The organism is Aromatoleum evansii (genome assembly GCF_045689615.1).
Classification (GTDB): domain Bacteria; phylum Pseudomonadota; class Gammaproteobacteria; order Burkholderiales; family Rhodocyclaceae; genus Aromatoleum; species Aromatoleum evansii.
This window is the reverse complement of sequence record NZ_CP141259.1, coordinates 5168207-5224101: the sequence shown is the minus strand read 5'-3', so window position 1 is coordinate 5224101 and position 55895 is coordinate 5168207. Positions and strand designations below refer to the sequence as shown.

Below are 55895 nucleotides of genomic sequence, written 5' to 3'. Positions count from 1 at the left end.
CGAGGCGCGTCTCGCGCGCTTTGCGCCGCTCATGGCGACGCTGTTTCCGGAGCTCGCGCCAAGCGGCGGACACATCGAATCCCAGCTGATGCCCGCCGCGGCGCTCCGCGACGAACTGGCCGGCAGGGACGCTGCCGCGGGGGCGTGGTTCATCAAGCGCGACGACCAGCTGCCGGTCGCGGGCTCCATCAAGGCACGCGGCGGCTTTCACGAGGTGCTCGCTTTCGCCGAATCAGTCGCGCTCGAACACGGGTTCCTGGCCGCGGACGGCGATCCCCGCGTTCTCGCGACGCCCGCGGCACGCACGCTGTTCTCGCAATATACGGTGTCGGTCGGCAGCACCGGCAACCTGGGCCTGAGCATCGGGGTGATGGCGGCGGCGCTCGGCTTCGACGCGGTGGTACATATGTCGGCGGATGCCAAGGCGTGGAAGAAGGACCGCCTGCGCAAGCGCGGCGTGCGCGTCGTGGAGCACGCAGGCGACTACGCCGAGGCCGTGGCGGCGGGGCGCGCGCTGGCCGAGGCTTCGCCGCGCTGCCACTTCGTCGATGACGAAAGCTCGGCCCTGCTCTTTTTCGGCTATGCGGCGGCGGCGCGTCACCTCGCCCGACAGCTTGCCGACGCCGGCCGTGTCGTGGACGCCGCGCATCCGCTCCTCGTCTACATCCCCTGCGGCGTCGGCGGCGCGCCCGGCGGTATCACCTACGGGCTCAAGGCCTTGTTCGGCGAGCATGTGCACTGCTTCTTCGCCGAGCCCGTCGCCTCGCCGTGCATGCTGGTGCAACTGGCCTCGGGGGGCGACGCGCCCGTCTCGGTCTACGACATCGGTCTGGACAACCGCACCGACGCCGACGGCCTCGCCGTCGGCCAGGCGTCCCCGCTGGTTAGCCCCTTGATGGCGTCGCAGCTCGCGGGTGTGTTCACTGTTCCCGATGATCGGCTCTACGTTCACTTGCGCGCCCTCAAGCGATCGCTGGGCGTGGACGTCGAGCCGTCCGCGGCGGCGGGCGTCGGCGGGCCGGGCTGGCTGCACGATTCGCCCGAAGGTCAGGCCTATGTGCGCGCGCACGGACTCGACCTGCGCGCCGCGACGCACGTGATCTGGGCGACGGGCGGCTCGCTCGTTCCGCCCGAGGAACTCCGGCGCTTCCAGGACTACGCGGAAACCCTGAGCGACCGTGCGCCCTGAGTGATGCAGGCCGTTCCCGGGGGCCGCGGAGCGGAGCCGGGCAACGGGAATCCGAGGCAAGGAAAGATTCCCGTTGACTGTGCGATTTAAATGAACGACTATTCATTCACCGAGCTGCAAGGCGTATCCGGATTCCCGGTGCGCAGCGGTCTCGGCCGGTACGGACAAGCAAACGCGGAGGATGTGATGGCGGCAGATCTGGATCGCGCACTCGCTGGCAAACACGTGGTGATCACCGGCGGCGGCCGCGGCATCGGTGCCGCAATCGCCGCGGCCGCCGCCGCGCAGGGTGCGCACCTGACGCTGATGGGCCGCACCCGTGGGCAGCTCGAAGAGCGCGCCGCCGCCTTGCGGGCGGAAGCGGGGCAGGGGGACATCGAGGTGCATTGCGAGGCGGTCGACGTTGCCCGCGCGGATTCGGTCGAGGCAGCCTTTGCGGCCGCCACGCGCGCGCTCGGCCCGGTCGCGGTGCTGGTCAACAACGCGGGCCAGGCCGGCAGCGCGCCCTTCCTGCGCACCGAGCCCGCGCTGTGGCAGCAGATGCTGGAGGTGAACCTCACCGGCACCTACCTCGCCACCCGCGCCGCGCTGCCCGGCATGCTCGCCGCCGGCTGGGGCCGCGTCATCAACGTCGCCAGCACCGCGGGCGAGAAGGGCTATCCCTACGTCTCGGCCTACTGTGCGGCCAAGCATGGCGTGATCGGCCTGACGCGCGCGCTGGCGCTGGAAATGGCGCACAAGCACATCACGGTGAACGCCGTGTGCCCCGGCTACACCGACACCGACATCGTGCGCGATGCGATCGCGAACATCCGCGAGAAGACGGGCCGCAGCGAGGTCGACGCGCTCGCCGAGCTGGCGAAGCACAACCCGCAAGGCCGCCTGGTGCGCCCGGAAGAGGTCGCCAACGCGGTGCTGTGGCTGTGCCTGCCGGGCTCCGAAGCGGTCACCGGGCAGGCGATCTCGGTGTCGGGCGGCGAGGTGATGTAAGCAGACCCGTCCGAGCGGGCGCCGTACAGGACAGCAACCAAAAGGAGGGAGGACGCCGCCGGCGTACCGCCCCGAGAGGAGACGCGAAAATGAGTGATCGAAGCTATCTGGAGTGGCCCTTCTTCGACGAGCGCCACCGCGGCATGCAGGTCGAACTGGAGGCGTGGGCGACCGCGCACATCGACGGCCACCCGCACGGCGACCTCGACGACGCCTGCCGCGAGCTGGTGCGCAAGCTCGGCGCTGACGGCTGGCTGCGCTACATGGTCGGCGGCACGGCCTACGGCGGTCGCCACGACACGATCGACACGCGCGCCGTATGCCTGCTGCGCGAGACGCTGGCGCGCCACTCGGGCCTCGCCGATTTCGCGCTGGGCATGCAGGGGCTGGGCTCGGGCGCGATCACGCTGCACGGCAGCGACGCGCAGAAGCGCAAGTACCTGACCGAAGTCGCGGCGGGGCGCGCGATTCCGGCCTTCGCGCTGTCCGAGCCGGACTCCGGTTCCGACGTCGCCGCGATGGCCTGCAGCGCGCGCCTTGACGGCAAGGACTACGTGCTCGACGGCGAGAAGACCTGGATCTCCAACGGCGGCATCGCAGATTTCTACGTGGTGTTCGCCCGCACCGGCGAAGCCCCCGGCGCACGCGGCCTGTCCGCCTTCATCGTCGAGGCGAACCTCCCGGGCTTCGAGATCGCCGAGCGCATCGACGTCATCGCCCCGCACCCGCTCGCGCGCCTGCGCTTCACGGGCTGTCGCGTGCCGGCGGCGAACCTGCTCGGCGAGCCGGGGCAGGGCTTCAAGGTCGCGATGCAGACGCTGGACATCTTCCGCACCTCGGTCGCCGCCGCCGCGCTCGGCTTCGCGCGCCGCGCGCTCGACGAAGGCCTGCGCCGCGCGACCACGCGCGACATGTTCGGCAAGAAGCTGGCCGACTTCCAGATCACCCAGGCCAAGCTCGCGCAGATGGCGACCCACGTCGATACCGCCGCGCTGCTCACCTACCGCGCCGCGTGGATGCGCGATCAGGGCAAGAACATCACCGGCGCCGCGGCGATGGCCAAGATGACCTCCACCGAGACCGCACAGCAGGTCATCGACGCGGCGGTGCAGCTGTGGGGCGGCTGCGGCGTCGTCAGCGAGCATCCGGTCGAGCGTCTGTACCGCGAGATCCGCGCCCTACGCATCTACGAGGGGGCGACCGAAGTGCAGCAACTCATCATCGCCCGCCAGACCCTCTCCGCCTGGGAGCAGGAACAGGCCGCCTGAGCCTGGCAGGGGATCACGACAGGCGTCCTGCGACGCCCGTCGCGATCTCCCATTTTCTCCGCATTTGCAATGAGTGAACGTTCAGCCAATGAACGCACGGAGGAGGACACAACATGCATACGAGCGTAGTGAGCCTGGACGCGGCCGCCGCGGCAGGATTGCGTCCCACGAAGGTGTGCGGTGCGCAAGGGGGGGAGGGCGAGGGTGCGAATGAGGACGCCGGCGTCCAGCTCGAACCCGGCTCGATCGAGCACGTCGCCCAGCCGGAAGCCCTGCCGCACGGTCCTTGGGGGCGGCGCCTGTACGCGGCGAGCCGGGTGTCCGCGCTGATGGGCGGGACCCTCTTCATGCTGATGATCGGCATGTCGCTGGTGTCCATCGTCGGGCGCAAGCTCTTCTCGCTGCCGGTGCCGGGGGACTTCGAGGTGCTGCAGATGGGCGCGGCCGTCGCGTCGGCGACTTTCTTCTCCTACTGCCAGATGGTCGACGGCCACGTGCGCGTCGACTTCTTCACCCACTGGCTGCCGCGGCGCGGGCGCGCCTTCCTCGACGGCGTTGCCGCGCTGCTGATGGGGGGCGTCGCGCTGCTCGTCGCATGGCGCACCGGCGTCGCCGCCGTGTCGTCCTACGAATCGGGCGAGGCCTCGCTGATGCTGGGCTGGCCGGGCTGGGTGCCGATCGCGCTGATCGTGCCGGCCTTCGTGCTGTTCGCGACCACCAGCCTGTACATCGCGGGCCGTCGCTTCCACGTCGTTGCCGGAGGTGCGCAATGAGCGGCATAGCGATCGGCGCGACGATGTTCGCGATCCTGCTGGTGATGCTGGTGTTGCGCGTGCATATCGGCATCACGATGTTCATCGTCGGCGCGGGTGGCTACCTGACGATGATGGGCGGCGAAATTGCGCCCTTCCTCAACACGCTGAAGAACCTCGCCTACGCGCGGCTCTCCAACTACGATCTGGCCGTCATCCCGATGTTCCTGCTGATGGGCCAGTTCGCCACCCACGGCGGCCTGTCGCGCGCGCTGTTTCGCTGCGTGAGCTCGCTCGTCGGGCACTGGCGCGGCGGCGTCGCGATCGCCTCGACCGGCGCCTGTGCGGGCTTCGGCGCGATCTGCGGCTCCTCGCTCGCGACCGCGGCGACGATGGGCCAGGTCGCGCTGCCCGAGTTGAAGCGCTGCAACTACTCGGGCGCCCTGTCGACCGGGGCGCTGGCCGCGGGCGGCACCCTCGGCATCCTGATCCCACCCTCGGTGCCGCTGGTGATCTACGCGGTGCTGACGCAGGAATCGATCGGCAAGCTCTTCATGGCGGCTGTCCTGCCGGGCCTGATCGCGATGATCGGCTACATGCTGGTGATCCGCATCATCGTCACGCTCAAGCCCGAGGCCGGTCCTGCCGGTCCGCGCGTGCCGCTGGCGGAGAAGCTGCGCTCGATCGCCCAGGTGACGCCGGTCGCGCTGATCTTCCTCGTCGTCATCGTCGGCATCTACGGCGGCTGGGCGAACCCGACCGAGGCGGCCTCGATCGGCGCGGCGGCCTGCGGCATCCTCGCGGTGGTCAGCGGCGGCATGCGCGCCGAAGGCATCCGCGAGAGCGTGCTCGGCGCGGCCGAGGCCACGGCGATGATCTTCCTCGTGCTGCTCGGCGCGGACATGCTCAACACCGGCCTCGCGCTCACCCAGATGCCCGCCGAGCTCGCGCACTGGGTGCGGGACAGCGGCCTGTCGCCGCTGCTGGTGCTCACCGCGATCCTGCTGATCTACGTCTTCCTCGGCTGCGTGATGGATGCGCTGGCGATGATCCTGCTCACCATCCCCATCTTCTACCCGATGGTCATGGGTCTGGAATTCTGGGGCCTGACGCCGGACGAGAAGTCGATCTGGTTCGGCATCCTGGTGCTGATGGTGGTCGAGATCGGGCTCGTGCATCCGCCGGTCGGCATGAACATCTACATCATCAACAAGGCCGCGAAGGACGTGCCCCTCACCGATACCTTCCGCGGCGTGATGCCCTTCCTGGCATCGGACCTCGCGCGCATCACGCTGCTGCTGTTCTTTCCCGCCATCACGCTGTATCTGGTCCGGACCTTCGGCGGCTGACAAGCCGAGGCCGGCCCATCATTCCAAGGAGGAGACGCGATGAATACCGGAAAACTGCTCAAGCCGCTGCTGGCGGCCCTGCTGCTCGCGGGCGGCGCCGCCCAGGCCCAGTCGGACAAGGTCGTGACGCTGCGCGTGCATCACTTCCTGCCGCCCTCGTCGAACACGCAACTCAAGTTCCTCGAACCCTGGTGCGCCAAGATCGGCGCCGAATCGGGCGGACGCCTGAAGTGCCAGATCTACCCGGCGATGCAGATGGGCGGCACCCCGGCCCAGCTCTTCGACCAGGCCAAGGACGGCGTCGCCGACATCGTGTGGGCAGTGCCCGGCTACCAGGCGGGCCGTTTCCTCGTCTCCGAGGTGTTCGAGCTCCCCTTCATGGGCAGCTCGGGCGAGAAGTCCAGCCGCGCGCTATGGACCTATGCGACGAAGAACGCCACCGCCGAATTCAAGGGCGTGCGCCCGCTGGTGTTCCACGTGATCTCGGGCATGGCGCTGCACACGACGAAGAAGCAGGTCAGGACGATGGACGACCTCGCGGGACTGAAGCTGCGCGCGCCGACGCGGCTGGCGACCAAGATGATCGCGGCGCTCGGCGCCACCCCGGTGCCGATGCCCGTGCCGATGGTCACCGAGAGCCTCGCGAAGGGCGTGATCGACGGCGCGATGATCCCGTGGGAGGTCGTGCCGGCGATGAAGGTGCAGGAGGTCGTCAAGTATCACAGCGAGACCGACCCCGCGTTGCCGCTGATGTCGACAACGACCTTCATCCTCGCCATGAACCCGGCGAAGTACGACAGCCTGCCGCCGGAGCTGAAGCAGGTCATCGACGCCAACAGCGGGCCCGAGGTGTCGGCGTGGGCCGGCCGGGTGTGGGACGAGGCGACGCTGACCGGACGCCAGGCCGGCCTCGACCGCAAGAACACCTTCTATACCGTGCCGTCCGACGAGGTGGGCAAGTGGCAGAAGGCGTCCGAGGCGGTCGCGGCGGACTGGGTCAAGGAAGTCAGCGCCAAGGGCTACGACGGCCAGAAGCTGCTGGCCGAAGCCCGGACGCTTCTTGCGAATTGAGGCGGAAGCGCCCCGTCCGGACCCCGGCCCGCCGGCCGGGGAACCCCCTGGCTGTCCTGGAGCAGACATGAGTTTTGACAACACCGCACGTTGCGGCGCGATGAACGCCGCGGACGAAATCATCGGCCGTCCCCTCGCGCTTGGCCTCGCAGACCAGCCTGCGATCGTCGGCGCCGGCAATCCGGTCACCTATGGCGAACTCGAGGCGATGGTCAATCGCACCGGCAATGCGATGAAGGCGCATGGCGTCGCGCGCGGCGAACGCGTCCTCTTCCTGATGGACGATTCGCCCGAGATGGTGGCCGCCTACCTTGGCACGATGCGTATCGGCGCCGTTGCGGTCGCCCTCAACGTTCGTCTCGCGCCGCGCGACGTGCGCTACGTGATCGAGGACAGCGCCTGCTGCCTGCTGTTCGTCGATGCGGAATTCGCCCATCTGTACCAGGAGATCGCCGCCGAGCTCGCCGACCCGCCGCAGGTCGTCGTGCGCGGCGCGGCGCCGCGCGCCGGCGGCGTGCCGCTCGAGGACTTCCTCGCCGGGCAGGCCGACACGCTGGCCTCGACGCCGGCGGCGCCCGACGACATCGCCTTCTGGGTGTATTCGTCGGGCACCACCGGGCGGCCCAAGGCAGTCATGCACACGCACGCGTGCGTGCTGATCGCCGACCGCATGGAGGCCGAATACTTCGGCGTGCGCCCGGGCGACCGCATCTTCGCCACCTCCAAGATGTTCTTCGGCTGGGCGCTGGGCCATTCGCTGATGGGCGGGCTGCGCTGCGGCGCGACGGTCGTCGTGGCACCGGGATGGCCCGACCCGGTGCGCATCCTCGGCGTGGTCGACACCCATCGTCCGGCGCTGTTCTTCAGCACGCCCGTGATGTACCGCAACCTGCTGCGCGAAGGCGCGGGCGCAAGCGAGGGCTTCCGTCACGTGCGCCACTTCCTGTCGGCGGGCGAGAAACTGCCGGAGACGCTGTACCAGTCCTGGCTCGAAGAGACGGGCAAGCCCATCGTCGACGGCATCGGGGCGTCGGAAACGATCTTCCTCTTCCTCGTCAATGAAGGCCATGCACAGCGCCCGGGCTCCTGTGGCAAGCCCGTGCCCTGGGCCGAAGTGCGACTGGTGGGCGAAGACGGCGCGGATATCACGGAACCCGATGTGCCCGGGCAGATCGCGATCCGTACGCCTTCACAGTTCAGCGGCTACTGGAAGCTGCCCGAACAGACGGCGAAGTCCCTGCGCGGCGGCTGGTACTTCCCCGGCGACATGTTCAGCTTCGACCGCGACGGCTACTGGTATCACAACGGTCGCGCCGACGACATGCTGAAAATCTCGGGGCAGTGGGTGAGCCCGTCCGAGATCGAGGCCTGTGCGATGACGACGCCGGACATCGCCGAGGCCGTCGTCGTCGGCGTGCCGCAGGAGGACGGCCTCACGCGCCTCGTGCTGGTGGCGGTGGCGAAGGATCCGTCGGCGAGCCACTCGCGACTGTCATCGCAGGTGCAGGACACCCTGATGGCGAGTCTCTCGATCTACAAATGTCCGCGCACGGTGCGCTTCGTCGACGAGCTGCCGCGCACCGCGACCGGCAAGATCCAGAAATTCCGCATTCGCGAACTGCTCCAGGCGGGGCGGCTGTAGGCCGTTCCGGCCGTGTGTCGGCCCGTGCCGCGGCCGACACGCACGGACGTAGGGCGGGAGGAGCGCAGCGTATCCCGCCATTTCACCGGACGAAGGGATTCCGCCACGCCGCATGGCGGGATACGCCTTCGGCTCCTCCCGCCCTACGAAGCCGCTCAAGGCGCGGCGGGGGCAGGGCGAAGTGAAATCCCGCCTTCTTCAATCCGTACCGCACAAGCCCCGGTCCCGACGGAATTTTGTGTAAAGGGCTTGACTAGATTTATTGAATGAACGAACATTCATTCAACTGCTGACGGAACCGGACTCGGGACGCTGCAGCAAACAGGAAACGGGGCGGCGGAAGCGAAGATGCCCCTGGCTCGAATGACTGGTGAATGAGGAGACAGACATGAACCTGCAAGGCAAAACGGCCGTCGTCACGGGCGGCGCATCGGGGATCGGCCATGCGACGGCGGAGACGCTGGCGCGGGCGGGCGCCAAGGTCGTGATCGGCGACATCGACGACGCCAAGGGCGCGGCCGCGGCCGGTCAGCTCGCAGAGCAGCACCTCGACGTCGATTTCGTGCGTCTCGACGTGACCGACATCGACTCCATCCACGCCTTTCGCGACGAGATCTATCGCCGCCATGGCCAGGTGGACGTCGTTGCCAACGTCGCCGGCTGGGGCAAGATCCAGCCCTTCATGGAGAACACGCCCGATTTCTGGCGCAAGGTCATCGACCTCAACCTGCTCGGGCCCGTTGCCGTGTCGCAGGCCTTCCTGCAGCAGATGATCGAGCGCGGCTCGGGCAAGATCGTCACCGTCGCAAGCGATGCCGGCCGCGTCGGCAGCCTCGGCGAGACGGTGTATTCCGGCGCCAAGGGCGGCGCGATCGCCTTCACCAAGTCGCTCGCCCGCGAGGTCGCGCGCTACAACATCAACGTGAACTGCGTGTGCCCCGGCCCGACCGACACGCCGCTGCTGCGCGCGGTGCCGGAGAAGCACCAGGAAGCCTTCGTCAAGGCCACGCCGATGCGCCGCCTCGCCAAGCCGTCCGAGCTCGCCGACGCCGTGCTGTTCTTCGCCAGCGACCGCGCCAGCTTCATCACCGGCCAGGTCATCAGCGTAAGCGGCGGTCTCACGCTCGCTGGCTGAGTGACTGTTCATTCGAGTACAAAGCGCAACCAACTCCAGGAGAATCACATGTACAAGCTCAAAGCCGCCGAATGGCGTCCGGAACACTTCAAGTTCGAAGTCGTCGACCGCGTCGCGACCATCACGCTGAACCGTCCCGAGCGCAAGAACCCGCTCACCTTCGAGAGCTACGCCGAACTGCGCGACACCTTCATCAAGCTGCAGTACGCCGAGGACGTGCGCGCGGTCGTGATCACCGGCGCGGGCGGCAACTTCTGCTCCGGTGGCGACGTGCATGACATCATCGGCCCGCTGACGAAGATGGACATGAACGGCCTGCTCACCTTCACGCGCATGACCGGCAACCTCGTGAAGGAGATGCGCAACTGCCCGCAGCCCATCATCTCGGCGGTGGACGGCATCTGCGCCGGCGCCGGCGCGATCATCTCGATGGCCTCCGACCTGCGCTACGCGACGCCCGAGGCCAAGACGGCCTTCCTGTTCGTGCGCGTGGGACTGGCCGGCTGCGACATGGGCGCGTGCAGCATCCTGCCGCGCATCATCGGCCAGGGCCGTGCCTCCGAGCTGCTCTACACCGGCCGCTCGATGAGCGCCGAGGAGGGGCGCGCGTGGGGTTACTACAACGACCTCGTGCCGGCCGAGAAGGTGCTCGCGAAGGCGCAGGAGATGGCGCTTTCGCTCGCCAACGGCCCGGCCTTCGCGCACTCGATGACGAAGAAGTGCCTGCACCAGGAATGGAACCAGACCATCGAGCAGGCGCTGGAGACCGAAGCCGAAGCCCAGGCGATCTGCATGCAGACGCAGGACTTCACGCGCGCCTACAACGCCTTCGTGAACAAGCAGGTGCCGAAGTTCGAGGGCAACTGAGGTTCCGGCGTGCCGGGCGGCCGTCCCCGCGGCCCGGCACGCCATGCCGTACGGTCGGTACGACGCGCAGTTTCGCCGGCCGGTTTGCCAGGGGCGTCGCGTCTGCGGCCAGTGCGTTCAGCCAACGAACTCTCCTCTGATGTGCGCAGAGGCCGGCGACGCCCCGTTTTTTCATTGCAGCAACGCAGAAGCCGTTCGCCCTGAGCCCGTCGAAGGGCCGGGTGCAGCAGGGCTTCGACAGGCTCAGCCCGAACGGTACCTGGTTGATGGCGCTCGGGCCAAAAAGGACATCGCAATGATTTCGCTGAGGATTGACGATTCGATCGCGACCGTGACGCTGTGCCGTGCCCCGGTCAATGCGATCAACGAGGAATGGATCGAGCAGTTCGACCGCATCCTCGCCGAGCTCGAGACCCTGCACCACGTGAATGTGCTGCACATCCGCAGCGGCGAGCGCCTGTTCTGCGCCGGCGCCGACCTTGATCTGATCGGCTCGCTGTTCGCCACTGCGCCCGGGCGCGAGCGCATGATCGCGATCACCCGCCGGATGCAGGAAATCTATGCGCGCCTGGAACGCCTGCCCCAGGTTACCGTCGCCGAAATCAACGGTGCGGCGATGGGCGGCGGCTTCGAACTCGCGCTCGCGTGCGACCTGCGCGTCGTCGCCGACACCGCCAAGGTCGGACTGCCCGAGGCGCGCCTGGGCCTGCTCCCGGCCGCGGGCGGCACGCAGCGCATGACGCGCATCTGCGGCGAGGCCGTCGCCCGGCGCCTGATCCTCGGCGCCGAAGTCGTCGGCGGCGCGGACGCGGTGCAGCTCGGCTGCGCACACTGGGTCGCGCCGGCGGCCGAACTGGAAACCTTCACGCGCGCACTCGTCGCGCGCATCGCCGCCCTGCCGCCGCTGGCGCTGTCCGAATGCAAGCGCTGCATCACGGTCGCGGTCGAAGCCTGCGAAGACGGCTACGAAGTCGAGCTGGCGGGCAGCGCGACCCTGCTGGCGGACGCCGAAACGCAGGCGCGCGTGCAAGCCTTCCTGAACCGTCAGTAAGGGGGGGGGGACAGCACGAGCCCCTGCGGGATCGGTGTCGAGGATGTCTCCCCTCGTTGATCGAGGGATGGAGCCGTCGGGCGGGAGGAGCGCAGCGTATCCCGCCAGACAACCGTCGTGGCTCGCCCCATGCAATTCGGCGGGAGACGCCCTCGGCTCCTCCCGCCCGACGGGTCCGTCGTTGCCCCGGGGGCGGCAACGCGGAAACCGGGCCGCACCGGTGGCACAATACGCTGTCCGGCCCCTATGCCGGGCTTTGTGGCAATGCTTCACCGAGGGAAGGGACATGAGTTCAGCAGAAAGCGTCAAAAGCGTGGTCACGGACCCCAAGCTGGTCGAGGAGCGCCGTCACCAGATCATCAGTGCGGCCACCAAGCTCTTTTCCGAGCAGGGCTACTACACCACGACGATTCTGCAGATCGCCCGCGAAGCCAAGGTCAGCACCGGCCTGATCTACCAGTACTTCGGCGACAAGGACGACATCCTGTTCCTGACGCTGAAGAACGTGCTCGACACCTACGAGCAGGAAATCCCGCGCCAGATCGAAGGCCTGACGCATCCCGTCGAGCGCCTGTGCCGCGCCGTATGGGCCTACTGCGCGGTGGTCGACGCCCAGCGCGAGGCGACGGTGCTCGCCTACCGCTCGACCAAGTCCCTGCGCGCCGACCGGCGCGTGCTGATCAAGGACGGCGAGACGCGCACCAACCGCATGATCGAGAAGTCGATCCGCGCCTGCACCACCGGCGGCTTCATGCGGCCGGTGAACGAATATCTGCTCGGCTACCAGATCGTCAATTTCGCCCACGCCTGGGCGCTCAAGCACTGGGCCTTCGACGACCGTTTCAGCCTCGCCGAATACGTCGAGGAAGGCCTGCAGCTCCTCGTCGAGCCCTTCCTCACCGCGAAGGGCAAGACCGCGCTGGCGAAGATCGCGAAGAGCGCCGACGCGCCGCAGCAGCAACCGGGCTGAGGCGGCGCAGTACCCGGCTCTCGCCGGGTGCGCTCACGGCGTGCGCAGCCGCGCGGCCGGGATCTCCTTCTCCCACAGGCGTGTGCCCGCGGCGTTCCATGCGGCGACGCGCAGCAGGCGCGCACTGGCCGGCCCGGAGAACTCCAGCGTGCAGAAGTTGCGCTGTGTCACCAGCGTCCCGGGCACCTCGCGTACCGGGAACGGGCGGGGATGCACGCGCGCGGTCAGCGGCGAGCAGGTCAGCTCGGTGAGCGGGTAGGTGCCGGGGCGCTCGCGCTCGATCAGGTGCGTGTAGTGGATGTCGCCGGAGAGGAAGAACACGCCGTCGATGCGCTCGGCCGCGAGCCAGTCGAGGAAGACCTGGCGCTCGCGCGGGAAGTTGTGCCAGCCCTCGCCGCCGCGCGCCTCGGGCGAGGGGCGGTCGCTGAGCATGCGGCTGCCGTTGGTGACGACCTTGAAGGTGGCCTGCGAGCGGCGCAGCGCGCCCTTGAGCCATTCGAGCTGCTGCGCGCCCAGCATCGTCCGCGCCGGGTCCGTGCCGGCATCGTCGTCGCGGTGGTAACGGTCGTCGAGCAGGAACAGCTCGACATCGCCCAGCGGCACCCGGGCGAAGATCCCGGGTTCGCCGGGCAGTCCGTAACCGGGGTTCGCCCAGTAGTCCCGGAATAGCGCCAGCGCCGTCGCCTTGAGCGGGAAATCGCGGTTCGAGTTGTCGGGGCCGTAGTCGTGGTCGTCCCAGATGGCGACGTGCTGGCCGGTGCGCAGCAGCCGCTGCATGGGCGCGAAGCTGCGCGTGGCGGCCCAGCGCGCATGCATCCGCGCGGCGGCCTGGTTCGGCTCGGCGAAGTCCGCGTCGCGGTAGTAGATGCTGTCGCCCAGCCACAGCATCATGTCGGGCCGCCGTGCGGCGATGGTGTCGAAGATCTCGAAGCCGGCACCGAAGGCGTTCGGCGTGGGCTCGTAAGGGCGGTCGGGGACGTAGTTGCAGGAGCCGGTGGCGATCATCAGCTCGCGCGGTGCGGCGGGATCCGCGGTCGCGGTGGTGAAGACGGGCTCCTCGCCGAGCTCGGCGGGGATCCCGTCGAGCAGCACGCGGTAGGCGTAGCGCGTGGCGGCGTGCAGTCCGCCGAGCTCGACGCGCGCGGTGTGGCCGCGCTGCGGGCTGGCGACGACGGGTGCGCTGCGCTGCGCGGCGTCGGGCCTCCCCAGTGGCCAGTATTCGAGCTGCACTTGCGCGGGGGCATCGGTCATCAGCCATACACCGACGTGCGTGGCCGTCGCCGGCCCGGCCATCGGGCCGCCGGCCAGGCTGGCCGCGCCGGCGACGGCTGCGTGCAGCGCCAGCAGCCAGCACAGCGCCAGGCGGCGCAGGGCGCAATCACCGAAGGGCAGTGCGCCGCATGCCGCCGAACGCATCGCCAGGATGGCCCGCTGCCCAAGTGAGCCCAAACGCTCCGCCCGTCCGGGAATAAGGGGGCTGGGTCGATTCTCCCGGGGGAGATGAAGACGTTTCATCGCCCGCTCACCTCTACCCCGTCGCGCAGCCGGTCGTCCGGATGCACGACGACACGCTCGCCTTCCTTCAGCCCTGCCAGCACCTCGGCGACCAGCCCGGTGCGCTGGCCCGTGTCGATGCGCCGGCGCACCGCGCGGCCTTCCTCGACGACAAAGGCCGCCCAGCCGTCGCCGTCGCGGAACAGCGCGCTGGCCGGCACCTGAAGCACGTCCTCGCCTTCCCACAGCACGAAGCTCGCCTCGACGCGGTAGCCGTCGCCAAGGCGCTGCCAGGTCTCGGACGGCGACGCGAAATCCGCGATCACCCACACGCGCTGCTCCTCGACGCCCAGCGCCGACACCTTCGTGAAGCCCGCCGGCTCGACCACGCGCACCCTGCCTTCGAGCGCACCGTCGCCGCCCCAGCGCTCGAACAGCACGCGCGTGCCGGGGCGGATGCGCACCGCGTCCGCCGACAGCACATCCACCTCGACCTCCAGTGCGCGCGCATCGCCGATCTCGACCAGCGGCTGACCGGATTCGACCGCACCCTCGCTCTTGCGCGGGATCTTCAGCACCTGTCCCGCGACCGGCGCGCGCACCAGCACCGGCTCGCCCTTGCCGCCCGCCGCGGCGAAGCCCAGCGCCGTGCGCGCCGCCTCCAGCTCGTGGCGCGCGGTTGCGACCGTGAAGCGTGCCGAGCGCAGCTCCGACCCGGCGCGCTCGTCCTCGGCCGCCGCGCGGTCCACCGCTTCCGCCGCGACGTGGCCGGACGCGCGCAGCTTCCTCATGCGCTCCAGCTCCTTCGCCGCGAGCGCCGCGCCGGCTTCGGCCGCCTTCACGCGCTGCTCGACCGCCGCGAGGTTCGCCTGCGCCGCCGCGACGCGCGCGCCGGCCTCCGCGTGCCGGCGCGCGTCCAGCACCGCCGAGCGCGAGGCCTCCAGCGCGACGAGGGTGTCGCCCGCCGCAACCGCGTCGCCGACGTCGAGCGTGATGCGCCGCGCGTAGCCGTCCACCGGTGCGGCCAGGACGTAGCGGTCGACGACTCGCGTGCGGCCCTCCTGCTCGACGGTGACGCGCAATGGCGCGCGTACCGCCTCGCCGAACTCCACCGCCACCGGCTGCTCACGGAAGCCCGCGTACAGGCCCCACCCGACCGCTGCGACGATCAGCAGGAACACGATCTGCCGGCGCCACTGCACCTTGGTTTTCATGTTGTCACTCCGGAGTCTTCAATACGGCGATGAGGTCGAGCCGGTCGAGGCGGCGTCGTACCGCAAGGCCCGACAGCAGCGCGGAAACGATCACGACCGCAACCGCGAAGGCGTAGGTCTGCGGCACCAGCACCACCGGCACGCGGAACAGGTCGGTCTGCATCGTCAGCGCGATGTAGTAGCACATCGCCTCGCCAAGTTTCAGGCCGAGCGGGATCGCCACCGCCGTCAGAATGCCCAGTTCGCCGAGCAGGATGTAGCCGATCTCGCCGCGCGTGAAGCCCAGCACGCGCAGGCTCGCGAGCTCGCGCCCGCGCTCGGTCAGCGCGATGCGCGCGCTGTTGTAGATCACGCCGAAGGCGATGACCACTGCGAACACCGTCGACACGTAGGTGAAGAACAGCATCGTCTCGTCCATCAGGCGGTTGAAGTTGCGGATCTCCTGGATGCGCTCGGCCACCCCCGCGACGCGCGGCAACTCCTTCAGTCGCGCGTACAGCCCCTGCAACTGCGCGTGGTCGACGGCCAGCCACGCGCCCGAGATCGTCGGCCCCTCGTGCATGAAGCGGTTGAGCGCCGTCAGATCCATGTAGGCCGCGACGCCGAGGTACTCCTTCACCAGCCCCGCGACCACCGCTTCGCGCAGCGGCCGGTTGCCCTCCAGTACCTCGACGACGATGCGGTCGCCCGCGCGCACGCCCAGCATCTTGCCGAGATGGTCGGTCATCAGGATCCCATCCGAGGGCATCGCGACCGGCCGCAACTCGGTGTCGAGCAGACGCTGGAGCTCGCCGCCCGGTTCGATGCCGCGGATCGTCGTGCGATGCTCCAGATGCCCGTGGCGCAGGCGCACCGGCACCGAGCGGAACACCTCGACACGCTCGACGCCGCGCAGCCCGGCCAGATCGAAGCGCGCGCGGTAGGCCGTCGGGTCGGTGAAGGCGACCGACAGGTCCTCGCGCTGCGCGAGGCCGTAATGCACGTTCATCATGAAGCCCACGGTGTCGCGCTGGAACAGGCCCGTCAGGATGATGCCGCATGCGAGCGCGATGCCCAGCACCGTCAGCGCCGACTTCAGCGGCTTGCGCCAGATGTGGCGCAGGATCATGCGCGTCGGCTGCGACAGCCAGCGCTTCAGGCCCAGCTGCTCGACCAGCGTCTCGCGGTAGCGCGGCGGCGGTTCGGGGCGCATCGCCTGCGCGGGACTCAGGCGCGCCGCGCGCCACACCGCGACGATGGTCCCCGCGCCCGCGGCGGCGAGGCTCGCCCCCGCGGCCTCCAGCATGGTGGCCGGCTGCAGGCTGAAGCGCAGCCAGGGGAAGTAATAGAACTCCATGTAGATCCCGGACAGCGCGTGCCCCAGCCACACCCCCAGCGCCGTGCCGCCGAGGATGCCGCCGCCGGCGATCACCGCCACGAGCTTCAGGTAATGCGCCGTCACCGCGCCGTTGCCGTAGCCGAAGGCCTTCAGCGTTGCGATCTGTTCGCGCTGCATCGTCACCAGCCGGCTGATCACGACGTTGAGCAGGAAGGCCGCGACGCCCATGAACATCGTGGGGAACAGGGTGGCCAGCGTGCCGAGCTGGTCCAGCTCCTGCGTGAGGAAGCGGTGCGAGAGCTGGTCCTTGCGCGCGTAGGCGCCGAGTCCGCCGAAGGGCGTGATCAGCGCATCGACGCGGTCGATCACGTCCTGCGCGTCGGCGCCCGGGCGCAGGCTCAGTGCGAGGTCGTTGAACGCCCCGTCGAGGTCATAGGCCTGACCCAGCGCCTTGCGCCCCATCCACATCACGCCATAGCGCTTCGGGTCGGGGAAGGCCGAGCCGGGCCGCAACTGCTGCACGAACTCCGGCGACAGTGCCGTGCCGACCACCGTCAGCGCCTGGCGTCGGCCGTTGAGGATGGCGTGGAAGCGGTCGCCCGGATGCAGCGTGTGCGCCTTCGCGAAGGGCGTGCTGATCACGACCTCGTCCGCGCGCCCCGGCAGCGGCAGGCGCCCCTCGCGCAGATGCAGGCCGTTGAGCCCGTGCGGCGCATCGTCGGCGAGCGACACCATGCGCGCGCTCACGGGTTCGACGAAGTCCGGCATGTCCAGCCGCACGGGCTGCACGACGCGCGTCTCCACGCGCTCCACGCCCGGAATCGCGGCGATGCGTGCGCGCAAGGATTCCGGTGCGCGCTTCAGCGTCGCGAACACCTCGGCGAAGCGGTACTCGCGGTAGTAGTCGTCCTGCGTCGCGCGCAGCGCGCCGAGCGTCGACAGGAACATCACGTAGGTGCCGACGCCGCACATCACCACCAGCGCGATCGCGATGGCCTGCCCGCGCATGTGCCACAGGTCGCGCCACAGCTTGCGGTCGATCGCGCGCATGGCGTTACCAGCTCAGCTCGGAGGCCGCCTTGCGGCGCTCGTTGCGTTCGATGCGCACGACGTGGCCGTCGCCGAAATGCACGACCCGGTCCGCCATCGCCGCGATCACCGCGTTGTGCGTGATCACAACCGTCGTCGTTCCCAGCTCGCGATTCACGCGCGCGATCACCTCCAGCACCATCACGCCGGTTTGCGCATCCAGCGCCCCGGTCGGCTCGTCGCACAGCAGCACCTGCGGCCGCTTCGCCACCGCCCGCGCGATCGCCACGCGCTGCTGCTCGCCGCCCGACATCTGACTCGGGAAGTGATCCATGCGCGGCGCGAGCCCCACCAGCGCCAGCGCCTCCTCGGGCGTCATCGGGTCGTGCGCGATCTCCGTCACCAGCGCGACGTTCTCGCGCGCCGTGAGGCTGGGGATCAGGTTGTAGAACTGGAACACGAAGCCGACATGCTCGCGCCGGTACTGCGTCATCGCCGCGTCGTCATCGACGGTTAGGTCGTGCTCCGCGTAGCGCACCGTCCCGCTCGTCGGCGTGTCCAGCCCGCCGAGGATGTTCAAGAGCGTCGACTTGCCGCTTCCCGACGGCCCCAGCAGCACCACCAGCTCGCCCGCGTACAGGTCGAGATCCACCCCGCGCAAGGCGTCCACGCGCACCTCGCCCATCTGGTACACCTTGGTGAGGCCGCGCGCCTCGAAGATGGGGCGCGGAGCGGGGGAGGACAGCGGGGGAGGGGAGACTTGCTCCGGCATGCGAAGCTCCGGCGTCATTACGCTAGGAGCATAGCCCGGCAGGGTCTGGATGTCGCGAGCGATGTCGCACGCGATGCGAACTTAGTCCGCCTGCCGCGTCATCTCCAGCCGCGACAGATCGAAGCCCCGCGCGGCGAGGCGGGTGCGCAGCGCCTCCAGGGCCTGCGGGTCGACGGTCGGCGTGCGCGACAGGATCCACAGATATTCGCGCCGCGGTTCGCTGACCGCCGCGAGGCGGTAGTCCGGGTCGAGGTCGATCACCCAGTAGTCGCCCCACACGGCGGGGATGAAGGACAGCCACGCGGGGGCGAAACGCACCTTGAGCCGCGGCGAGTCTGCCTCGCCGATCTGGCGGGCGGTGCCGATCGCCTCGTCGAGCGCACCGTCGGCCGTCCTGCAGCGGTTGGCGACGCGCACCCGTCCGTCCTCCTGCAGCCGATACTCGGCTTGCGTGAAGCCCGCGCAGTGACGCTGGAAGCGGTTCGGATACTTGGCGATTTCGTACCACGTGCCCATGTAGCGCGGGACATCCAGCGCCTCGATGCTCGTCAGCGCGGGTTGGGGGGGCTCCGCCGTGGCGGCCGGCGCATGCGCGCCCAGCACGAGCGCCGCGAGCAGGATGGGGAGGGCGGACGCCACGGGCATCGCCGGGCGCGTCAGGCCATCTTCAGCAGCCACACGCTTTCCTTCGCCGGGGTCTTCCCCTTCAGGCCACCCTCCACGTCGAGGTGCGCGAGCCGGGTCAGGTGGTAGCGGCCTTCGTAATGGAGGCGCACTTCGTCGGCGTCGATCGAGAACGGCGGGCCTTCGTGCTGGCGCGGGTCGTACTCGAAGCAGATGAGGAGCTGCGGCGCGCGCTGCGTGATGTCCGCCAGATGGGCGGCATAGCGGTGGCGCATGGCATTCGGCAGGGCGACGAGGGCGGCGCGGTCGTAGACGGCATCGACCGGGCCGAGCGTCTCGCGCTTCAGGTCGAAGAAATCGCCGACGTAGACGTCGATATCCGGGGCGGCATAGTGATCGAGCGCGCCGACGCGTGTCACCGTGGGCTCGACGCCCAGTTCGGCGAAGAGCTGCGCGATCGCGAGCGGGCTGAGCTCCGCGCCGACGACGCGATACCCTTGCGCGAGCAGCCAGTGGATGTCGAGCGTCTTGCCGCACAGGGGCAGGAAGATGCGGCTGCCCGGGCCGCGCGCGAGGGCGCCGAAATGTTCGACGAGCAGGGGATTGGCGTCGCTGCCGTGGAAGCCGATCTCGTTGCGTTCCCACTTCGAATGCCAGAAATCCGGCTCCATTGCTGATGTCTCCCGAGTTGCGAGTGCGATGCGCTAGGCGGGCGGGTTTTCCCTTTCCACGTCCGCGAGGAAGTCCGCCGCCCGCATCTGCTCGGCCTGTTCCAGCCACACAGGATAATGCGTGCGGAAATCGGCGGAGATCTGCGACAGTGGTACGTCGGAATAATAGCCGCGCTGGTGCACGTACTCCATGTGCTGGTTTCCGCTGCGGTCGAACGCATGGTAGATCGAGTCGCTGCGGCCGTCGAATTCCAGCGGCAGCAGGCCGAAGCGCTCGCACAGGGCGAGGTTGAAGGCCGGCGTGGCCTTGTACCAGTCGCCGTCGATGAGGATCTCGGTGTAGCCGTGCCAGCGGTACAGGTCCGAGCCGAAAGTCTGGCGCATGCGTTCGGTGCTGAGGTGGTTGCGCACGTCGGCATAACCGGGGCGCGCGGGAATGCCCGCGGCGCGGCACGCGGCGGCCAGCAGCGTGGCTTTCGGCACGCACCAGCCGGCCCCGGTGGCGAGGACGCTGCTCGCCTTCATGCCGGTTTCCGTCAGGTCGATGCGGTAGGGGTCGTAGCGGAAGCCGTCGCGCACCGCGTAGTACAGCGATACCGCGCGCTCGCGCACGTCCTTGCCGCGACAGTGCGTGCTCGTGAAGTCGAGGACGTCCGGGTGGTCGCTGTCGATCAGTGCGGTGGGCGAAAGGTAAGCCTGGGTCATCGAGTTGTCTCCTGCGGCGTAATTGTTTGAAGGCCACTCATTTTATGATGACACGGACAGGCGCTTTTGCGTTCCCGGGGATCCGGATGTCCCCGGGGCGCGACCTGACCGACCCCGTGCGCCCACCGGCAGGCGGCGCAGGCAGTCGGCAGCAGCTTGCGGCCGGGCCTCAGCCGCGCTCGATCAGCACGTAGTGCTTGCGCACCGGTTCCAGTACCTCGAACAGGCCGGTGAAGCCCGCCGGGATCACGCACGCGTCGCCGGGACCGAATTCACGCGCGACGCCGGCATCGTCGATGATGCGGATGCGTCCTTCGAGCACGTGGAAGAACTCATCCTTGCCGTCCGCGAAGGCGATCCGCCACGCGCCCGGTTCGCAGCTCCACGTGCCGGCCGACATGCCCGCGTGTTCGTAGTGGTTCCACGTCGTGCGCAGCGGATTGCCGGCGACGAGGCGCTCGGGCCGCGGACGGTCATAGGCCGGCGGCGTGGTCGCGACGGTGAAGGCAGTGAGGGACTTGGGCGTGCTCATCAACGAGTATCCAGTGGTGCGTACGCGCTTGGGCAGGGGGGCGACCGGGCGCAGTCCCTATTTCCGGAAAAGCTCGTCGAGCGGGTTCGCGCGCTTGACGCCGTCCCCGGCCGAGACGGCCTTGCCGGTGTATTCCTCTTCGATGTTGTCGCGGTAGTAGCTCCACGCGGCGCCCGAGTTCGACAGCCGCCGCCAGACTTCCTCGCCGACCCCGGTGTAGTCGATCAACTGTCCGTTGTCGAGTTCGACGCGCAGGCGCCGCTCGCGCGGCTCGTATCCGATCGCGCGCAGCTTGCCCGCGCTGATGCGTTTCATTTCCATCGCAGGCTCCACAAACATCCACGAGCGCTCATTTTGCCGCAGGCGGGGGGAGGCGAGGAGGGACGTCGCACGGCCGTTCCTCCTCGCAACGAGCCGCGCCTCAGCGCACCTCCAGCAGGCTTCCGTCCCAGGCGTCGTGTTTCTCGAAGCCCATCAGGTTCGCCACCGTCGCCGCGATGTTCGACAGGCCCGCGCCCTCGACGGCCTTCAGCCCCAACCTGCCGCCGCTGACGTTGTCGTAGAGGATCAGCGGCACCGGGTTGAGCGTATGCGCCGTCTTGGCCTTGAACGAGCCGTCCGGGTTCTGCGCCGGTTGCTTGGTCTTCTTGTCGAGCTCGAACATCTCGTCGGCGTTGCCGTGGTCGGCGGTGATCAGCGCGACGCCGCCGGCCGCGTCGATCGCCGGCAGGAGGCGGGAGAGCGCCAGGTCGACCGCCTCGATCGACATTGTCGCGGCGCGGAAGTGGCCGGAGTGGCCGACCATGTCGCCGTTGGCGTAGTTGCAGCGCAGGAATTTGTACTGGCCCGAGCGGAGCGCGGCGATCATCGCATCGGTGATCTCGGCGGCCTTCATCCACGGGCGCTGCTCGAAGGGCACGACGTCGCTCGGCACTTCCTGCCAGGTCTCGCCATCGAACTTGTTCGAGCGGTTGCCATTCCAGAAGTAGGTGACGTGGCCGAACTTCTGCGTCTCGGAGCAGGCGAACTGGGCGACGCCGCTCTTCGACAACCACTCGCTCATGGTGTCGCGGATCGCCGGCGGATCGACGAGGAAGCGCTTCGGCAGCTTCAGGTCGCCGTCGTACTGCAGCATGCCGGCGTAGGTGACCTTGGGCACGCGCACGCGGTCGAACTTGTCGAACGCCGGGCCTTCCTCGAAGGCGCGCGTGATCTCGATCGCGCGGTCGCCGCGGAAGTTGTAGAAGACCACCGCGTCGCCGTCCTCGATGGCGCCGACCGGCTGGCCGTCCCTGGCGATGACGAAGGCCGGCAGGTCCTGGTCGATCGTGCCCGGGTGCTGCTCGCGCAGCGCGCGCACGGCCTGCGACGCGCTCGCGAACTGCTCGCCGCGGCCCAGCACGTGCGTGTGCCAGCCCTGTTCGACCATCTTCCAGTTGGCGTCGTAGCGGTCCATGGTGATCGTCATGCGCCCGCCGCCGGAGGCGATCTGCGCATCGAAGCCGCCGGCCTGCAGCTCGGTGAGGAAGGCTTCGAAGGGTTCGACGTATTCGAGCGCGCTGGTCTCGGGCACGTCGCGGCCGTCGAGCAGCGCGTGGATGCGCACGGCCTTGACGCCTTCGTCGCGCGCGCGCAGCACCATCGCCTTCAGGTGGTCGATGTGGCTATGCACGTTGCCGTCGGAGAAGAGCCCGATGAAATGCAGCACGCCACGCCCGGCCTTCGCGCCGGCGACGATCTGCTGCCACGCTTCGCCCTGCCAGATCGCGCCCGAGGCGATCGCGCCGGCCACCAGCGCCGCGCCCTGGGAATACACCTGGCCCGCGCCGATGGCGTTGTGGCCGACTTCCGAGTTGCCCATGTCCTCGTCCGAGGGCATGCCGACCGCGGTGCCGTGCGCGCGCAGCAGCACGTGCGGGTAGCGCGCGAACAGCGCGTCGAGCGTCGGCTTCTTCGCCGCGGCGATCGCGCTGCCAACGTCGTTCTTGGGAACGCCGTAGCCATCCATGACGATGACGACGACCGGGCCGGGGATGCCGGGGAAGGACGGGAGCTTTTGCAGCATTCTGGGAAGTCCTGTGTTGGGGCGTGAAACCCTGCATTTTAGCGAAGGTGCTCGCATGTTCCGCACGAGAACGTTACGGAATGGGCAGGCGTGGTGGGGCGCGTCGGGGCCGACAGATGTTCGCGCGCGCCGTCTCACGACTCGTGCCACCCAGTGTTTGCCCGGTTTGCAGTCAATGCATAAAATACAGTCAGTGCTTGATGGAGGGCTTCATGGCGACGATGACAATCCGCAATATCGATGACCAGCTCAAGGCGCGGCTGCGGGTGCAGGCGGCGGTCCATGGACGGTCGATGGAGGACGAGGCGCGCGACATCCTGCGCGCCGCACTGTCGGTCGAGCCGGCGCGTGGATCGTCGCTGGTGGCTGCCATCCGTGCCCGGATCGAGCCCTTGGAGGGAGTTGAACTGGAACTGCCTGCTCGTGAACCGATGCGCGAACCGCCGGAACTGGGGCGATGATCGTCCTCGACACCAACGTGTTGTCGGAACTGCTGCGCCCTGCCCCGGAGCGCCGAGTCCTGGCATGGTTGGCGGTTCAGCCCCGGTCGGCCTTGTTTACGACGACGGTAATCCGGGCAGAGATCCTGTACGGAATCAGCATCTTGCCCGACGGCGCGCGCAGGCAGGCGCTGCTGAGTGCGACGCGTGCGATCTTCGAGGAAGACTTTGCCGGACAGGTGTTGAGCTTCGACAACGACGCGGCCGATGCGTACGCTCAGATCGCGGCGTCGAGAAGGGCACAGGGCAAGCCGATCAGCCAGTTCGACGCGATGATCGCTGCCGTGGCGCGATCCAGGGGCGCCGTTCTCGCGACCCGCAATGTGAAGGACTTTGTCGACTGCGGAGTCGACGTGATCGATCCGTGGAGCCAGGCGGGCACCCATGATCGCCCGTAAATACCTCTACCTCCTGGCCCTCGCGCGCGAGCGGCATTTCGGCAAGGCGGCCGAGAGCTGCCACGTGTCGCCGTCCACTCTGTCGGCCGCGATCCGCGACCTGGAGGACGAACTGGGCGTTGCGCTGGTCGTTCGCGGGCAGCGCTTCGCCGGGCTGACGGCGGAGGGCGAATGCGTCGTCGCGCATGCGAAGCGCGTCGCCGCGGGCGCCGACGACCTGCGCCACGAGCTGGGCATGCTGCGCGACGGGCTGCGCGGGCCACTGCGCATCGGCGTGATCCCGACGGCGCTGCCGGTGGTCGCGTCGCTGACGGGCGCTTTCGCCGATGCGCACCCGGCCGTCGCGATCGAAGTGGGCTCGGCGAGTACGCAGACCATCCTCAACGCGCTGCGCAACTTCGAACTGGAAGCCGGCGTCGTGTACGCCCATTCGGCGGACGCACCCGACCTGAAGTACTGCCCATTGTGGCGCGAACAGCTCGTGTTCCTGACGACGTCCGTTGCGGCATCGCGCGACGAGGCGATCACATGGGAAGCCGCCGCCCGCCAGCCGCTGTGCCTGCTGTCGCGCGACATGCAGAACCGCCAGACCATAGACCGCGTGTTCGAGTCCCTCGAATGCACGCCGCACGTCGGACTGGAGACGAACTCCATCCTCAGCCTGCTCGCACACGTGCGCACCGGACGCTGGTCCACGATCCTCCCGCGCAGCGTGCTCGGGCTGGTCGGCGACCCGGCGGACATGTCCGCCCGGCCCCTCGTGAAACCAGCGGTCGCGTGGGAAACGGGTCTCGTCACGCTGCGGCGCGATCCGAGCTCGCCGCTCGTCGAAGCCGTGCTCGAGGCGGCGCGCGCGCTCCCCGCGTCGTTCGGAAAAAGCGAATAGGTCTTCGGCAGATTCCGCTTTTCTCGCCCTGAGCACTGCACTATTGTTCCCGTCGACCCGGCCGCGGCCGGTGTCCCGTCGTAGGGCGGGAGGAGCCGGAGGCGTATCCCGCCGCTCGGCGATTGAACGGCGGGACACGCCGCACGCCTCCCGCCCTGCGTTTCGAGCGGATGTGCAGTGTGGGTACGGCAAACGATATGGCGAACATCGTGGATCAGGCAGGGCAGGGCGGACTTTCCGGTAAAGGTTCAGGAGGAGGTCGTGGTGAAAAAGCCGGAAAGGGCGGCGGGGAGCGCGGTCGCCGGCGCGAGCCGCTGCCCGAATCCGCGCTCGCTGCCGCTGCCGCGGCGCTCGCGGCCGACCTCGACGCCGGCATCACGCCGCGCGCCGACCGCCTGATCGAATACCTGCACCGCCTGCAGGACACCCACGGCGCGCTGCACGCGGACCACCTCGCGGCGCTCGCCGAGGTCCTCAAGCTCGCGCGCGCCGAGGTGTTCGAGGTCGCGACCTTCTACCACCATTTCGATTTCGTGCCCGCGGGCGCCGAAGCGCCGCCGGCGCTCACCGTGCGCGTGTGCGACTCGCTCGGCTGTGCGATGGCGGGCGGCGCGGAACTCGCGGCTTCGCTCGCGAGCCGCCTCGGTGCCGACGTGCGCGTGCAGCGCGTGCCCTGTGTCGGCCGCTGCGATTCCGCGCCGGTCGCGGTCGTCGGGCAGCAGCCGGTGCTGCAGGCCGACGCCGACAAGGTCGCCGCGGTCGTCACGAGCGGCGGGCGCGACGAGGCCCTGCCGGACGCGATCCGCTTCGACGCCTATCGTGCCGCGGGCGGCTACGCGCTGTGGGAAGCGGTGCGCAGCGGCGCACGCGACACGGAATCCATCGTTGCCGCGCTTGATCACGCGGGTCTGCGCGGTCTCGGCGGTGCCGGCTTTCCGGCCGCACGCAAGTGGCGCACGGTGGCCGCCCAGCCGGCGCCGCGCAACATGGCGGTGAATATCGACGAAGGCGAACCCGGCACCTTCAAGGACCGCCACTACCTCGCGACCGATCCCCACCGCTTCATCGAAGGCATGCTGATCGCCGCGCGCGTCGTCGGCATCGCCGGCATCTGGATCTACATCCGCGACGAATATCCCGCACTGCGGCGGCTCCTCGCCGAGGAACTGGATCGCGTGCGCGCCGAGTGGCCGGAGCTGCCGCCCATCGAACTGCGCCGTGGCGCCGGCGCCTACGTGTGCGGCGAGGAGTCGGCGATGATCGAGTCGATCGAAGGCAAGCGCGGCATGCCGCGTCTGCGCCCGCCCTACGTCGCCGAGGTCGGCCTGTTCGGCCGCCCGACGCTGGAGCACAACCTCGAGACGCTGTGGTGGGTGCGCGACATCGTCGAGAAGGGTGGCGACTGGTTCGCGGGCTTCGGCCGCAACGGGCGCAAGGGCCTGCGCAGCTACTCGGTCAGCGGCCGCGTCGCGAAGCCCGGCGTGATCGTCACCGACGCCGGCATCACGTTGCGCCAGCTCGTCGATGAGCACTGCGGCGGCATGCTCCCCGGCCACGAGCTGTACGGCTATTTCCCCGGCGGCGCCTCGGGCGGGATCCTGCCGGCGAGTCTCGCCGACGTCCCGCTCGACTTCGACACCCTCGCGCCGCACGGCTGCTTCATCGGCTCCGCGGCCATCGTCGTGTTCTCGCAGCACGACCAGGCGCGCGTGCTCGCCGAGAACGCGATGGAATTCTTCGCCCACGAATCCTGCGGCCAATGCACGCCCTGTCGTGTCGGCACCGCGAAGGCGGCCGAGCTGATGAAGGCGCCGCAGTGGAACGCCGGGCTCCTCACCGAACTCGGAAGGACCATGATGGACGCCTCGATCTGCGGCCTCGGCCAGGCCGCGCCCAACCCGATGCAATCCGTGCTGCGTTTCTTTCCGCACGAGGTCGCCGCCCAGCAGCAGGAGCAAAGCGCATGAACGCCGCCGACATCATCCGCTTCGAACTCGACGGACGCGAGATCGACGCCGTTCCCGGCGAATCCATCCTGCAGGCGGCCAGCCGCGCCGGCGTCGAGATTCCGCACCTGTGCTACACGGACGGCCTGCGCGCGGACGGCAACTGCCGCGCCTGCGTCGTAGAGATCGACGGCGAGCGCGTGCTGGCGCCCTCGTGCTGCCGCGCGCCCAAGCCCGGGATGAAGGTCAAGGCCGAGAGCGAACGCGCCCGCGCCTCGCAGCGCATGGTGCTGGAACTGCTGCGTGCCGACGTCCCGGCCGAAGCCGAGAAGGCCGACTCCGAGCTCGCGCACTGGTGCGACGAGCTGGGCGTGAAGGAGTCCCGCTTCGCGCCGCGTGAACAGCCGGCGCCCGACCGCAGCCATCCCGGCATCGCCGTGAACCTCGCCGCCTGCATCCAATGCACGCGCTGCCTGCGCGCCTGCCGCGAGGAACAGGTGAACGACGTCATCGGTCTCGCGCGCCGCGGCGCCGACACCGCCATCGTGTTCGACTTCGGCGATCCGATGGGCACCTCCACCTGCGTCGGCTGTGGCGAATGCGTGCAGGCCTGTCCGACCGGCGCGCTGCTGCCCGCGGCGCTCGCGACCGCCGCGCCCGAACCCGCCGTGGTGCTCGGCGCCTTCGCCGAACCCATCACCACGCCCGCAGCAGTCACCGAGACGAAGGCCATCGACTCGCTGTGCCCCTACTGCGGCGTCGGCTGCCAGACCACCTACCACGTCGCCGGGGAAGGCGCGCAGGCGAAGATCGTCCACGTCGTCGGCCGCGACGGCCCGGCGAATGCAGGCCGCCTGTGCGTCAAAGGCCGCTACGGCTTCGGCTACCCGCGCCATTCGCAGCGCCTCACGAAACCGTTGATCCGCAAGCCCGGCATCCCGAAGGCCGTCGACCTCGATCCGGCCAACCCGCTCGCGGCCTTCCGCGAAGCGAGCTGGGAGGAAGCGCTCGACTTCGCCGCTGCCGGCCTCGCGCGCATCAAGGCCCAGCACGGCCCGCACGCGCTTGCCGGCTTCGGCTCCGCGAAAGGCAGCAACGAGGAGGCCTACCTCTTCCAGAAGCTCGTGCGCGCGGGCTTCGGCACGCACAACGTCGACCACTGCACGCGCCTGTGCCACGCGTCCTCGGTCGCCGCACTCCTGGAAGGCATCGGCTCCGGCGCGGTGTCGAACCCGGTGCGCGACGTCGAGTTCGCCGACGTGATTGTCGTGATCGGCGCCAACCCGGCCGCGAACCACCCGGTCGCCGCGTCCTTCATCAAGAACGCGGTGGAGCGCGGTTCGAAGCTCGTGCTGATGGATCCACGCGAAACCCCGCTCGCCCGCCACGCCCACCGCTTCCTGCAGTTCCGCCCCGACGCCGACGTCACGCTGCTGCTGTCGCTCGCCTGCGTGATCATCGAGGAAGGGCTCACCGACGAGGCCTTCATCGCCGCGCGCACCGAAGGCTTCGACGCCTTCCGCGCCGCCGCGCTGCAATTCCCGCCCGAGCGCGTCGAAGCGGTCACCGGCATCCCTGCCGAAACCGCGCGCGAAGTCGCCCGCCTTTACGCCAAGGGCCCCAACAGCATCATCTTCTGGGGCATGGGCGTGTCGCAGCACACGCACGGCACCGACAACTCGCGCTGCCTCATCGCGCTCGCGCTGATGACCGGCCAGATCGGCCGCCGCGGCACGGGCCTGCACCCGTTGCGCGGCCAGAACAACGTGCAGGGGGCGTCCGACGCCGGCCTGATCCCGATGATGTTCCCCGACTACCAGCGCGTCGCCGATCCCGCGATCCGCGCGAAGTTCGAGACGTTGTGGGAGACGCCGCTCTCGGACAAGCCGGGCCTCACGGTCGTCGAGATCATGGACGCCGCGCTCGCCGGCGAGATCCGCGGCATGTACATCGAAGGCGAGAACCCCGCGATGTCCGACCCCGACCTCGCGCACGCCCGCGCCGCCCTCGGCGGGCTCGATCACCTCGTCGTGCAGGACCTCTTCCTCACCGAGACCGCGATGCTCGCCGACGTGATCCTGCCCGCGTCCAGCCTGATGGAGAAGACCGGCAGCTTCACCAACACCGACCGCCTCGTGCAGCTCTCGCAGCCGGTGCTGCCGCTGCCCGGCGACGCGCGCCCCGACTGGTGGATCATCCAGCAGATCGCGCAGCGCCTGGGCCTGCCCTGGGACTACGAGGGGCCCGCCGAAATCTTCGATGAACTGCGCCAGGCGCTGCCCGCCTACGCCGGCATCACCTGGGCGCAGCTCGAAGCGGAAACCGCCGTCGTCGCGCCGAAGTTCACCGAGGACGGCCCGTCCTACCCCGTGCTGTTCGAAAACGACTTCCCGACCGCCAGCGGCCGTGCGCGCTTCGTCGCCGTCACGCCGCTGCCCGCGGCGGAATTGCCCGACGAGGCCTTCCCCTTCGTGCTCACCACCGGCCGCGTGCTCGAACACTGGCACACCGGCTCCATGACGCGCCGTGCCAACGTCCTCGACGCGCTCGAACCGCAGCCTTGGTGCACGGTGCATCCGGACGACCTCGGCGCGCTCGGCCTGTCCTCGGGCGAGACGATCACCCTTGAAACACGCCGTGGCGGGATCAGGCTGGAGGCCCGCGCCGACCGCGGCATGCAGAAGGGCTCGATCTTCATGCCCTTCTGCTACGTCGAGGCAGCCGCGAACCTGCTCACGCAGCCGGCGCTCGATCCCTTCGGCAAGATACCGGAGTTCAAGTACTGCGCCGCCAGGATCACCACCAAGGAAGCTGTCGAAACCTGACCCTGCGCCGGCAAGCCGCAGGCCGCGAGCGTCTGCCCGACGGACGAATGCGCCGAGACAGGCGCCGCGTGTGCCTGCCCCGACGCCGTGATCGTCCGACTGCCCGAATCCCGCTTTCGATACGGCCTCAACGACCATTTTCATGCGATGATGCCGCTTTTCGTCCGCAGTCCCAGCGCCTTCCCGCAATGAATACCGAAACGACTCCCGAAGCCCTCAGCCCGCAGCCCCAAGCCGAGGCCAAGGAAGCAAAGCCCGCCGGCCTCGACGCCCGCGGCCTGCTGCAGAAGCTTCAGGAAATCTCGCCGACCTTCGGCGAAGTCAAACCGCTCGCGCTGCGCATCGACAAGGCCATCGCCGAGCGCTTCCCAGACGTCGACCGCAAGGTCATCCGCAGCGCGATGCGCATGCACACCGCGACGACGCGCTACCTCAAGGCGGTCGAGAAGGCCCGCGCGCGCTTCGACCTCGACGGCAAGGAAAGCGGCGAAGTCACCGAGGAGCAGCGCCAGCACGCCGCGCAGACGCTCAAGGAGCGTTTCGCCGATGTCGCCAAGCGGAAGAAGGCCGCGGCAGAAGCCGAACGCGAGCGTCAGCGCGCCGAGGAAGCCGAGCGGCGCAAGGGCGAGAAGCTCGCCCAACTCGTCGGCAAGTTCTCCAAGCGCTGAGCAGCGCTCGCTGTCCGGTCGCGCGTGACGGTGGCGGACCTCAGTCCAGCCGCCGCGTCAGTACCGTCGCCGCGCGCTCCGACAGCACCATGATCAGCTTCATCCCCGCCCGCGTCGCGCCGACGAAGAGCTTGCGCACCGTCAGGGGATCCAGCACCTCGAAATCGATCTCGGTAAAGATCACGCAGGGGGCAGCCTGGCCCTTGAAGCGGTAGACCGAGTCGATAAGGAAGTCGCCGTCCGAATACACCGGGTTGCCGAGCAGGTCGTAGGTGCCCGTGAAAGCCTTGAGACGGTGTGCCCCGAGCCGGTCGAAAGGCGTGAACACCGAATGCTCGCGCCCACGGAAGGTGATCGTCGCGATCATCTCGCGGCGAAAGCCCAGCCCGATGGCGCGGGTCATCGCGCGTTTGGTGGCGTCGACCAGCCCGGCCGTGTCGGTCCAGGTCAGGAACTCCACGTCGGAGCCGCTGAGCGGACTGCCCGCCTCGAGCGCGTGTGGCAAGGGCAGCATGCGGTTCAGCGCGGCGAGGATGTCGCCGGGGCTGCGGTAGTTCCTGTCGCTGGTGATGCGCACCCAGCCCGGCAGCTCGACGGGCGGGCGGTCGTACAGGTTCTGCAGGGGGTCTTCGAGCCACCACGCCCGGCCGGCGGGTCGCAGCAGGCGCAGCAGCGCGTCGCGCCACTCCTCGCGGAAATCCTGCCCTTCGTCGACGATCAGCTCGTCGAAGTGCCACGCCGCGCCCGGATCGAGCGAGCGGAAGCGCTGTTCGATGCGGGTGAAGGCGTCGGGCAGGCGGAAGTTCGGCACCTCGCCGTGCGTGCGCAGCACGCGGTCGCACAGCTGATGGTAGGTGGCGATCTCCCCGCCGGGCGGCGCGATCAGCGCGATGTGGTCGGCGAGCGGGCGGTTGTAGCATACGTATAGTGGTCGCCGCCCCGCCGCGAGCGCGTCGCGGAACACCGCCATCGCGAGCTGCGTCTTGCCGCTGCCGGCGGTGCCCGTGACGCGCAGGCGGAAGGGCTCCATCTCGATGCGCCGCGCCCATTCCGCCAGTCCGCCGGCCAGCCGCGTGTACAGCGCCTCGGCCTGCCCGACGATCGCGTTCACCTCCGGCACCAGTTCCAGCTCATTCGTGAGGAAGCGGTGGATGTTGTCGAGCACCACGCGGTCGCGCACCTCGTCGCGCAGCAGGCTCTGCACGACCGCGACGAGGTGCTGGCGGCGGCTTGCGTCGACGATACGAGCCGGATCGACGCCGGCGCTGCCGGGCTGGCGCACCGTGTAGTCGGGGCAGTAGAGCAGGCTGTCGATGCGCGCCTTGTGGCCCTTCAGGAACACCCCGAGGCGCTCGCGCAGCTGGTCCGCGCTGCGTGCCATCTGCACGCCAACGTTCTTCTTCGCCTTCGCGTAGGTCTTCACCAGCCCGTCCTGCGTCTCGTCGAGGAAGCCCGACTTCTGCTCGATCAGCAGCAAGCGCCCGCTGGGGCCGACGACGACGAAGTCGATCTCGCCGAACAGCGCGTGCTCGCGGTCCACCCGCGTCCAGTGGATGCCGTGATAGACCGCATGGTCGTCCGGGAGTCCTTCCGCGAGCGTCGCGAGCGTCTCCAGCTCGCGCGCCAGCGCGCCGCTCGCGGGGATGCGTTGCCAGCCTTCGGGGTGGATGCGTGCCATCGTCGAGGTCTCCGGGAGTCGTGAAAAGCAGGCGTCGAGTGCCAATTATTGCATTGCCGGTCAGCCCGCAACGCGTGATTCAATGCCAAGTGCGTAGCCCAAGAGGATTATCCGTCGGTCGGGATCATTACAGGCTGGGGACATCGCTCGGGCGCCCCATTCTGGGTGCCTAAGTGCTTGGGCATTCGCACAAAAATACCCTTAATAAAGGCGTGGTTAAGACGTTAAGATCCCAGCACGGGGCAGAAATCGCGGTCTCGCAATAGCAACATGCAAAATGTCAGGGAGCCGAACAATGAGTGTCAAACACCGATTGCTGGTCATGGTAGCCATCGCCCTCATCATGCTCGCCACGGTGATGGGGATCGCGCTCTACCGCATGAGTCACCTCGCCGATTTCCAGGATGACGGCTTTGCGAAGACGCAGACCCAGGCGAGCGCGGCGGAGGCCTCTTACCTGGGGGCCCAGTTCTATCAGATCTTCGCCGACACGATCATCAATCGTGACATCGACGCGGCCAGGAAGGAATTCGCGGCGCTTTACGCCGAGGCTGGCAGCGACCTGCAGCGGCTTGCCGAGGCTGCCGACACGCCCGAGGAGAAGGCCGCGGTGGCCGCGGCCCGCAAGGACGTCGAGACGATCGTCACGCTGTTCGAAAAGCGCCTGCTGCCGGCCCTCAACGCCGGCAACGAGGTCGATCCGGCGATCCATGCGATCGACGACGAGGCCGATGCCACGGTGAGCCGCATCCGCGAGCAGCTGGCCAAGGTCGCCGAGTCGATGGGGCGCGAGGCGCTCGACGCCGACAAGCACTTCGACGAGGAGCGTAGCCGGACGCTGGTCGAGATCGCCATCATCGCCGCGGTCGCCGCGATCGCGCTGGCCGTGTATGCGGCGTTTGTACTGCGCTCCATCCTCAAGCCGCTGCAGATCGTGCAGAACGCCGCCGAGCGTATTGCGGCGGGTGATCTGACGCACGCCTTCGAAGTGGACGGCCGCGACGAGCTGGCCAAGGTGCTCGCCGCCTGTCGCACGATGCAGGGCAACCTGCGCGAGATCGCCTCGAACCTGCAGGAGCACGCCGAGGGACTCGCGTCGATGAGCGAGCAACTCGCGGCGACGACCACGCAGCTTTCCGGCTCCACCGAGCAGCAGTCGCAGGCGGCGTCCTCGATGGCGGCATCGGTCGAGGAAATGTCGGTGAGCATCTCGCAGGTCTCCGATCACGCCAAGGATGTGCGCGCCGCCGCGACCGAGTCGGGGCGCAAGTCCGCCGAAGGGCACGAGATCGTCACGCGCATGGTGGAAAGCGGACGGGTCACCGCTTCCGCAGTGACCCACACGGCTGAGCAGATCCGCATGCTCGGCGGCTTCTCCGACCAGATCTCGTCCATCGTCGCGGTGATCCGTGACATCGCGGACCAGACCAACCTGCTGGCGCTCAATGCGGCGATCGAGGCCGCGCGCGCCGGCGAGCAGGGCCGGGGCTTCGCGGTCGTCGCCGACGAGGTGCGCAAGCTCGCCGAGCGTACGGGCAAGTCGACGCAGGAGATCACCGAGATGATCTCGCAGGTGCAGAACGTCACCCGTGACGCCGTTGCCAGCATGGAAAAGGTCGTGAATCACATGGGCGACGTCGACAGCTTGTCGCGCGAAGCGGGCGCCGCGATCAGCGCGCTCACCGACCAGGCGCGCCAGGTCGTGTCCGCCGTCGAGGACATCACCAGCGCGCTGCACGAGCAGTCGACCGCGAGCAACGAGATCGCCCGGCGTGTCGAGCAGACCGCCCAGATGAGCGAGGAGAACAGCGCCGCGGTGAAGGAGACCGCGACCGCTGCCCACCAGCTCGAAGGCGTCGCGGCCCGCCTGCAGACCACCGCCGGCCGCTTCCGCCTCGCCTGAGTTCCACCCGCCGCGCTCGCCGCGCGCCTGCGTCACCCGCTCCCTGACCACCTTTCGCCCCCGCGCCGCGACCGCCACGGTCCGCGCCCGGGGGCGTGCCTTTTTCCGTCCGGTGCGACCGCTGACGCGGGATGCAGAGAAAACGCGGGTGCATGTCCGACAGGTGAGTAAATGCAAACACCATTCATCGGGTGGCGTCGCGGTATACAATGGCGGGCTGCAGCATCGCTCTCATGTCCGCCTTGCGGACCCACCAGCAGGAGTCTGTTCGTGAAGAAAATTTTCGCCCTCACCCGCGTCATCGTCGCCGCGGGAATGGTCGCTTCCATCGCCCCCGCAGCCTTCGCGGCCGATGCCGCCGTCAAGACCGTCGCCGCCGTGTATCAGGAAAAGGCCGAGCTGTCGGGCAAGGCGATCCAGGTCAGCGGCAAGGTCGTCAAGGTGAACAACGGCATCATGGGGCGCAACTTCGTCCACGTGCGCGACGGTTCGGGCGATCAGGCCACCAACAACCTCATCGTCACGAGCAAGGACACGGCCGCGGTCGGTGACGAGGTCGTCGTGACCGGCAACGTCAAGCTCGACCGCGACTTCGGCTCCGGCTACATGTACCCGCTGCTGGTCGAGGACGCGACCATCACGAAGAAGTAAGCGTCAGATTTCCGGGGGCCGGCGGCGCAATGCGGCCGGCCGTGCCGGCGTCGGCACCCGCCGTGGCGCCTTCCCGCCGGTTTGCGGCGCAAATGTCGCAAGCCCGACAACGCATCACCCCGCTCTATCCCGAAAGCCGCACCCCGGGGGGCTTGCGCTCGTGGCATGCTATTCGCTCTCAGCACTCAGGGGGCGCACGCAGCGCATATCGGGAGCCCGCTTCGATGATTTCGGCAGTCCGCAGATTCCTGGCCGCAACGGCCCTCGCATTGGGGGGCGCGCACGTGTTCGCCGCGGAGGTGCAGGTCGCGGTCGCCGCGAACTTCACCGCGCCGATGCACAGGATCGCCGCTGCGTTCGAGCGCGACACCGGCCACAAGGCCCGGCTGGCCTTCGGCGCGAGCGGCAAGTTCTACGCGCAGATCCGCAACGGCGCACCCTTCGAGCTCTTCCTGTCGGCCGACGACACGACGCCGGCGAAGCTGGAGGAGGAGGGGGCGGCGGTCGCGGGCAGTCGCTTCACTTACGCGATCGGCAGGCTTGTGCTGTGGTCGGCGCAGGCCGGCGTGGTCGACGACAAGGGCGAGGTGCTCAGGCGCGGCGCCTTCGCACATCTTGCCGTCGCGAATCCGAAGACCGCCCCCTACGGCGCGGCGGCGCTGGAGGTCATGCGCAAGCTGGGTGTCGCCGAGGCGCTCGCGGCGAAGCTCGTGACGGGCGAGAACATCGCGCAGACGCACCAGTTCGTCGCCAGCGGCAATGCCGAGCTCGGCTTCGTCGCGCTGTCGCAGGTGTGGGACGACGGTCGGCTCAAGGGCGGGTCGGCCTGGATCGTGCCCGCCGGGCTGCATGCGCCGCTGCGCCAGGACGCCGTGATCCTCGCCCGCGGGCGCGACAATCCGGCCGCGCGGTCGCTCGCGGACTACCTGCGTGGGGCGCAGGCGGCCGCGATCATCAAGTCCTACGGTTACGGACAGTGAGACGAGCGGGGCGATGATGAGTGCGGCCGACCTTGCGGCGATCCGCCTGACGCTGGAGCTGGCGGCCGTCACCACGGCGATCCTGCTGGTGATCGGCACGCCCGTCGCATGGTGGCTCGCACGCACGCGCTCGCGCCTGAAAGGCGTGGTCGGCGCCGTCGTCGCCTTGCCGCTGGTGCTGCCGCCGACGGTGATCGGCTTCTACCTGCTGCTGTTGATGGGCCCGCACGGCCCGGTCGGGCAGCTCACGCAGGCGCTGGGAATCGGCCTGCTGCCCTTCAGTTTCGCGGGCCTCGTCATCGGCTCGGTGTTCTATTCGCTGCCCTTCGTCGTGCAGCCGTTGCAGCAGGCCTTCGAGGCCATCGGCGAGCGGCCGCTGGAGGTCGCCGCCACGCTGCGCGCGGGCGCGCTCGACACCTTTTTCAGCGTCGTCCTGCCGCTCGCGCGCCCAGGCTTCGTCACCGCCGCGGTGCTGGGTTTCGCGCACACCGTCGGCGAGTTCGGCGTCGTGCTCATGATAGGCGGCAACATCCCGGAGAAGACGCGCGTCGTGTCGGTGCAGATCTACGACCACGTCGAAGCGCTCGAATACGCGCAGGCGCACTGGCTGTCCGCCGGCATGGTGGTGTTCAGCTTCCTCGTGCTGTTCCTGTTGCACAGCCGCAAGCGCGGGAGCGTGCGATGAACCCCGCCGCGACAGTTCAGGCTCGCGATTCCGGCATCGAGGCACGTTTCCGGCTCGTGTGGTCCGGCTTCGCGCTCGATGCGGCGCTGCAGCTGCCCGGGCGCGGCGTGAGCGCGCTGTTCGGGCATTCGGGTTCGGGCAAGACGACGCTGCTGCGCTGCCTCGCGGGCCTGGAGCGCGCGACGGACGGCTATCTCGCGGTGCGCGGCGAGCTGTGGCAGGACGACGCGCGCGGGGTGTTCGTGCCGACGCATCGCCGTCCGCTCGGCTATGTGTTCCAGGAGGCGAGCCTTTTCCCGCATCTGTCGGTGCGGCGCAACCTCGAATTCGGCCAGAAGCGCGTCGCCACGGCCGAGCGCCGCGTCTCGCTCGATTTCGCGATTGAACTGCTGGGCATAGCCCCGCTGCTCGAACGCATGCCTGAGCGGTTGTCGGGCGGCGAGCGCCAGCGCGTCGCGATCGCGCGTGCGCTGGCGACCAGCCCGCGCCTGCTGCTGATGGACGAGCCGCTCGCGGCGCTCGACGCGCAGCGCAAGGCGGAGATCCTGCCTTACCTGGAGCGCCTGCACGGCGAACTGGACATTCCGGTGGTGTACGTGAGCCATGCGCCGGAGGAGGTTGCGCGGCTCGCTGATCACGTGGTGCTGCTGCGCGACGGGCGGGTGCTGGCGTCCGGCGCGATCGACGAGGTGATGCCGCGCCTGGATCTCCCCTTCGCCCACGACGAGGACGCCTTCGTCGTCGTCGATGCGCAGGTCGCGGAGCGCGACGAGCGTTTTGCGCTGACGCGCCTCGAATTCGGCGGATTCCCGCTGTGGATCACCGGTCTGGACGTGCCGCTCGGGGCGCAGGTGCGCGCCCGCGTGCTGGCGCGCGACGTCAGCCTCGCGCTCGCGGAGCGCCACGATTCGAGCATCCTCAACGTGCTGCCCGCGCGTGTGGTGTCGCTCGACGACGCGAGCCCCGGACGCACGCTGGTGCGCCTGGACGTCGCCGGCCGTGCGCTGCTCGCGCGCATCACGAAGCGCTCCGCGGTGCAAATGGGTATCGCGCCGGGCATGAGCCTGTTTGCGCAGGTCAAGGGCGTGGCGCTGCTGCGCTGATGCTGGGGGCGGCAATCCCTGCTGTGGGAGCGGCTTCAGCCGCGAATCGGCGATCCAGCTGGTGATGCCGCTCATTCGCGGCTGAAGCCGCTCCCACAAGAGGCTCCGGGGTTCCGGTTCGACGCGCTAAACTGTCAGTCCTTGCAACCCGAATCCCTGCCCGCCATGATCCAGCTGCGCATCGTCCCCGTGACCCCCTTCGAGCAGAACTGCAGCATCGTGTGGTGCGACAAGACGATGCGGGGGGCGGTCGTCGATCCGGGCGGCGACCTGGAGCGCATCCGCGCCATGGCCGACAAGCTGGGGGTAACGATCGAGAAGCTGTTGATCACGCACGGCCATATCGACCATGCCGGTGGCACGGCGAAGCTCGCGCGCGAGCTGGGCGTGCCGGTCGAGGGGCCGCAGGAGGAAGATCGCTTCTGGATCGCCGGCATGCCGCAACAGAGCAAGATGTTCGGCTTTCCCGACGTCGAGTCCTTCGAGCCGGACCGCTGGCTGCACGACGGCGACACCGTGACTGTCGGCGAGGAGACGCTGCGCGTGATCCATACGCCCGGCCACACGCCCGGCCACGTCGTGTTCTTCCATGCGGACGCGCGGCTCGCGATCGTCGGTGACGTGCTGTTCGCGGGCTCGATCGGCCGCACCGACTTCCCCAAGGGCGATCACGCGACGCTGATCCACTCGATCCGCGAGAAGCTTTTCCCGCTCGGCGACGACATCACCTTCGTGCCGGGCCACGGCCCGACCTCGACTTTCGGCGACGAGCGCAAGAACAACCCCTACGTGGGGGACTACGCGTAAGAGCCTGGACGACCGGGGCGAAGGGCGGGAGTTCACCCGCCCTTCGCCCCGACTACCGCTGTGGGAGCGGCTTCAGCCGCGAATCGGCCGGCGGTGCCTGCTCATGCGCCGATTCGCGCTTGAAGCCGCTCCCACTGAGGGGCGGACGCCGGTTCTAACCGCGCTGCTTCAGCGCGTCACGGATCTCGCGCAGCAGCTTGACGTCTTCCGGTTCGGGGGCAGGCTCGGGCGGCGGTGCCGGCGGCTCGGCGCGCTTGAGCCGGTTCATGGCCTTGATGGCGACGAAGATCGCGAACGCGATGATGATGAAGTCGATGGTCGTATTGATGAAGGCGCCGTACTTCACCAGCGGCGCGCCGGCCTTTTCCGCCGCTTCCATCGTTTCGAAGGTCTTGTCGCCGAGGTTGACGTAGAGGTGCTTGAAATCGACGCCGCCGAGCATGCGGCCGACGATGGGCATGATCACGTCCTTGACCAGCGAATCGACGATCTTGCCGAAGGCGCCGCCGATGACCACGCCGACCGCCAGGTCGACGACGTTGCCGCGCATGGCGAACTCTTTGAACTCGCGCAGGAAACTCATTCTCGATAACCTCCCCGGGTGGTGGAATTGCGACGGTTCGGCCCGCTGGCCGTGCCGATGCGGCTAGTGTGCCATCTTTTGTGGCTGTCGCGCGCAGGCCGCGATTTTCATCCGGGATAGTCGCGTGTGCTGCGCGATGCCTTACATGCGCGCGCGGAACACGGGCAGGCGCCAGCCGAAGCGCATCGCCGAGAGGCGGATGCCGAGCACGACCGAGCCGGCGATGAGGGCCGCCCAGGCGTGCGCGACCTCGAATTCGGACAGCGCGACCAGCAGCAGCGCGCCGGCCCAGGACGCGGTGGCATAGAGTTCGCCACTGAACACCAGCGGCACCTCGTTGCATAGCACGTCGCGCACGATACCGCCGAAGGCGCCGGTGACGACGCCCATCAGGCTGGCGACGAGCCAGGGGGCGTCGAGGGCGAGCGCGGCCTGGGTGCCGCTCACCGTGAACAGCGCGAGGCCGATCGCGTCGGGCAGCAGGAACAGGCGTGCGGGCAGGCGCGTCACGCGCGCCAGCGCGAAGGCCGCAAGGCCCGCGAGCAGGGCGGTGACGAGGTAGCTCTGGTCGGCGATCCAGAAAACCTGGCGGTCGAGCAGCATGTCGCGCAGCGAGCCGCCGCCGAGCGCCGCCGCGAGGGCGACGACGATCATGCCGAAGAGGTCGAAGCGCTTGTTGCCGGCTTCCAGCACGCCTGCGGCGGCCTGCGCGGCGACACCGGCGAGGCCGATGCCATAAACGAGGGTGTCGATGGGACGCATCGGGCGAGCATAGCATTGCGGTGCCGCAAATCGCATCGGGCACGCGCAGCGTGCAAGGCACGGCCGGCTTGGCATAATCGCGCTTTGCCCCTGCCGCGGCAGCCCCTCCTGCCGGGAAACGCATGTCCTATTCACCTCCAGACACCAGCTCGCCGCGGCATCGATGACAACAGAAACCCTGATCCAGGTGTTCGCGAGCGGCGTCGCGACCGGCTGCGTGTACGGATTGGTCGCGCTGTCCTTCGTGCTGATCTACAAGGCGACCGGCGCGGTGAGTTTCATGCAGGGCGAGCTCCTCATGCTCGGGGCCTTCGTGGTGCTGGCCTTGCACGAGGCGGCCGGACTGCCGCTCGCCGCCGCGGTCATGCTCGGGGTCGCCGCGATGGCGGCCTGCGGGGCGCTGCTCGAGCGCACGGTGCTGCGCCGCACGCTCGGGCCGGCGCACCTGACGGCGCTGCTGTTGACCTTCGGGCTGGGGATGGTGATGCGTGGCACGGTCGGCGCGGTGCCTGCGGCCAGTCACGCGATGCATCGCCTGCCGCTGCCTTGCGCCGGCGCGAGCGTGCGACTGGGCGGCGCGATGCTGGCGGCCGAGCACCTCGCGGTGATCGCCGCGACGGCGCTGCTCGCCGGTGCGCTGACGCTGTTCTTCCGCCGTACGCGCGCGGGCCTGGCTTTGCGCGCGTGTTCGGAGAACGCCGACGTCGCCGCGCTGATGGGGGTGTCGGTGGCCGGGATGCACACGCTGGCGTGGGCGCTCGGCGCCGGGCTCGCCGCGGTCGCCGGGGTGCTGCTGGCGCCGGTCACCTTCATCCATCCGAACATGGGGCTGGTGGCGCTGAAGGCGTTTCCCGCCGCGGTGCTGGGCGGCATGACGAGCCTGCCGGGGGCGCTCGCGGGCGGGGTGTTCATTGGCGTGGTCGAGGCGCTCGCGGGGCTGGCGCTGCCCGAAGGGATGAAGGACGTCGTGCCCTACCTGCTGATGCTGGCGGTGCTGCTGCTGTTCCCGGGCGGCTTCGCGGCCGGCCTGCGGGGGCGGCCGTGAGTCGGGGGGCGGGCGGCATGGACGGCGCGCATGGCTCCCCGAGCCGGCCCGGGTTCGCGGCGTGGGCCGTGATCATGGCGCTTGCCGCGCTCGCAGTGTGGGTGCTGGGCGCGGACTATGCGCTTGCGCAGGCAGCCTTCGTGGCGACCTGGGCGATTGCCGGGCTGGGGGTGGTCCTCGTCGTGGGGCAGTGCGGCCAGGTTTCGCTGGGGCAGGGCGCGCTGCTCGGGCTGGGGGCGTACGCGCAGGCGGTGTTCGCGTTGCGCGGGGTGCCGGCGCCGCTGTCCTTGCCGCTTGCGATCGCCCTCGGCGCGGGTGGCGGGTGGCTGGCGAGCCTGCCGGCGCGGCGCTTGGGCGGGCTGTATTTCGCGATGAGCACGCTGGCCTTCGCGCTGGTGGTCGAGGAGGCGCTGGTGCGCTGGGAGTCGCTGACCCGCGGCGCGGCGGGCCTCGCGGTGCCGCCGCTGGCGCTGGGCGGATGGGTGGCGGAGACGCCGCTCGCCCAGGCGCTGGTCGCTTGCGTGGCGCTGGCGCTGGCGTGGCTGGCCTGCCGGCGCTGGGCGGCGTCGCGGCTGGGGCGGGCGTGGCGTGCGGTGCGCGAGGACGAGATCGCGGCGGCGGCGGCCGGCATCGACGTCGCGCGCGCCAAGACGCTCGCCTTCGTGCTGGGCGGCGGGCTATCCGGGCTGGGCGGCGCGCTGTATGCGCACTGGATCGGGTTCGTGAGCCCGGAGCAGTTCGGGCTGATGCTGTCGTTCGAGCTGCTGATGCTGGCCTTCATCGGTGGCGCCCGGCACTTGTCCGGCGCGCTGTGGGGCGCGCTGGTGGTCGTGGCCCTGCCGCAGGGGGTGTCGCTCGCGGTCGAGCGCCTGCCGCCGGGGCTGGCGGGGGCCGCGGGGATCGAGATGGCCTTGTTCGGTGCCGTGCTGGTGATCCTGGTGTTGCTGCGCCCGGGCGGCCTGGCCGGTTCGCGTTGAGCGGCCGGGGCCTTCCGGCGCAGCGCCCGTGCAGCCGTTCACTGGCGGACGACGCGCGCTGGCGTTAGCATTTGCTTACATTCCAGCTGCCGCGTGAGGCTTGCAAGCATGTTCGATGTTCGGGGCAGGCGTCGTCCTGCGTCAGCGAGTCTTGCCCCGCAGATGGCCTGCGGGCGGACACGGGCGGGATCGAGGCGGCGATGATCGATCCGTGGGCGTTCGTACGCAGGCGGCGCCCGCTGCTGGTCGGCCTGCTCGTCTTCGTCGTGACGGCGCTCGTTGCAGGCGTGCTGATCGCGCATTTCGAGCGTCAACGCATCCAGGTCCGCCGCGCCGAGGTGGCCGACGAGCTGTTCGACAAGGCGCAGGATCTGCGCAGCAACGTCGAGCATGCGCTGGCAGTGACCTACGCGCTCGCGGCGCTGGTGCGTCAGGGGGGCGGCAGCATCCCGAATTTCGACACCCTGGCCGAGCAGATGCTGCCTTTCTATCAGGGCGCTTCCGCACTCGCCCTGGCGCCGGGCGGCGTGGTGCGGCAGATCGTGCCGCTGGCCGAGAACAGCGGTGTGATCGGACACGACCTGCTGGCCGATCCGGCGCGCAACCGTGAGGCCTTTCTTGCCCGCGATACCGGCAAGCTGACGCTGGCCGGACCCTTTCCCTTGCGTCAGGGCGGCGTCGGCGCGGTCGGGCGCCTGCCGGTGTACCTGCCGGACGAGAGCGGGCGTCAGGCGTTCTGGGGCTTTGTCGCGGTCGTGATCCGTTTCCCTGACGTGCTGGAGACGGCCTTGTTGCCGTCGGTCGAGAAATACCGCTTCGACTACGAGTTGTGGCGCACCCATCCGGACACGGGGGCGCGGCAGGTCATCGCCGCCTCTTCCGACCGCCCGCTGGAGCAGCCGGTGGAGCATGACGTCGTGGTCCCCAATGGCACGTGGACGTTGGGCGTGGTGCCCGTCGACGGGTGGGGCGACGATTCGCCGCTTCCGTTCGAACTCGCCGCGGCGGCGCTGCTGTGCTCCGCGCTGGCTTGGCTGGCGATGAGCCTGATGCAACTGCGCGAGCACCGCCGCGCCTTGCAGGGCGTGGTGGCCGAGCGGACGGCGGAACTGACGGCGCGCGAGGCGCGGTTGGCGGCCCTGATCACGTCCTTGCCCGACAAGATGCTGCTGATCGACGCCGACAGGCGGATCACGGAGTGCCATGCGCCGGAACCGGCGCTGCTTGCCGCCCCCGTCGATCAGCTGCTCGGACGCCCCTATGCGGAGACGGTCCCGCCCGAGGTCGCGGCGAAGTTCGATGCGACCATCGACGCGATCGCGGCGGACGGCGTGCCGCGGCAGACCGAATATGCGCTGGAATTGGCCGACGGCGTGCATCACTTCAGCGCCTCGATCAGCCGGCTGGCCGGCGCCGAGGGCTCCGGCGGGTACATCGCGCTGGCGCGCGACATCTCCGAGCGGGTGCGCATGGAGCGGGCCTTGGCCGAGAGCGAGATGCGCTATCGGGCCTTGTTCGCCAACAGCCGGGTGGTGATGCTGGTGATCGATCCGGCGACCGGCGCCATCGTCGACGCGAACGACAAGGCCTGTGCGTATTACGGCTACGGGCACGCGGTACTGACGCGCATGTCGATCTCCGACATCAACGTGCTGTCGCGCGAGGAGGTGCTGCAGGAGATGGCACGGGCGCGGGCGCGCGCGGCGGACTTCTTCCAGTTCCGTCACCGCCTCGCGAGTGGAGAGGTGCGCGATGTGGAGGTGGCGAGCGGCCCGATCGAAATCGAGGGCCGCAGCCTGCTGTATTCGATCGTGCAGGACGTCACCGAGCGGCGCCGCTACGAGAAGCTCATGCGCGAGGCGATGGTCGTGTTCAATGCGTCGAGCCAGGCGATCATGACGACCGACGCCGACGGCGTGATCACGTCGGTGAACCCGGCTTTCTGTGCGATCACCGGCTATGCGCCCGAGGAAGTGATCGGTCATCGCTCGTCGATGTTCAAGTCCGGCCGCCACGACCAGGCCTTCTTCGAGTCGATGTGGTCGCGCCTCGCGGAGGCGGGCGCCTGGGACGGCGAGATCTGGAATCGCCGCAAGAATGGCGAAACCTATCCGCAATGGCTCACCATCACCTCCGTGCGCGATGCCGACGGCAAGGTTTCAGAGTACGTCTCCCTGTTCAGCGACATCACCGAGCGCAAGCAGCAGGAGGAGGCGATGTGGCGACAGGCGAACTACGACCCGCTGACCGGGCTGGCGAACCGCAGCCTGCTGCAGGACCGCCTGGAGCGCGCCCTCGCGCAGGGGCGGCGGCACGGCAGCAAGGTCGGGCTGGTCTTCCTCGACCTCGACGGCTTCAAGTGGATCAACGATTCGCTCGGTCACGATGTCGGCGACCAGTTGCTGATCGACGTGGCGAACCGCCTGCAGCGTTGCGTGCGCAATCAGGACACGGTCGCGCGCCTGGGGGGTGACGAGTTCACGGTCGTCGTGAACGACCTGCACGACCAGCGCGACCTGGAGGATCTCCGCGCCATCTCGGAGAAGCTCGTCGCGGTGCTGCGCGAGCCCTTCCAGCTGCGCAACGCGCCGCATTACATCTCGGGCAGCGTCGGCATCACGGTGTTTCCCGACGACGGTGATGACGTGCAGAGCCTGCTGCGCAACGCCGACATCGCGATGTACAAGGCGAAGCAGGCAGGGAAGAACCGCGCCCAGTTCTATGCGCCGCACATGCAGGCCGACGCGCTGGCGCGCATCCAGCTGGAAACGGACCTGCGGACCGCCCTCGAGCAGGAGCAGTTCGTGCTGCATTACCAGCCCATCGTCGCGGCGACGAGCGGGCGGGTGGTCGGCGCCGAGGCGCTGATCCGCTGGAACCACCCGCGCCGCGGCATGGTTGCGCCCGGCGAGTTCATCGAGGTGGCGGAAGACTGCGGCCTGATCGTGCCCATCGGGGAATGGGCGTTGCGCGAGGCGGTGCGACAGTCGTGCGCCTGGCGCGAGGCGGGGCAGTCGCCGCTGCGCATCGCGGTCAACGTCTCGGGGGTGCAGTTCCGCGAACCCGGCCTGCCCGAGATCGTGCGCACGCTGTTGCCCGAAGGCGAAGGCCGGGCGCAATTGATGCTCGAGATCACCGAGTCCGTGCTGATGGACGGCAGCGAGGAGGCCGAATCGCGCATGCGCGAGATCAGGGACTACGGCATCGCCTATGCGCTGGACGACTTCGGCACGGGCTTCTCCTCGCTGTCCTACCTCAAGCGTTTCCCGGTCGATGTGGTGAAGATCGACCGCAGCTTCGTGCGGGATTGCCCCGACGACCACAGCGACGCGAGCCTCGTCGAGGCGATCATCAACATGGCGCACAGCCTGGACCTGAGCGTCACCGCCGAAGGCGTGGAGTCGGTGGAGCAGCGCGATTTCCTGCGGGATCTGGGCTGCGATTTCCTGCAGGGCTACCTCATCGGGAAACCGCTCTCGCCCCTCGAGTTCGCCGCCTTCGCGCGCGCCAATGCCCCCTTCGTGCAGGATGCCGCGTTCGCGGGCTGAGGGCGGTGCATGGCGCCGAGGCAGCGGCTTCGCGGATAATCGCGGGGTGGCGCCGCAGGGGCGCCGGGAGCCTTCATGAATCTCTTCCATCGCCTCTTCTGCGCGCTGGGCATCGCCGCCGCGTCCGCCGCCGCCGCGCAGGCGCCGGGTGTCAGCGAGCGCGAGATCGTCGTCGGCAGCATCCAGGACCTGTCGGGGCCGATCGCGCTGCTGGGCGTGCCGGTGCGCGACGGCATGCAGATGCGCTTCGACGACGCCAACGCCGCCGGCGGTGTGCATGGGCGCAAGCTGCGCCTGGTCGTCGAGGACGCCGGCTACGACCCGAAGAAGGGCGTGCTCGCCGCGCGCAAGCTCGTCCAGCGCGACCGCGTCTTCGCCTTCCTCGCCAACCTCGGCACGCCGGTGGTGATGGCGACCATGCCGCTGATCGTGGACGCCGGCCGGCCGCATCTCTTCCCCTTCTCGCCGCACGAATCGACTTACGCGCCGCGCCATCCGCTGAAATTCCAGATGTTCGCGCCCTACCAGGACTACATGGACGCGGCGACGCGCCACATGGTGCAGACGCACGGTTACCGCAAGACCTGTCTGCTGTACCAGGACGACGACTACGGCCTGGAGGTGATGAAGGGCGTCGAGGCGGGCTTGGCGAAGCTGCAGCTGCCGCTCGCCGAGAAGACCAGCTACAAGCGCGGCGCGACCGACTTTTCCAGCCAGGTCGCGCGCCTGCGCGGCGCGGGTTGCGATTTCGTGGTGCTGGCGACGGTCGTGCGCGAGACCGTCGCGGCCGTGTCCGAGGCGCGCCGCACCGGCTGGAATGTCGACATGCTGGTGACCGCGTCGGGCTATTCGGCGCAGACGCACGAGCTCGGTGGCAAGGCGGTCGAGGGGCTGTACGGCGTCACCGTGCTGCCGCACCCCTATGAGGCGGGCGCGAACGGCCAGCTCGCCGACTGGATCCGCCGCTATCGCGAGCGCTTCGGCGTTGCGCCCAACGTGTGGAGCGCGATGGGCTACACGGTCGCGGACCTCTTCGTGAAGGCCGCGGACAAGGTCGGGCGCGATCTCACCGTCGAGCGCTTCACCGCGGCGCTGGAGACGCTGCATACCCCGCGCGACTTCTTCGGCGGCCCGGAGTATCGTTTCAGTCGCGACGAGCACCTCGGCAACCGCCACGGCCGCATCGCGCAGATCCGGGATGGCCGCTGGGCGATCCTGACCGACTACCTGAAGTGAGAATCCCTCCCCGATGAGCCCCGCCGTCCCGCAGACCGTCGCCGTCGCCTTCACCGGCGCCTCGGGCATGCCCTACGGGCTGCGTCTCGTCGAATGCCTGCTCGCGGCCGGCTGCAAGGTGTGGCTGCTGTATTCGCAGGTCGCGCAGATCGTCGCGCGCCAGGAGATGAACCTCGAGCTGCCCTCGCGCCCGGCCGAGGTCGAGGCGCAGCTCGCCGCGCGCTTCGGGGCCGCGGAAGGGCAGCTGCGCGTGTTCGGCCGCGAGGAATGGTTCGCGCCGCTCGCCTCCGGCTCCAACCCCGCCGACGCGATGGTGGTGTGTCCGTGCACCATGGGCACGCTCGCTGCGATCGCCGCGGGCCTCTCGCAGAACCTCATCGAGCGCGCCGCCGACGTCGCGATCAAAGAAGGGCGCAAGCTCGTGCTGGTGCCGCGCGAGACGCCCTTCTCGGCGATCCACCTCGAGAACATGCTCAAGCTCGCGCGCCTGGGCGTCGTGATCCTGCCGCCCAGCCCGGGCTTCTACAACCACCCGCAGACGGTCGGCGAGATGGTCGACTTCGTCGTCGCACGCGTGCTCGACCAGATCCGCGTGCCGCACCGCCTGATGCAGCGCTGGGGCGAGACGGAAGGGGAGGACGCGTGATGGAGCATGCGGACCTGCTGCCCCTCTTTCCGCTGCAGACGGTGCTCTTCCCCGGCGCGCTGCTGCCGCTGCACGTGTTCGAGGCGCGCTACATGGACCTCGCGACGCGCTGCCTGAAGGAAGGCACGGTGTTCGGCGTGAACCTGATCGCGGAAGGCCACGAGGTCGGCGCTCCGGCCCGGCCCTACGAGGTCGGCGTGAGCGCGCGCATCGTCGAATGGGACGTCGCCAGACCCGGCACGCTGGATATCGTCACGCGCGGCGAACGCCGCTACCGTGTCCTGCGCTCCGAGCACGGCGCCAACGGCCTGCTGTTCGGCGAGGTGGAATGGCTCGCCGAGGCGCCGCACCGGGCCATTCCCGACAATTGCCAGCCCCTGGTCGAGCTGCTGCGCGCGATCGTCGACGACGCGGGCCGCGCGCGCCTGCCCGAGCCGCACGATTTCGGCGACGCCGGCTGGGTCGGCCTGCGCTTCGCGGAGGTGCTGCCGATCCCGGCGCAGGCCAAGCAGGCCCTGCTGGAACTGGACGAGCCGCTCGACCGGCTCGAGATCATCCGCCAGTTCCTCGACCAGCGCGGGCTGCTCGGGGAGCGCATGGCGAAGTCCGGCAAACGTGGCTGAAGCCCAACCCCCCCTGCGTCCCTGTGGGAGCGGCTTTAGCCGCGAATTGGCGCCCGTTCGCGGCTGAAGCCGCTCCCACGGAACCGAACTCGCAAACTCAACCCGCCCCGCGCGGGCTCAACAGATCACCACCGGATCCCGCGAGCTCCGCAAGGATGCGGCGCACGGGGGTGGGCAGGCCGGCGTCGGCGAGGCTGTCGAGCGCGAGCCAGCGGTGGTCGGCGTCCGCCGCCATGCGCCCGTGGCCGTCGACTTCGAGCAGCAGCGGCGTGATCTCCAGGCGGAAATGCGTGAAGACGTGATTCAGCACGGGCAGCGCCTTGGCCTCGCCTGGCCGCAGGCCGTAACGTGCTGCGACCCAGCCCGCCGGATCGGACGAGTCACCGGGAATTTCCGGCAACGTCAGCAGCCCGCCCCAAATCCCCGTCGGCGGCCGTCGTTCGAGCAGCACCGTCCCGTCGGCCACGATCACCGCGACCTGCGCATGGCGCTGCGGCATCGCCTTCTTCGGGCGCGCCGCGGGTAGTTCGGCGACGCGCTCCTCGCGCAGCGCGACGCAGATATCCGCCATCGGGCAGCGTCCGCAGGCGGGTTTGCCGCGCGTGCACAGCGTCGCGCCAAGGTCCATCTGCGCCTGGATGTAGGTGCCGATTCCGGTGTGCGGCAGCAGCTCCTCCGCCAGCGCCCACAGGCGCTGTTCGACCGCGCGTTCGCCTGGAAAACCGTCGATGCCGAATACGCGGCACAGCACGCGCTTGACGTTGCCGTCGAGGATCGCTGCGCGCTCGTCGAAGGCGAAGGCCGCGATCGCCGCGGCGGTCGAGCGGCCGATGCCCGGCAGCTCGGCGATCTCGGCGGCGCTGCGCGGAAACCCGCCGCCGTGCCGTGCGACGACCGCCTGCGCCGCCTTGTGCAGGTTGCGTGCGCGGGCGTAGTAGCCCAGCCCGCTCCACAGCGCGAGCACGTCATCGACGGGGGCCGCGGCGAGGCTGACGACGTCCGGGAAGCGCGCGAGAAAGCGCGCGTAGTAAGGGATCACCGTGTCGACCTGGGTCTGCTGCAGCATGATCTCCGACAGCCAGATGCGGTACGGGTCGCGCGTGTTCTGCCATGGCAGGTCGTGGCGTCCGTGCCCGCCGTGCCACGCGATCAGCCGCGTCGCGAAGTCGCCATTCCTCGTCGTCCGTTCCATTCCTTGCCTTGTTCCATTCGGTTCATGCCTGCGCTGCGTTGCCCTGCGCGGTGTGCGCAGCGATAATCGCCGGTTCCATCCCATTTTCGCGCCTGCTCCGTGCGGGGCAAGCGCCGATCACAAGAACCGACCATGTCCCAGCCGCCCGTCACCCATCAGGATTTCACCCGCGCGTTTCGCGACGCCCTCGGCATGTTCGCGACCGGCATCGCCGTCGTCACGACGCGCGCCCCCAGCGGCGAGGCGATCGGCCTGACGGTCAACTCCTTCAACTCGGTGTCGCTCGACCCGCCGCTCATCGTCTGGAGCCTGTCGCGCAATCTTGCCAGCCTGCCGGTGTTCGAAGCCTGCGAATACTACGCGGTGAACGTGCTCGCGGAGGATCAGCAGCACCTGTCGCAGCTTTTCGCGACGCGCTCGGACGACAAGTTCGCGGGGCTGGACATCGACGACGGCCTGTACGGCGTGCCGCTGCTGAAGAACTGCTGCGCGCGCTTCGAATGCCGCAACACCGCGCGCCACGATGGCGGCGACCATCTCGTGTTCCTCTCCGAAGTCGTGCGTTTCGACCGCGAGGACCGCGCGCCGCTGGTCTACCATGGCGGCGCCTATCGCCGCCTCGCCGCGGGCTGACGTCCCGACCTGTTCTCCGGGCGTCGCGCGGGGGCGGGCGAACTATACTGTGTTGAGAGCCGGCGTACGACCGGCGACGCCGTTCCCGCAGCGGAGCGGTCCCGACCCCCAACCGCCACGATCGCCTGCGACCGGATGCCCGATCAGCCGTCTTCCGTTCCGTCCGCCGTTCCCGAATCCCCGATCGACGCCGAGCTCGCGGCCTTCATCACGACGGCGGGCGTGTCGATCAGCGTCGGCTCGTCCGGTGCGGGGCTGCTGCCCAGCATCACGCGCGGCATCGGCTGCCGCGTCGCCCCCGACCGGCGGCGCGTGAGCGTGTTCGTCGTGGCCGAGCAGTCGCGCGAAGTCCTCGACGACGTGCGCGACACGCGGCGCATCGCCGCGGTGTTCAGCCAGCCGTGCAACCATCGCACGCTGCAGCTCAAGGGCCGCGATGCGGTCGTCGAGGCGCTCGAGGCGGGCGACCGCGAGCGCATCGAGCGCTACCGCGGGGCCTTCTCCGCCGAACTCGGGGCGATCGGTTTCGGCCCGCTGTTCACGCACGCGCTGATCGACAGCGGCGGGGGCGAGATCGTCGCGATCGCCTTCACACCCTGCGCGGCCTTCGACCAGACGCCCGGCCCGCGCGCCGGCGAGCCGCTCGCGCACGCGAAATGACGCCGCGGCTCGACGCGATCCGCGAATGCCTGGAAGGCGCGGTGCCGGGCATCATGGCGACCTGCGCGGCCGACGGCACGCCCAACGTCGCCTACCTGTCGCAGACCGAGTATGTCGACGGCCAGCACATCGCGCTGTCCTACCAGTTCTTCAACACCACGCGCCGCAACATCCTCGCGAACCCCGAGGCGCGCCTGATCGTCACGCATCCGCACACCGGCGAACGCTTCCGCCTGCGCCTGCGCTACCTGCGCACCGAAACCGCGGGGCCGCTGTTCGAGCGCATGAAGGCCAAGCTCGCCGGCATCGCATCGCACACCGGCATGAGCGGCGTGTTCCGCCTGCTCGGTTCGGACATCTATCGCGTTTCCGCGATAGAGCGCATCCCCGGCGCCGCGCTCGCGCCGCCGCCCCCCCGCGCGAGCCTGCTCGCCGCGCTGCGGGCCGTGTCGGCGCGCATCGCCGGCTGTCGCGAGCTGGACCTGCTGTTCAGCGACACGCTCGACGGGCTGGAAGCGCAGTTCGACATCCGCCACGCGATGGTGCTCCTGCTCGACGGGGCAGGCACGCGCCTGTACACGATCGCGAGCCGCGGCTACGAGGCCTCCGGCGTCGGCTCCGAGATCCCGCTCGGCCAGGGGGTGATCGGCGTCGCCGCACGCGAAGGCACGCCGATCCGCATCGGCTATGCGACGCTCGAATACGCCTACGGCCGCGCGATCCGCGCCGCGGCGGAGGCGAACGGGCTCGCGGCCGCGTTGGAAACCGAGATTCCGCTGCCCGGGCTCGCCGACTCCGCCAGCCAGCTCGCGGTGCCGATCCGCGCCGCCGGGCGCCTGCTCGGCGTGCTCTACGTCGAGAGTCCGCACAACCTGCGTTTCGGCTACGACGACGAGGATGCGCTCGTCGCGCTCGCCGGCCAGCTTGGCGCGACCATGCTTTCGCTGCAGCAGGCGAGCGAGCTCCAGGAGGAGGTGCTCGTGCCCGAGCCGCCACCGCAGCCCTCCGAAGGCCGCCCGGTGCTCGTGCGCCACTACGCCGAGGACGACAGCGTCTTCCTCGATGACGACTACCTCATCAAGGGCGTGGCCGGCTCGATCTTCTGGGCGCTGGTGCGCGACCACGTCGAATCCGGCCGCAGCACCTTCAGTAACCGCGAGCTGCGCCTCGACCCGCGCATCCGCCTGCCGGACCTCTCCGACAACCTCGAGGCGCGCCTGATCCTCCTGCGTCGCCGCCTCAACGAGCGGCAGGCCTGCGTGCGCCTGGAAAAGGCCGGTCGCGGGCGCCTGCTGCTCACCGCATCGCGTCCCCTGACCCTCGTCGAGGTCGGGCAGGGCGGCGCGCGCCCCGACAGCGCGTGCTGCTGAGCCGGCTTCCTAAATCTTCCCTCAGCGAATCCTAAGAGTCCCTTAAGCCCCGTCCACGGCGGGCTTCGCACGCCTAGAGTGCCTCCACGCGGTTCACCGGACCGCCCGATTCTGGAGACGACACATGCACCACAGCGAACAAGCCCCGTCCCCGCTCGCGCTGCTGGAGACGATGATGCTGATCCGGGCCTACGAGGAAGCCCTCGTCGGCATCGCCGCGGGCGGCAACGCGCCCGGCACCTGCACCTCGGTCGGCCAGGAGGCCGCCGCCGCGGGCGTCGTGCGCGCGCTCGCGCCGCAGGACCGCATCCTCACCAACCACCGTAGCGCCGGCCACCTCCTCGCGCGCGGCGCCGACCCGGGGCGCATGATCGCCGAGGTGCTCGGCAAGCGCACCGGCTACTGCAAGGGCAAGAGCGGCTCGCTGCACATCTCCGCGGCCGAGCTGGGGGTAGTGCTCACCTCCACCATCGTCGGCGGCGAACTCTCGCTCGCGCCGGGCGTGGCGCTCGCGCGCACGATGACGCCCGGCGACGACGGCATCGTCGCGACCTTCTTCGGCGACGGCGCCGCCTGCGAAGGCGTGTTCCACGAATCGATCAACCTCGCCGTGGTGTGGAAGCTGCCCATCCTCTACGTGTGCGAGAACAACGAATGGCAGGCCTTCGTGCATCGGCGCGAGACCATGCCGATGGCGCACGTGCGCGACTGGGCCGCCGCGCACGGGCTCGTCGCCGAAACCGTGGACGGCAACGATGCCGAAGCCGTGCACGCCGCGGCGGCACGCCTGGTCGCGCGCATCCGCGAAACCGGCGAACCGGCCTTCCTCGAGACGCTCACCTACCGCACGCGCGGCCACTACGAGCCGGACGACCAGTTCTACGTCGACCGCGCCGAACTCGCGGCGTGGCAGGCGCGCGACCCGATCGAGCTGCTCGCCAAGCGCCTGCGCGCCGCCGGCCGCCTCGACGACGCGCGCCTCGCGCAGATCCGCGCGCGCGTCGCCGCCGTGATCGACGAGGCCGTCGCCTTCGCGAACGCCTCGCCCTGGCCCGAAACCGCCGAACTCTTCACCGACGTCTACGCCTGAGGAACCCGCCATGCCCCGGATCACCGTCAATGAAGCGATTGCCCAGGCGATCGCCGAGGAAATGCGCCGCGACCCCGCCGTGCTGATGTTCGGCGAAGGCGTCGCGACCAAGCGCGGCGAGCTCGTCGCCGAATTCGGCACTGCACGCGTGCGCAACACCCCGCTCGCCGAAGGCATCATCGCCGGCACCGCCGCGGGTGCCGCGGCGAGCGGGCTGCGCCCCGTCGTCGACCTGCTGTTCGCGCCCTTCCTGTGCTTCGCAATGGACGAGATCGTCAACAGCGCCGGCAAGCTGCGTTACATGTCGGGCGGCCAGTTCAAGTTCCCGATGGTCGTGCTGGCGCAGAGCGGCGCCGGCTGGACGGTCGGTGCGCAGCACAACCACAACCTCGAGGCCTGGTTCGTGCACAGCCCCGGGCTCAAGGTCGTGATGCCGTCCTCGCCGGCCGATTTCAAGGGCCTCCTGAAGGCCGCGATCCGCGACGACAACCCGGTTTTGTTTTTCATGGATCTCGCGCTCGGCTTCCAGGCCGGCGAGGTGCCCGCAGGCGAGCACGTCGTGCCGCTGGGCCGCGCCGCGACGCTGCGCGAAGGGCGTGACGTCACGCTCGTGAGCTACGCGAAGACCGTGCACCACTGCGTCGCCGCCGCCGAGATGCTGGCCGGGCAGGGCATCTCCGCCGAGGTCATCGACCTGCGCTCGCTCAAGCCCCTCGACGAGGCCGTGATCCTCGCCTCGGTGCGCCGCACCGGCCGCATCGTCGTCGTGCATGAGGCGAGCCGCCTGTGCGGCGTCGGCGCCGAAGTCGCCGCGCTGGTCGCCGAACACGCCTTCGACGCGCTGAAGGCGCCGATCCGTCGCCTCACCGGCCCGGACACCCCCGCGCCCTCGTCGTGGCCGCTCGAGCAGGCCTTCGTGCCGCAGGCCGACGCGATCGCCGCGGCGGCGCGCGAACTGGTCGGCGCGCGCGTCTGCGCCTGAGGGCGCGACCGCCCTCCGGAGTCTTCCTAAAACAATGCTAAGGGCGCGCCGCGCGAGGCGCTCCCGCCCCAACGAGAGGATCGTCATGAATATCCAGCTTGCCCGTCTCGTCCTGTCCCTGCTCGCGGGCCTCGCGGCCCATCCGGCGTCGGCCGGGGACGACCGCGCCGTCGATCGCGGCCGCTACCTCGTCTCGATCGCCGGCTGCAACGACTGCCATACCGACGGCTACATCGAGACCGACGGCAAGGTGCCCGAGCCGCGCTGGCTCACCGGCTCCGCCGTCGGCTTCAGCGGCCCGTGGGGCGTGAGCTATCCCGCCAACCTGCGGCTTGTCGCCGCGAAGCTCGACGAGCCCGGCTGGCTCGCGCGCGTGCGCCAGGGTGGTCTGCCGCCGATGCCGTGGCCGTCGCTGCGCGCGATGAGCGAGGCCGACCTGGTCGCGATCTACCGCTACCTGCGTCACCTCGGCGCGGCCGGCGAGCCCGCGCCGCAGGCGGTCGCACCGGGGCAGCCGATCGCGACGCCGCACTTCGTGTTCGTCCCGCAGCCGCCGCAGCCGCTCAAGACCGGGGCGCTCGCGCGCTGAGGGGGGCGCCTATTCCTTTCTGCGTATCAATGGTCCATGATGAACCGCGGCCGGCCGAGCAGTCGGCCGCACGACATCCTCCATTCGAGAAAGGATAGTAGAACATGAATTTCCGCTCCCTCATCCCCACACTGCCCGCAACCCTCCTCATCGCCGCCTGCAGCAACCTCGGCCTCGGCGGACCGATCACCGCCGAAGCGCTCCTGGCCCCGACCAAGGGCAATGCGGCCACCGGTACGGTCAAGTTCACCGAGGTCGACGGCGGGGTGCTCATCGACGCCAGCGTGACCGGCCTCTCGCCCGGCAAGCATGGCTTCCACATCCACGAGAAGGGCGATTGCTCCGCGCCCGACGCCACCAGCGCCGGCGGCCACTTCAACCCGACCGGCAAGCCGCACGGTGACCCGGCGAAAGGCGACCGCCACCTCGGCGACATGCCGATGCTGGTCGCCGATGCGAACGGCAACGCAAAGCTGGGCACGATCCTCGAAGGACTCACGATCAGCGGCAAGGGCAAGGGCAACATCGTCGGCCTCGGCGTGATCGTGCACGCCGCCCCCGACGACTTCACGACGCAGCCGACGGGTAATTCGGGCGCACGTGTCGCGTGCGGCGTGATCGCGCGCCCGAAGTAGGCGAAGCGGGAGCCGAAACGAAGAAGGGCCCGGCGTCTGCCGGGCCCTTCCGGGGAAATCTGGAGCGGGTGAAGGGAATCGAACCCTCGTCATCAGCTTGGGAAGCTGAGGTAATAGCCATTATACGACACCCGCAAATCCGGCCCGCGTGGCGAACCGAGGCGCCATTCTAATGGCCGGAATGGCGCCGCGCAATGCGTCGGGACGGCGGCGCGGCGCGTGGTAAGATTTTTGTTTGATGCATCAGACCGTTTCACCATGATCCAGCTCATCATCAACGGCCAGACCGAGCGCCTGGAGCAGCCGACCACCGTGCTGGGCCTGCTCGAGGCGCGCGAGCTCGCCGGCAAGCGTCTCGCGGTCGAGCGTAACGGCGAGATCGTCCCCAAGGGGCGGCACGCCGAGACCCTGCTCGCGGACGGCGACCGTCTGGAAATCGTCGTCGCCGTCGGCGGCGGCTGAAGAGATCATGAACAAGGCTACTGCGCGGCCCGATTTCGCCCCTGCGATGCTCGCCGTACCACTTGTACGGCTGTGCTTCTCGAGCCGAACTCGGGCCGCTCGCTACGCCTTCTTCACGATCTCTTAGTGCTCGCATCTCCCGGCGTATCCGTCCAAACCTATACAACCCGAATTCCTGCAGGTCGAACATGAACGATTCCCTGGTCATCGCCGGCAAGTCCTATGGCTCCCGCCTCCTCGTCGGCACCGGCAAATACAAGGACTTCGCCGAGACGCGCGCAGCGATCGACGCGAGCGGCGCCGAGATCGTCACCGTCGCGATCCGCCGCACCAACATCGGCCAGAACGCGGGCGAGCCCAACCTGCTCGACGTGCTGCCGCCGGAAAAATTCACGATCCTGCCCAACACCGCCGGCTGCTATACCGCCGATGATGCGGTGCGCACGCTGCGCCTCGCGCGCGAGCTCCTGGACGGCCATCCCCTGTGCAAGCTCGAGGTGCTGGGCGACCCGAAGACGCTGTTCCCGAACATGCCGGAAACGCTCAAGGCCGCCGAGATCCTCGTGAAGGACGGCTTCGACGTGATGGTGTACTGCGCCGACGACCCGATCCAGGCGAAGATGCTGGAGGACATGGGCTGCGCCGCCGTGATGCCGCTCGCCTCGCTGATCGGCTCCGGCATGGGCATCCTGAATCCGTGGAACCTGCGCCTCATCATCGACCAGGCCAGGGTGCCGGTGCTCGTCGATGCCGGCGTCGGCACCGCGTCGGACGCCGCCATCGCGATGGAGCTGGGCTGCGACGGCGTGCTCATGAACACCGCCATCGCGCATGCGAACAAGCCCGTGCTGATGGCCAGCGCGATGAAGAAGGCGGTCGAGGCCGGCCGCGAAGCCTTCCTCGCCGGGCGCATGCCGCGCAAGTTCTACTCCGCCGATCCGAGCTCGCCGACCTCCGGACTCATCGGTTCGTAAGCGGCATCGCAGCGGCGCGAGCCGCTGCCGCCGCCGCATCCCATCCTTTCAGTTCCGCCTGCGGAGCGCGACGGCCTCCGTGCCCGTCGCCTCCCGCCCAATACGATGACCGCAACGATTCCCGACCAGCCGGACTTCGATCCGTCCGCC

At 69.3% G+C, this 55895-nt stretch carries 53 protein-coding genes and 1 tRNA gene (2 of these 54 running past the window's edge); 39 read left to right on the top strand and 15 right to left on the bottom strand.

Going from position 1 to position 55895, the window contains the following annotated elements:
* The 11 genes from U5817_RS24465 to U5817_RS24415 form a co-directional block, all read left to right on the top strand.
* A protein-coding gene (locus U5817_RS24465; protein WP_407279154.1) for a D-serine ammonia-lyase crosses the window boundary here: on the top strand, positions 1–1189 show its 3' portion. It extends 125 nt beyond the left edge of the window; the window shows 1189 of its 1314 coding nt (coding positions 126–1314); its start codon lies off the left edge, out of view; it ends in the stop codon at positions 1187–1189.
* 186 nt (positions 1190–1375) lie between these two features.
* The gene (locus U5817_RS24460) at positions 1376–2179 is read left to right on the top strand and encodes an SDR family NAD(P)-dependent oxidoreductase (protein ID WP_169125290.1); all 804 of its coding nucleotides are present in this window, start codon (positions 1376–1378) and stop codon (positions 2177–2179) included.
* Between the two features lie 89 nt (positions 2180–2268).
* Positions 2269–3447, top strand: a complete 1179-nt coding sequence (locus tag U5817_RS24455) for an acyl-CoA dehydrogenase family protein (RefSeq protein ID WP_407279153.1) — start codon at positions 2269–2271, stop codon at positions 3445–3447.
* Positions 3448–3560: 113 nt separating this feature from the next.
* Entirely contained in the window at positions 3561–4220 is a 660-nt protein-coding gene (locus U5817_RS24450; RefSeq protein WP_407279152.1) for a TRAP transporter small permease, read from the top strand.
* Complete coding sequence (locus U5817_RS24445) at positions 4217–5548, top strand: TRAP transporter large permease (RefSeq protein WP_407279151.1); 1332 nt, start codon at positions 4217–4219, stop codon at positions 5546–5548. Before U5817_RS24450 ends, U5817_RS24445 begins: the two co-directional genes overlap by 4 nt.
* 39 nt (positions 5549–5587) lie before the next feature.
* On the top strand, positions 5588–6619 hold the full coding sequence (locus tag U5817_RS24440; RefSeq protein WP_169125286.1) for a TRAP transporter substrate-binding protein: 1032 nt from the start codon (positions 5588–5590) through the stop codon (positions 6617–6619).
* Between the two features lie 67 nt (positions 6620–6686).
* Positions 6687–8261: a benzoate-CoA ligase family protein gene (locus tag U5817_RS24435; RefSeq protein WP_407279150.1), complete on the top strand. Its 1575-nt coding sequence runs from the start codon at positions 6687–6689 to the stop codon at positions 8259–8261.
* 388 nt (positions 8262–8649) lie between these two features.
* Positions 8650–9396 carry an SDR family NAD(P)-dependent oxidoreductase gene (locus U5817_RS24430; protein WP_407279149.1) on the top strand — a complete coding sequence of 249 codons (747 nt, stop codon included), beginning with the start codon at positions 8650–8652 and terminating at the stop codon, positions 9394–9396.
* 48 nt (positions 9397–9444) lie between these two features.
* On the top strand, positions 9445–10263 hold the full coding sequence (locus U5817_RS24425) for an enoyl-CoA hydratase family protein (protein ID WP_407279148.1): 819 nt from the start codon (positions 9445–9447) through the stop codon (positions 10261–10263).
* Between the two features lie 295 nt (positions 10264–10558).
* Positions 10559–11314, top strand: coding sequence for an enoyl-CoA hydratase/isomerase family protein (locus U5817_RS24420; RefSeq protein WP_407279147.1), 756 nt, complete (start codon positions 10559–10561; stop codon positions 11312–11314).
* A 286-nt stretch (positions 11315–11600) separates the two neighbouring features.
* On the top strand, positions 11601–12284 hold the full coding sequence (locus U5817_RS24415) for a TetR/AcrR family transcriptional regulator (RefSeq protein WP_407279146.1): 684 nt from the start codon (positions 11601–11603) through the stop codon (positions 12282–12284).
* A 33-nt stretch (positions 12285–12317) separates the two neighbouring features.
* Here U5817_RS24415 and U5817_RS24410 read toward each other — a convergent pair whose 3' ends face one another.
* The 10 genes from U5817_RS24410 to gpmI all read right to left on the bottom strand — a co-directional run bounded on the left by U5817_RS24410 (position 12318) and on the right by gpmI (position 22708).
* Entirely contained in the window at positions 12318–13700 is a 1383-nt protein-coding gene (locus U5817_RS24410; protein ID WP_407279145.1) for an alkaline phosphatase D family protein, read from the bottom strand.
* Between the two features lie 95 nt (positions 13701–13795).
* Positions 13796–14992, bottom strand: coding sequence for an efflux RND transporter periplasmic adaptor subunit (locus U5817_RS24405; protein ID WP_407279144.1), 1197 nt, complete (start codon positions 14990–14992; stop codon positions 13796–13798).
* A gap of 4 nt (positions 14993–14996) precedes the next feature.
* Positions 14997–17360 (bottom strand): ABC transporter permease, encoded by a 2364-nt coding sequence (locus tag U5817_RS24400; RefSeq protein ID WP_407279143.1) that lies wholly within the window; start codon positions 17358–17360, stop codon positions 14997–14999.
* Positions 17361–17364: 4 nt separating this feature from the next.
* Complete coding sequence (locus tag U5817_RS24395; RefSeq protein WP_407279142.1) at positions 17365–18111, bottom strand: ABC transporter ATP-binding protein; 747 nt, start codon at positions 18109–18111, stop codon at positions 17365–17367.
* Positions 18112–18192: 81 nt separating this feature from the next.
* Complete coding sequence (locus U5817_RS24390; protein ID WP_407279141.1) at positions 18193–18789, bottom strand: lipocalin family protein; 597 nt, start codon at positions 18787–18789, stop codon at positions 18193–18195.
* Positions 18768–19406 carry a thiopurine S-methyltransferase gene (gene tmpT / locus U5817_RS24385; RefSeq protein ID WP_407279140.1) on the bottom strand — a complete coding sequence of 213 codons (639 nt, stop codon included), beginning with the start codon at positions 19404–19406 and terminating at the stop codon, positions 18768–18770. The genes U5817_RS24390 and tmpT overlap by 22 nt, the downstream gene beginning before the upstream one ends.
* 33 nt (positions 19407–19439) lie before the next feature.
* Positions 19440–20111 (bottom strand): transglutaminase family protein, encoded by a 672-nt coding sequence (locus tag U5817_RS24380; protein WP_169125276.1) that lies wholly within the window; start codon positions 20109–20111, stop codon positions 19440–19442.
* A gap of 169 nt (positions 20112–20280) precedes the next feature.
* Entirely contained in the window at positions 20281–20643 is a 363-nt protein-coding gene (locus U5817_RS24375) for a cupin domain-containing protein (RefSeq protein WP_169125275.1), read from the bottom strand.
* A gap of 57 nt (positions 20644–20700) precedes the next feature.
* A complete protein-coding gene (locus U5817_RS24370; protein WP_169125274.1) occupies positions 20701–20964 on the bottom strand; it encodes a KTSC domain-containing protein in 264 nt (87 codons plus the stop codon).
* Between the two features lie 100 nt (positions 20965–21064).
* Entirely contained in the window at positions 21065–22708 is a 1644-nt protein-coding gene (gene gpmI, locus U5817_RS24365; protein WP_407279139.1) for a 2,3-bisphosphoglycerate-independent phosphoglycerate mutase, read from the bottom strand.
* Between the two features lie 212 nt (positions 22709–22920).
* On the opposite strand from gpmI, the gene U5817_RS24360 reads away from it, so the two are divergent.
* From U5817_RS24360 to U5817_RS24335, 6 genes are all read left to right on the top strand, one after another.
* Positions 22921–23169, top strand: a complete 249-nt coding sequence (locus U5817_RS24360) for a FitA-like ribbon-helix-helix domain-containing protein (protein WP_407279138.1) — start codon at positions 22921–22923, stop codon at positions 23167–23169.
* On the top strand, positions 23166–23606 hold the full coding sequence (locus U5817_RS24355; protein ID WP_407279137.1) for a type II toxin-antitoxin system VapC family toxin: 441 nt from the start codon (positions 23166–23168) through the stop codon (positions 23604–23606). Before U5817_RS24360 ends, U5817_RS24355 begins: the two co-directional genes overlap by 4 nt.
* Complete coding sequence (locus U5817_RS24350; RefSeq protein ID WP_407279136.1) at positions 23593–24492, top strand: LysR family transcriptional regulator; 900 nt, start codon at positions 23593–23595, stop codon at positions 24490–24492. The genes U5817_RS24355 and U5817_RS24350 overlap by 14 nt, the downstream gene beginning before the upstream one ends.
* A gap of 197 nt (positions 24493–24689) precedes the next feature.
* A complete protein-coding gene (locus U5817_RS24345) occupies positions 24690–26459 on the top strand; it encodes an NAD(P)H-dependent oxidoreductase subunit E (protein WP_407279135.1) in 1770 nt (589 codons plus the stop codon).
* The gene (gene fdhF, locus U5817_RS24340) at positions 26456–29263 is read left to right on the top strand and encodes a formate dehydrogenase subunit alpha (RefSeq protein WP_407279134.1); all 2808 of its coding nucleotides are present in this window, start codon (positions 26456–26458) and stop codon (positions 29261–29263) included. Before U5817_RS24345 ends, fdhF begins: the two co-directional genes overlap by 4 nt.
* Before the next feature lie 188 nt (positions 29264–29451).
* Positions 29452–29931: a ProQ/FINO family protein gene (locus U5817_RS24335; RefSeq protein ID WP_407279133.1), complete on the top strand. Its 480-nt coding sequence runs from the start codon at positions 29452–29454 to the stop codon at positions 29929–29931.
* Positions 29932–29971: 40 nt separating this feature from the next.
* On the opposite strand, the gene U5817_RS24330 is transcribed toward U5817_RS24335, so the two are convergent.
* The gene (locus U5817_RS24330) at positions 29972–31609 is read right to left on the bottom strand and encodes an ATP-binding domain-containing protein (protein ID WP_407279132.1); all 1638 of its coding nucleotides are present in this window, start codon (positions 31607–31609) and stop codon (positions 29972–29974) included.
* Between the two features lie 295 nt (positions 31610–31904).
* Between U5817_RS24330 and U5817_RS24325 the strand changes: the two genes are divergently transcribed.
* From U5817_RS24325 to U5817_RS24300, 6 genes are all read left to right on the top strand, one after another.
* Positions 31905–33512, top strand: coding sequence for a methyl-accepting chemotaxis protein (locus tag U5817_RS24325; protein ID WP_407279131.1), 1608 nt, complete (start codon positions 31905–31907; stop codon positions 33510–33512).
* Between the two features lie 270 nt (positions 33513–33782).
* On the top strand, positions 33783–34163 hold the full coding sequence (locus U5817_RS24320) for a hypothetical protein (protein WP_339380053.1): 381 nt from the start codon (positions 33783–33785) through the stop codon (positions 34161–34163).
* Between the two features lie 224 nt (positions 34164–34387).
* Positions 34388–35143: a molybdate ABC transporter substrate-binding protein gene (modA, locus tag U5817_RS24315; RefSeq protein ID WP_407279130.1), complete on the top strand. Its 756-nt coding sequence runs from the start codon at positions 34388–34390 to the stop codon at positions 35141–35143.
* A 13-nt stretch (positions 35144–35156) separates the two neighbouring features.
* On the top strand, positions 35157–35828 hold the full coding sequence (gene modB / locus U5817_RS24310) for a molybdate ABC transporter permease subunit (protein WP_407279129.1): 672 nt from the start codon (positions 35157–35159) through the stop codon (positions 35826–35828).
* Entirely contained in the window at positions 35825–36931 is a 1107-nt protein-coding gene (gene modC / locus U5817_RS24305) for a molybdenum ABC transporter ATP-binding protein (protein ID WP_407279128.1), read from the top strand. Before modB ends, modC begins: the two co-directional genes overlap by 4 nt.
* Before the next feature lie 165 nt (positions 36932–37096).
* Positions 37097–37738 carry an MBL fold metallo-hydrolase gene (locus U5817_RS24300; protein ID WP_407279127.1) on the top strand — a complete coding sequence of 214 codons (642 nt, stop codon included), beginning with the start codon at positions 37097–37099 and terminating at the stop codon, positions 37736–37738.
* 154 nt (positions 37739–37892) lie between these two features.
* Here U5817_RS24300 and mscL read toward each other — a convergent pair whose 3' ends face one another.
* On the bottom strand, positions 37893–38321 hold the full coding sequence (mscL, locus tag U5817_RS24295; protein WP_169125260.1) for a large conductance mechanosensitive channel protein MscL: 429 nt from the start codon (positions 38319–38321) through the stop codon (positions 37893–37895).
* A 141-nt stretch (positions 38322–38462) separates the two neighbouring features.
* A complete protein-coding gene (locus tag U5817_RS24290) occupies positions 38463–39083 on the bottom strand; it encodes a trimeric intracellular cation channel family protein (RefSeq protein WP_169125259.1) in 621 nt (206 codons plus the stop codon).
* 163 nt (positions 39084–39246) lie between these two features.
* On the opposite strand from U5817_RS24290, the gene U5817_RS24285 reads away from it, so the two are divergent.
* The 6 genes from U5817_RS24285 to U5817_RS24260 all read left to right on the top strand — a co-directional run bounded on the left by U5817_RS24285 (position 39247) and on the right by U5817_RS24260 (position 47158).
* Positions 39247–40128, top strand: coding sequence for a branched-chain amino acid ABC transporter permease (locus U5817_RS24285; RefSeq protein WP_407279126.1), 882 nt, complete (start codon positions 39247–39249; stop codon positions 40126–40128).
* 17 nt (positions 40129–40145) lie between these two features.
* Positions 40146–41105, top strand: coding sequence for a branched-chain amino acid ABC transporter permease (locus tag U5817_RS24280; RefSeq protein WP_407279125.1), 960 nt, complete (start codon positions 40146–40148; stop codon positions 41103–41105).
* Positions 41106–41305: 200 nt separating this feature from the next.
* The gene (locus tag U5817_RS24275; RefSeq protein ID WP_407279124.1) at positions 41306–44653 is read left to right on the top strand and encodes an EAL domain-containing protein; all 3348 of its coding nucleotides are present in this window, start codon (positions 41306–41308) and stop codon (positions 44651–44653) included.
* A 75-nt stretch (positions 44654–44728) separates the two neighbouring features.
* Entirely contained in the window at positions 44729–45889 is a 1161-nt protein-coding gene (locus tag U5817_RS24270) for an ABC transporter substrate-binding protein (RefSeq protein ID WP_407279123.1), read from the top strand.
* 13 nt (positions 45890–45902) lie between these two features.
* Complete coding sequence (locus U5817_RS24265) at positions 45903–46535, top strand: flavin prenyltransferase UbiX (protein ID WP_407279122.1); 633 nt, start codon at positions 45903–45905, stop codon at positions 46533–46535.
* Complete coding sequence (locus tag U5817_RS24260) at positions 46535–47158, top strand: LON peptidase substrate-binding domain-containing protein (protein ID WP_407279121.1); 624 nt, start codon at positions 46535–46537, stop codon at positions 47156–47158. The genes U5817_RS24265 and U5817_RS24260 overlap by 1 nt, the downstream gene beginning before the upstream one ends.
* 97 nt (positions 47159–47255) lie before the next feature.
* Here U5817_RS24260 and mutY read toward each other — a convergent pair whose 3' ends face one another.
* Positions 47256–48350 carry an A/G-specific adenine glycosylase gene (gene mutY / locus U5817_RS24255; RefSeq protein WP_407279120.1) on the bottom strand — a complete coding sequence of 365 codons (1095 nt, stop codon included), beginning with the start codon at positions 48348–48350 and terminating at the stop codon, positions 47256–47258.
* Positions 48351–48482: 132 nt separating this feature from the next.
* Between mutY and U5817_RS24250 the strand changes: the two genes are divergently transcribed.
* The 7 genes from U5817_RS24250 to U5817_RS24220 all read left to right on the top strand — a co-directional run bounded on the left by U5817_RS24250 (position 48483) and on the right by U5817_RS24220 (position 54309).
* Positions 48483–48983 (top strand): flavin reductase family protein, encoded by a 501-nt coding sequence (locus tag U5817_RS24250; RefSeq protein WP_169125252.1) that lies wholly within the window; start codon positions 48483–48485, stop codon positions 48981–48983.
* A gap of 135 nt (positions 48984–49118) precedes the next feature.
* Complete coding sequence (locus tag U5817_RS24245; protein WP_407279119.1) at positions 49119–49643, top strand: hypothetical protein; 525 nt, start codon at positions 49119–49121, stop codon at positions 49641–49643.
* Complete coding sequence (locus U5817_RS24240; RefSeq protein WP_407279118.1) at positions 49640–51013, top strand: GAF domain-containing protein; 1374 nt, start codon at positions 49640–49642, stop codon at positions 51011–51013. The genes U5817_RS24245 and U5817_RS24240 overlap by 4 nt, the downstream gene beginning before the upstream one ends.
* Before the next feature lie 124 nt (positions 51014–51137).
* Positions 51138–52103, top strand: coding sequence for a thiamine pyrophosphate-dependent dehydrogenase E1 component subunit alpha (locus U5817_RS24235; protein ID WP_407279117.1), 966 nt, complete (start codon positions 51138–51140; stop codon positions 52101–52103).
* 10 nt (positions 52104–52113) lie between these two features.
* Entirely contained in the window at positions 52114–53085 is a 972-nt protein-coding gene (locus U5817_RS24230) for an alpha-ketoacid dehydrogenase subunit beta (RefSeq protein WP_407279116.1), read from the top strand.
* A gap of 85 nt (positions 53086–53170) precedes the next feature.
* Positions 53171–53674, top strand: coding sequence for a cytochrome C (locus U5817_RS24225; RefSeq protein ID WP_407279115.1), 504 nt, complete (start codon positions 53171–53173; stop codon positions 53672–53674).
* A gap of 104 nt (positions 53675–53778) precedes the next feature.
* Positions 53779–54309: a superoxide dismutase family protein gene (locus U5817_RS24220; RefSeq protein ID WP_407279114.1), complete on the top strand. Its 531-nt coding sequence runs from the start codon at positions 53779–53781 to the stop codon at positions 54307–54309.
* Positions 54310–54369: 60 nt separating this feature from the next.
* On the opposite strand, the gene U5817_RS24215 is transcribed toward U5817_RS24220, so the two are convergent.
* A tRNA-Gly gene (locus tag U5817_RS24215) sits at positions 54370–54444 on the bottom strand.
* 123 nt (positions 54445–54567) lie between these two features.
* Here U5817_RS24215 and thiS point away from each other — a divergent pair.
* The 3 genes from thiS to trmB all read left to right on the top strand — a co-directional run.
* Positions 54568–54771: a sulfur carrier protein ThiS gene (gene thiS, locus U5817_RS24210; protein ID WP_407279113.1), complete on the top strand. Its 204-nt coding sequence runs from the start codon at positions 54568–54570 to the stop codon at positions 54769–54771.
* A 188-nt stretch (positions 54772–54959) separates the two neighbouring features.
* On the top strand, positions 54960–55745 hold the full coding sequence (locus tag U5817_RS24205; protein ID WP_407279112.1) for a thiazole synthase: 786 nt from the start codon (positions 54960–54962) through the stop codon (positions 55743–55745).
* A 105-nt stretch (positions 55746–55850) separates the two neighbouring features.
* Positions 55851–55895 carry the 5' portion of a tRNA (guanosine(46)-N7)-methyltransferase TrmB gene (trmB, locus tag U5817_RS24200; RefSeq protein WP_407279111.1) on the top strand. It continues 726 nt past the right edge of the window, so only the first 45 of its 771 coding nucleotides appear in the window; it begins with the start codon at positions 55851–55853; its stop codon lies off the right edge, out of view.

Bases quoted from the DNA above. Each gene is read 5' to 3' on its own strand.
- U5817_RS24450 (WP_407279152.1), top strand. From the start codon at position 3,561: ATGCATACGAGCGTAGTGAGCCTGGACGCGGCCGCCGCGGCAGGATTG.
- U5817_RS24440 (WP_169125286.1), top strand. From the start codon at position 5,588: ATGAATACCGGAAAACTGCTCAAGCCGCTGCTGGCGGCCCTGCTGCTC.
- modB (WP_407279129.1), top strand. From the start codon at position 35,157: ATGATGAGTGCGGCCGACCTTGCGGCGATCCGCCTGACGCTGGAGCTG.
- U5817_RS24300 (WP_407279127.1), top strand. From the start codon at position 37,097: ATGATCCAGCTGCGCATCGTCCCCGTGACCCCCTTCGAGCAGAACTGC.
- U5817_RS24330 (WP_407279132.1), bottom strand. From the start codon at position 31,609: ATGGCACGCATCCACCCCGAAGGCTGGCAACGCATCCCCGCGAGCGGC.
- U5817_RS24445 (WP_407279151.1), top strand. From the start codon at position 4,217: ATGAGCGGCATAGCGATCGGCGCGACGATGTTCGCGATCCTGCTGGTG.
- U5817_RS24325 (WP_407279131.1), top strand. From the start codon at position 31,905: ATGAGTGTCAAACACCGATTGCTGGTCATGGTAGCCATCGCCCTCATC.
- U5817_RS24400 (WP_407279143.1), bottom strand. From the start codon at position 17,360: ATGCGCGCGATCGACCGCAAGCTGTGGCGCGACCTGTGGCACATGCGC.
- fdhF (WP_407279134.1), top strand. From the start codon at position 26,456: ATGAACGCCGCCGACATCATCCGCTTCGAACTCGACGGACGCGAGATC.
- tmpT (WP_407279140.1), bottom strand. From the start codon at position 19,406: ATGGAGCCGGATTTCTGGCATTCGAAGTGGGAACGCAACGAGATCGGC.
- U5817_RS24270 (WP_407279123.1), top strand. From the start codon at position 44,729: ATGAATCTCTTCCATCGCCTCTTCTGCGCGCTGGGCATCGCCGCCGCG.
- U5817_RS24230 (WP_407279116.1), top strand. From the start codon at position 52,114: ATGCCCCGGATCACCGTCAATGAAGCGATTGCCCAGGCGATCGCCGAG.
- U5817_RS24410 (WP_407279145.1), bottom strand. From the start codon at position 13,700: ATGCGTTCGGCGGCATGCGGCGCACTGCCCTTCGGTGATTGCGCCCTG.
- modC (WP_407279128.1), top strand. From the start codon at position 35,825: ATGAACCCCGCCGCGACAGTTCAGGCTCGCGATTCCGGCATCGAGGCA.
- U5817_RS24345 (WP_407279135.1), top strand. From the start codon at position 24,690: ATGGCGAACATCGTGGATCAGGCAGGGCAGGGCGGACTTTCCGGTAAA.
- gpmI (WP_407279139.1), bottom strand. From the start codon at position 22,708: ATGCTGCAAAAGCTCCCGTCCTTCCCCGGCATCCCCGGCCCGGTCGTC.
- U5817_RS24460 (WP_169125290.1), top strand. From the start codon at position 1,376: ATGGCGGCAGATCTGGATCGCGCACTCGCTGGCAAACACGTGGTGATC.
- U5817_RS24360 (WP_407279138.1), top strand. From the start codon at position 22,921: ATGGCGACGATGACAATCCGCAATATCGATGACCAGCTCAAGGCGCGG.
- U5817_RS24370 (WP_169125274.1), bottom strand. From the start codon at position 20,964: ATGGAAATGAAACGCATCAGCGCGGGCAAGCTGCGCGCGATCGGATAC.
- U5817_RS24430 (WP_407279149.1), top strand. From the start codon at position 8,650: ATGAACCTGCAAGGCAAAACGGCCGTCGTCACGGGCGGCGCATCGGGG.
- mutY (WP_407279120.1), bottom strand. From the start codon at position 48,350: ATGGAACGGACGACGAGGAATGGCGACTTCGCGACGCGGCTGATCGCG.
- U5817_RS24290 (WP_169125259.1), bottom strand. From the start codon at position 39,083: ATGCGTCCCATCGACACCCTCGTTTATGGCATCGGCCTCGCCGGTGTC.
- U5817_RS24435 (WP_407279150.1), top strand. From the start codon at position 6,687: ATGAGTTTTGACAACACCGCACGTTGCGGCGCGATGAACGCCGCGGAC.
- U5817_RS24240 (WP_407279118.1), top strand. From the start codon at position 49,640: ATGACGCCGCGGCTCGACGCGATCCGCGAATGCCTGGAAGGCGCGGTG.
- U5817_RS24205 (WP_407279112.1), top strand. From the start codon at position 54,960: ATGAACGATTCCCTGGTCATCGCCGGCAAGTCCTATGGCTCCCGCCTC.
- U5817_RS24420 (WP_407279147.1), top strand. From the start codon at position 10,559: ATGATTTCGCTGAGGATTGACGATTCGATCGCGACCGTGACGCTGTGC.
- thiS (WP_407279113.1), top strand. From the start codon at position 54,568: ATGATCCAGCTCATCATCAACGGCCAGACCGAGCGCCTGGAGCAGCCG.
- U5817_RS24335 (WP_407279133.1), top strand. From the start codon at position 29,452: ATGAATACCGAAACGACTCCCGAAGCCCTCAGCCCGCAGCCCCAAGCC.
- U5817_RS24425 (WP_407279148.1), top strand. From the start codon at position 9,445: ATGTACAAGCTCAAAGCCGCCGAATGGCGTCCGGAACACTTCAAGTTC.
- U5817_RS24350 (WP_407279136.1), top strand. From the start codon at position 23,593: ATGATCGCCCGTAAATACCTCTACCTCCTGGCCCTCGCGCGCGAGCGG.
- U5817_RS24380 (WP_169125276.1), bottom strand. From the start codon at position 20,111: ATGACCCAGGCTTACCTTTCGCCCACCGCACTGATCGACAGCGACCAC.
- mscL (WP_169125260.1), bottom strand. From the start codon at position 38,321: ATGAGTTTCCTGCGCGAGTTCAAAGAGTTCGCCATGCGCGGCAACGTC.
- modA (WP_407279130.1), top strand. From the start codon at position 34,388: ATGATTTCGGCAGTCCGCAGATTCCTGGCCGCAACGGCCCTCGCATTG.
- U5817_RS24375 (WP_169125275.1), bottom strand. From the start codon at position 20,643: ATGAGCACGCCCAAGTCCCTCACTGCCTTCACCGTCGCGACCACGCCG.
- U5817_RS24405 (WP_407279144.1), bottom strand. From the start codon at position 14,992: ATGAAAACCAAGGTGCAGTGGCGCCGGCAGATCGTGTTCCTGCTGATC.
- U5817_RS24250 (WP_169125252.1), top strand. From the start codon at position 48,483: ATGTCCCAGCCGCCCGTCACCCATCAGGATTTCACCCGCGCGTTTCGC.
- U5817_RS24285 (WP_407279126.1), top strand. From the start codon at position 39,247: ATGACAACAGAAACCCTGATCCAGGTGTTCGCGAGCGGCGTCGCGACC.
- U5817_RS24355 (WP_407279137.1), top strand. From the start codon at position 23,166: ATGATCGTCCTCGACACCAACGTGTTGTCGGAACTGCTGCGCCCTGCC.
- U5817_RS24415 (WP_407279146.1), top strand. From the start codon at position 11,601: ATGAGTTCAGCAGAAAGCGTCAAAAGCGTGGTCACGGACCCCAAGCTG.
- U5817_RS24220 (WP_407279114.1), top strand. From the start codon at position 53,779: ATGAATTTCCGCTCCCTCATCCCCACACTGCCCGCAACCCTCCTCATC.
- U5817_RS24245 (WP_407279119.1), top strand. From the start codon at position 49,119: ATGCCCGATCAGCCGTCTTCCGTTCCGTCCGCCGTTCCCGAATCCCCG.
- U5817_RS24280 (WP_407279125.1), top strand. From the start codon at position 40,146: ATGGACGGCGCGCATGGCTCCCCGAGCCGGCCCGGGTTCGCGGCGTGG.
- U5817_RS24225 (WP_407279115.1), top strand. From the start codon at position 53,171: ATGAATATCCAGCTTGCCCGTCTCGTCCTGTCCCTGCTCGCGGGCCTC.
- U5817_RS24455 (WP_407279153.1), top strand. From the start codon at position 2,269: ATGAGTGATCGAAGCTATCTGGAGTGGCCCTTCTTCGACGAGCGCCAC.
- U5817_RS24275 (WP_407279124.1), top strand. From the start codon at position 41,306: ATGATCGATCCGTGGGCGTTCGTACGCAGGCGGCGCCCGCTGCTGGTC.
- U5817_RS24260 (WP_407279121.1), top strand. From the start codon at position 46,535: ATGGAGCATGCGGACCTGCTGCCCCTCTTTCCGCTGCAGACGGTGCTC.
- U5817_RS24395 (WP_407279142.1), bottom strand. From the start codon at position 18,111: ATGCCGGAGCAAGTCTCCCCTCCCCCGCTGTCCTCCCCCGCTCCGCGC.
- U5817_RS24265 (WP_407279122.1), top strand. From the start codon at position 45,903: ATGAGCCCCGCCGTCCCGCAGACCGTCGCCGTCGCCTTCACCGGCGCC.
- U5817_RS24235 (WP_407279117.1), top strand. From the start codon at position 51,138: ATGCACCACAGCGAACAAGCCCCGTCCCCGCTCGCGCTGCTGGAGACG.